The organism is uncultured Roseovarius sp., assembly GCF_913054395.1.
GTDB lineage: Bacteria > Pseudomonadota > Alphaproteobacteria > Rhodobacterales > Rhodobacteraceae > Roseovarius.
Genome location: NZ_CAJXIP010000009.1, coordinates 1 through 50,448 on the forward strand (window position 1 = coordinate 1; position 50,448 = coordinate 50,448).

Consider the following 50,448-nt stretch of genomic DNA (forward strand, 5'->3'; position numbering starts at 1 on the left):
CCCCCAACCAAAGCGTTATGAGCGCTCTGCTCTAACCAATTGAGCTACAGGCCCGACCTGTTTGCCCTCGTAAAAGGTGGCGCTCGGGGCGTCAAGGCTTTCACATTGCGAAGGTGCTGCCGATGGTCTAACCGGGTCGCAGCGAAAGACGGAGCACAGTCATGACCGATAAGAAGACGGGTATAACCTACGCCGATGCGGGTGTTGATATTGATGCGGGCAACGCGCTTGTCGAGCGGATCAAACCCGCCGCCAAACGGACCGTGCGCCCGGGCGTGATGTCGGGCCTTGGCGGGTTCGGCGGGCTGTTTGATCTCAAGGCGGCCGGATATGACGACCCGATCCTTGTGGCAGCCACCGATGGTGTCGGCACCAAGCTTCGGATTGCGATTGATACCGGGCATGTCGATGGCGTTGGCGTCGATCTTGTGGCGATGTGTGTCAATGACCTGATTTGTCAGGGTGCAGAACCGCTGTTCTTTCTGGATTACTTTGCCACCGGCAAGCTTGAGCTGGATCAGGCGGCACGCATCATCGAGGGCATCGCGCGTGGCTGCGAAGGTTCTGGCTGTGCCCTGATCGGCGGCGAGACTGCGGAAATGCCGGGCATGTACCCCAAGGGCGATTTCGATCTGGCGGGCTTTGCCGTCGGCGCGATGGAGCGCGGCCGGGATCTGCCGCGTGATATCGCTGAGGGCGACGTTCTTTTGGGACTGGCCAGCGATGGCGTGCATTCCAACGGCTACAGCCTTGTGCGCCGCATCGTCGAGATGTCTGGCCTTGGCTGGGGCGATGATTGCCCCTGGGCGACGGGCAGCCTTGGCGCGGCCCTGCTGACGCCGACGCGGCTTTATGTGCGCTCGGTTCTGGGCGCGATGAAGCAGGGCGGGGTCAAGGGCATGGCCCATATCACCGGTGGTGGCGTGACCGAGAACCTGCCGCGCGTTCTGCCCGAGGGGCTTGCGGCGACGGTCGATCTTGGGGCATGGCAATTGCCGCCGGTGTTCCGCTGGCTGGCCGAAACCGGCGGCATGGCCGAGGGCGAGCTGCTCAAGACCTTCAACTCGGGGCTCGGCATGATCGTGGTCGCCGACCCGGCAAAGGCTGCTGCGGTCAAGGGGGCGCTGGAAGGGGCGGGCGAAACCGTTTCCGAGATCGGCCATGTCACGCGCGGCGACGGAACGGTAAGCTATACGGGTGCCCTTCTGTGAGCAAACGCGTCGCGATTTTTCTGTCCGGTGGCGGGTCGAACATGCGCAGCCTTGTCGTCGATATGGCGGGCGATCACCCGGCGCGCCCGGTTCTTGTGCTGTCAAACCGCGCCGATTCGGGCGGGATTGAATGGGCGAGGGGGCAGGGAATCGCGACAGAAGTGGTTGATCACCGCCCCTTCAAAGGCGACCGCGCCGGTTTTGAGGCCGAGATCGCCGCGCGGCTGGTGCCGTATGACATTGACCTGATTTGCCTTGCGGGGTTCATGCGTGTTCTGACGGCGGGGTTTGTCGGGCCGTGGCAGGGCAGGATGCTTAATATCCACCCCTCGCTTTTGCCGAAGTATCGCGGCCTTAATACCCATGCCCGCGCGCTTGAGGCGGGCGAGAGCGAGGCCGGCTGTACCGTGCACGAGGTCACCGCAGAGCTTGATGACGGCCCCATCCTTGGACAGGCGCGCGTGCCGATCCTGGGAGATGACACGCCCGAAACCCTCGCCGCGCGGGTTCTGGAGCAGGAACATATCCTTTACCCGGCCGTTTTGCGGCGCTTTGCAGCGGGCGACCGCACCCCGCTTTTCCTGCCCTGAGTGTGACCTGACGGTCCGGGGCATTCCATTTCGCCACTATCTGACCTATACCGCGCCCGGGACACCGCAGGGCACACACAAAAAGAGCAAGATCACCCGGATGAAAACCATCACCACGACCGAAGAGCTGGCCCAGTATTGCGCCATGGCCGCAGAGCATGACTATGTAACCGTCGACACCGAGTTTCTGCGCGAGCGCACCTATTATTCCAAGCTCTGCCTGGTGCAGCTTGCGGTGCCGGGCACCGATGACGACAGCGCCGTTCTGGTCGATCCGCTGGTTGGGGAAATGTCGCTTGAACCGCTTTACGACCTGTTCCGCGACACCTCGGTCGTAAAGGTTTTTCATGCCGCGCGACAGGACCTGGAGATTTTCTTTGTCGATGCCGGGGTGATTCCCGATCCGCTGTTTGACACGCAGGTTGCGGCGATGGTCTGTGGCTTTGGCGAACAGGCGGGGTATGAGACTCTGGTGCGCAAGATCTGCAAGCAGCAGGTCGACAAGACCTCGCGGTTCACCGACTGGTCGCGCCGTCCTCTGACCGATGCACAAAAATCCTATGCACTGGCCGATGTGACGCATCTGCGTCTGGTCTACGAATACCTGGCCAAGAAGCTTCAGACGACGGGGCGTGACATATGGGTCGCCGAAGAACTGCGCGTGCTGACCAATCCGGGCACCTACCGGGTGGAGCCGACAGAGGCCTGGAAACGGATCAAGACGCGCAACACCTCTGGCAAATTCCTGGCGGTGGTGCGCGAACTGGCCCGTTTTCGCGAGGGATACGCCCAGTCGCGCGATGTGCCGCGCAGCCGGGTCTATAAGGACGATGCCTTGGTCGAACTGGCGTCGACCAAGCCCCAGACTCTTCAGGATCTTGGCCGCTCGCGGCTTTTGATGCGCGAGGCCCGCAAGGGCGAGATCGCCGATGGCATCCTTGCGGCGGTCAAGACGGGGCTGGCCTGCCCGCCCGAGAAAACCCCGAAAGTCGATGCCAGCAATGACAAGTTGCAGGTCAACCCGGCGCTGGCCGATCTGTTGCGGGTCTTGCTCAAGGCCAAGACCGAGGATTACGGGGTGGCCTCCAAGCTTATTGCCTCGGCCTCTGATCTTGATCTGATGGCGGCGGGCAAGCGCGATGTGGCAGCCTTGCAGGGCTGGCGGTTTGATGTGTTCGGGCGCGATGCCATGCGCCTCTGCGATGGTGAAATCGCATTGGCGGTCAAAGGCCAGTCGATTGAGGTGGTCGATCTTTAACAGGGACTAGCGGGTGCTGCTGCGTTCGTTGCGCGCGCCGGTCACGATGATGGTGCGGGCTTCTTCCAAAGTCTGGGTCGAGATGAACTCGGCCACATGTACGGTGCGCGCACGCTCCGAGCCCTGAGGCTGGTTTTCCGGCTGGAGCGCCAGAAGTTTGTAGCGGAGCACGCCATTGACCGGCTCGCCCTTGTTGTCGGCAACGAGGCGCACGTCAAACGCCCCCTGACGCATGCTTAGCCCGGTCACACGTATGATGGCGCCGTCGGTTGTACGCTCGATCTTCATCTCGGTGATCTGGTCCACTGGCGTGCCGAGGTAGACCTCGGCCTTGTTGCGGCGGAAAATGCTGTCTTGCTTGACCGGAATGAGCGGGTTCACGTTTTCCGCAGGCGCCGTCGCCACCGGGCGTGATTTGCTTTTGCCGAACCAGTTGGCCGGGTTGACCCGCGAGTCGCGCAGACCGCCACAGCCCGCAAGAAGCATTGAGGAAACCATCGTGAGAGCAAGAAGGATGCGCATCAGTACCGCCTTTGACATCTTTTCCCTCGGTTACCCTATCCGGGCAGGGTTGAAAAGGTGCAAGCTGGGGCTGGACGTCGATCAACGCGGCGCCTAGGTCATAAGGCAAGCAAGAAGGAGCATGCGATGGCCACGGAAACCTTTGAAGAGATTGTCGACGATTTCGAGTTTCTCGAGGATTGGGAAGACCGCTATCGCTATGTCATCGACTATGGCAAGGCGATGCCGGGACTTGACGAGGCGCTGAAGGTGCCCGCAACCAAGGTCGACGGCTGTGCCAGCCAGGTCTGGCTGCATCCGCGCATCGACGCCGGGCGGTTCAGCTTTGAGGGCGACAGCGATGCGATGATTGTGCGCGGGTTGATCGCGGTGCTGCGCGCGCTTTACAATGGCCTGCCGCTGGCCGAGGTCGTCAAGGTAGATGCGCCGGGAGAATTGGCGCGGCTCGGGCTTAATGACCATCTGTCCGCGCAACGCTCGAACGGGCTGCGGGCGATGATCGAGCGCATCCGGCTGGTGGCAAGCGAGGCGGCCTGACCTGGCGGAGCGCCTGTGGCGCAGAGGTATGGCGTAATGAGGGGTTTCACCCCTCAAACTCCCCAGAGTATTTAAGGAAAGATGAACCTAATCAGTGTTTTGCGGATTGACGTTCAAGTGATTTGGCAAGGTCCCCATATCCGGTGAAGCGATGCTCGAACCGCAGGCCGAGCCGGTCGGCGCAGGCGCGCGCCTTGACGATCAGAGCCGGGTCGTCGGTCTGGGCCTGGTAGATCAGGGTGGTGTAATTTCCGAAAATCATGTCGCGCAGTTCGGGATGGCGATCGAGGCCCATCGGTTTCCAGACGAAGGCATCGAACTGCCGGACCAGGAAATCGGTCAGGAAAAACGCGGTCATATCGGCGTCACCGCGTTCGGCAAAGCGGTCATTGCCTTCGAAAAACGAATAGCAATGCGGCCCCTCGACCATCTCGACGCCAAGTTCGGCGCATTTTGTCTGAAGCTCACCGCCGGTGCCGCAATCGGCATAGACCACGAAGATATGATCATAGGCAGCGCGGTGCTTGAGCACGGCCTCTTCCACTGCGGCGGTGATCTTTTCGGGGTAGAGGTGAAGTTTGGCGGGCAGGCAGGTCAGATCCATGTGATCCCAGCCATTGAGCCGCTTGAGCGTCAGGATTTCATGCGCCAGGGCGCCGCAGGCGATCAACAGGATGCGCCCGCCATTGCGCGCCTCCAGGCCATGTTGGGTCAGCGTGTCATCGCTAGGCAGATCGGTCATTGGGTCTCCGGTACGAAAAACGGCCCGCGAAGGACGCGGGCCGTTAAGCTTGAAATCAGAGGTTCAGCTTAGCCAGCGGCCAGTTTGTTGTGTTTGCGCGCCATGAAGTCCTTGGCGGTTTCCACGGCCACGGCGGCATCGCGGCAATAGGCATCTGCGCCGATTGCCTTGCCGAATTCTTCGTTCAGCGGGGCGCCACCGACAAGAACAACGTAATCATCGCGCTTGCCCTGTTCAATCATCGTGTCGATCACGACCTTCATATAGGGCATCGTGGTGGTCAAAAGCGCCGACATGCCAAGGATGTCGGGGGCCTCGGTCTCGAGCGCCTCGATGTATTTTTCAACCGGGTTGTTGATGCCGAGATCAACCACTTCGAAACCGGCGCCTTCCATCATCCTGCTGACGAGGTTCTTGCCGATGTCGTGGATGTCGCCCTTGACGGTGCCGATCACCATCTTGCCGACGCGCGGGGCGCCGGTTTCGGCCAGAAGCGGTTTGAGGATGGCCATGCCGCCCTTCATCGCGTTGGCGGCCAAAAGCACCTCGGGGACGAAGAGAATGCCGTCGCGGAAATCCTTGCCGACGATGGTCATGCCGCCCACAAGCGCCTCTGTCAGCACCTGATAGGGCTGCCAGCCACGCTCAAGAAGGATGTTCACGCCTTCCTCGATCTCTTCTTTCAGACCGTCGTAAAGGTCGTCAAACATCTGCTGAACAAGTTCTTCATTGTCCAGGTCCGACAGGATGATGTCGTCTTCTTGGTCAGACATTACGCAAATCCTTGATTGCTGTGCGTGAAGGCACGGAGTGTTGGTTTCTTATGCAGCTTTCGTCAATTTGTCGCGGTTTCACTTTCCGGAATACGACACTGGCTGCGCTGCAACCGACTTATAGCGATGAATTGTGGGCCGACACACTGCAAACTTGTCATGATCTATATAAGTCTGTTGCATATGTTCCCCTTATGTTCCATTAATCGTCAATGGCTGAGAGTGAAACGATACCACCGGACCTGCGGATCAGGGCGCGCGGCGCCTGTAGCAATGCCGCCGGGCGCTATGAGAAAAGCCAGACGCGCTTTGACGCGGACGGATGGGCGCAAGAGGTGGGGGATAATCTGCTGTGCACCCATGTCACGACCGAGGTCGCGCGCCGGATCATTACCTATAACCGCTCGCCCGACCTGCCGTTTGACCGGTCTGTCAATCCTTATCGCGGCTGTGAACATGGATGTATCTATTGTTTTGCCCGTCCAACGCATGCCTGGCTTGGAATGTCGCCGGGGCTCGATTTTGAAACCCGGCTGATTGCGCGGCCGAATGCGTCAACTCTGTTGGATAAAGAGTTACGCCACCCGCGCTATGTGCCGCGCCCGATCGCCATCGGCACGAATACTGATCCCTATCAGCCGATAGAGCAGGAGCAGGCTATCACGCGGGCCTGCCTTGAGGTGCTGCGGCGCTTTAGCCATCCGGTGGCGATTGTGACCAAGGGCACATTGATTGAGCGTGATCTTGATATCCTGGCGGATATGGCAGGCCAGGGGCTGGTGCGGGTTGGTATTTCGGTGACCTCGCTTGATGCGGACCTGGCGCGCAGGCTTGAGCCGCGCGCACCGTCGCCCAAGCGCCGGCTGGCCACGATTCGCGCGTTGAGCGATGCAGGCGTGCCGGTGCGTCTCATGACCTCGCCGATCATTCCGGGGCTGACGGATCACGAGATCGAGGCGCTGCTTGCTGCCGGGCAGGAGGCCGGGGCGGATGCGGCCAGCTGGATCATGCTGCGCCTGCCGCTGGAGGTCGCGCCGCTGTTTCAGGAGTGGTTACAGGCGCATTACCCCGACCGCGTCAACCGGGTGATGAACCGGGTACGCGAAATGCATGGCGGCAAGGACTATGAGGCCGAATGGGGCAGACGGATGCGCGGAACCGGCGTTTATGCCCGCCTTATCGCCCGCCGGTTCGAGGCGGCGGCGGCGCGGCTTGGGTTGAGTGGTGACCAACCGGGGCTGCGGCTCGATCTTTTCGAGCGCCCTTTTGAGAAGGGCGCCCAGATGTCGCTTTTCGGGTGACGCGCTTGTCAGACCTTATGAGCGCTGTGTTTATGCGCGCCGACGCCGTGTGCGGCGCGGCTCTGGCGTGTCATCGCCGGTGCCATCCGCCGCCGAGGAAAACGGCCCAAGCGCATCGGTGATCTGATCCAGCGTCGGTCGCTCGCCAAGCGGGCGGGTTTCCAGCGCCTCGCGCATTTTGGACAGGTGCTCGGGCATGGTGCCACAGCAGCCGCCAATGATCGTCGCGCCCGCATCGCGCGCCAGAACCGCATATTCGGCCATCAGATCGGGGGTTCCGTCATAATGGATATGCCCGTCATGGTATTTCGGGATACCGGCGTTTCCCTTCGCAATGATCGGTCGCTCGCTGCCTTGCGCGACAAACCCAAGCACGGTGCGCAGCAGATCGGATGCGCCGACCCCGCAATTGGCGCCATAGGCCAGCGGCGGATTGGCCAGCTTTTCCACCATCGTCACCATATCGGCCGAGGTCAGCCCCATCATCGTGCGCCCGGCCGTGTCAAAGCTCATCGTGCCACACCACGGCATATCCGCAAGTTTGAACGCCTCGGCGGCGGCCTTGTATTCTTCGGGGGCGGAAATCGTTTCAAGCCAGAGCACATCGGCCCCGCCTTCCTTCAGGCCCTCGGCCTGTTCGTGAAAAATCTCCACCGCCAGCTCGTGGGTCAGCGCACCCATCGGGGCCATGATCTCTCCGGTTGGGCCGACAGAGCCGGCCACGATCACCGGGCGGTCATAGCGGTCGGCAACCTCGCGGCCAATTTCGGCGGAAATGCGCGACAGTTCGCCCGCGCGTTTCTCCGCACCATGCAATTTGAGTCGCGCAGCGTTGCCGCCAAAGGAGTTGGTCAGGAACAGGTCACTTCCCGCATCGACCGCCTGTTTGTACAAACGCTCGATCCGGTCGGGGTGCTGATCGTTCCACATCTCGGGGGCATCCCCCGATTGCAGGCCCATGTTGAAAAGATTCGTCCCAGTGGCGCCGTCGGCAAGGATCCAGTCGCGCGCGGCCAGCATTTGGGAAAAGGCATTTGTCATCGGTACATCCCGGATAAAGTCACCGCGTGTCCTGTCACGAATGATGCTTTTGCGCAAACTCATTTTCTTCATGACAATTGTGAGGCCGCTTCCGATTGGCCGCAGATGCCCCCGGATGCAGCGCCCCGGTCACAAGCTGCACCATCCGCCGAAAGGTGGGGGCCCATCGGCCTGGCGGTCGAATATGCAAATAAGAAAGGCGCACCCGTCGGGGCGCGCCTTGCAAAGGTCAACAGGGCAAAATCCCTTAGACTTCTTTCATAAGCTGGTCTTTGGCGATCCGGAGCAGCTCTGCCATCTTGCCGCGGATGGTGTCGGCATCGGCGATATCGCCAAGGTCGGCGGCAACTTTGCGCACCACGTCCTCGTGGCCGGCCTCTTCGAAATCGGCCTTGACGACCTCTTTTGCATAGGCGTCGGCGTCATCGCCGGTCTTGCCCAGAAGCTCTGCCGCCCAAAGGCCCAAAAGCTTGTTGCGGCGGGCCTCGGCGCGGAATTTCATTTCCTCGTCATGGGCGAATTTGTTTTCAAATGCGTTTTCGCGTTCGTCAAAAGTGGTCATAGGTCCATTCCCCATTAGCAAGGCGGTGATGTTTTATCAGATATGCAATCCTGCGCGTCAAAGGGCAAGGGGCCAACGTGATCTTGCGACAATGCTGCCCATGCACTATGAGGACGCAACGGTACGGGGGACTCGGCCCCTGACCCAACCGGCGGAGTTGGCATGGCGCGGCGCAAGAAAATCTACGAAGGCAAGGCGAAGACCCTTTATGAAGGGCCTGAACCCGGTACGATCATTCAATATTTCAAGGATGACGCCACGGCGTTCAACGCCGAGAAAAAGGCCGTCATCGAAGGCAAGGGCGTGCTCAACAACATGCTTTCGGAATATTTCATGACCGGTCTGAACACGATCGGCGTGCCGACGCATTTCATCAAACGCATCAATATGCGTGAGCAACTGGTGCGCGCCTGCGAAATCGTCCCGCTTGAAGTGATCGTGCGCAACTATGCCGCAGGCACCATGGCCAAGCGGCTTGGCATCGAAGAGGGCACGCAACTGCCGCGCCCGATCGTCGAATATTGCCTCAAGGACGACGCGCTTGGCGATCCGCTGGTGACCGAAGAACATATCGCGGCCTTTGGCTGGGCCAGCCAGCAGGACATGGACGACATCCTGAGCCTTGCACTTCGGGTCAATGATTTCATGGCCGGCGTGATGTTCGGTATCGGCATCAAGCTGGTTGATTTCAAGATCGAGATCGGCCGCGTCTATGACGGTGATTTCCAGCGCCTGATCATCGCCGACGAGATCAGCCCCGACAGCTGTCGCCTGTGGGATATCGAGACCGGTCGCAAGCTTGACAAGGACGTGTTCCGCCGTGATCTCGGCAGCCTAACGGATGCCTATAGCGAAGTGGCAAACCGTCTTGGCATCATGCCCAAAGGCGCCACCCCGATGGCACGTCCGACGCTGATCAACTGAATGCGGGCCTGTGCCCGATGACCATCCGGCGCGCCGCGCCGCCAAAAGACATAGGAAAGACGCCATGAAAGCTCGCGTGCATGTCATGTTGAAAAACGGGGTTCTCGATCCGCAGGGCGAGGCCGTGCGCCACGCGCTCGGGTCCTTGGGCTTTGACGGGGTGAACGGTGTTCGCCAGGGCAAGGTGATCGAGCTTGACCTGTCCGAGACCGACGCCGCCAAGGCAAAAGAGACAGTGACCGCCATGTGCGACAAGCTTCTCGCCAATACCGTGATCGAAAGCTACAGCGTGGAGATCCTCTGATGCATGCCGCCGTCATCGTCTTTCCCGGCTCGAACTGTGACCGTGACCTGGCCGTCGCTTTTGAGCGCGCAGGCGCGCGGGTGTCGATGGTCTGGCACAAGGATACGGACCTTCCGCAAGGGGTTGATATCATCGGCGTTCCGGGCGGGTTCTCGTTTGGCGACTACCTGCGTTGCGGGGCGATTGCGGCCAATTCCCCGATCTGCCGGTCGGTGATCGGACATGCGAAAAAGGGCGGTTATGTGCTTGGCGTCTGCAACGGTTTTCAGGTGCTGACGGAAACCGGTCTGTTGCCCGGTGTCCTGCTGCGCAACGCGGGGCTGAAATATATCTGCAAGCCGGTGTCGCTTACCGTGGAAACCGCCGATAGCGCGTTCACCCATGGCTATGCTGCAGGCAGCCATATCACCATTCCGATTGCCCATCACGATGGCAATTACTTTGCCGATGCGGACACCCTTGACCGGCTTGAGGGCGACGACCGGGTGGCCTTTACCTATGACGACAATCCTAACGGGTCGGCCCGCGACATCGCCGGTATCCTGTCGGAGAACCGCCGGGTTCTCGGCATGATGCCGCATCCCGAGCGGATGGCAGAGCCGCTTCAGGGTGGCACCGATGGCGCGCCGATGTTTGCATCGCTGGTGGACCAGCTTGCTCTCGCCTGAGCCTCTGGCGCGCTGCACCCCGTTGCCTGGCACCTTGAGGCGCGCGCGCTTGCGCCCTAGACTTTAGGCTATGAACACCTCATTGAGCAAACCCCCGCTACCGCGGACGCGCACCATAAGCTGGCGCGCGCGCCTGGTGCTTTTGGTGCTTGTGGTGCTGGCGGTATCGGTGGTGGTGATCACCAACCGGCTGTTGACCGACCGCTTTACCGAAAACACCCGCAACCGCGCCGAATTGCGCCTTGTGCTTTATAGCGGCAACCTGCTGAGCGAGTTGCGCCAGAACGCGATTGTGCCCCAGCTTCTGGCGCGCGACCCGGCACTTATCCGTGCGCTGAGTACCTCTGATTATGCTCAGTCCACGCAGCGGCTCATTTCCTTTCTCAGCGAGATCGGCGCCGCCTCGTTGACATTGCTCGACAAGGACGGGCGTACCGTCGCCGCGACAGAGCGAAGTTCGCTTGGCAAGTCTTTGAAACAAGAGCCGTATTTTGTAGATGCGCTGCGATCCAGGGATACCGTTTTCAAGGTGTTGCGCCAGGAATCCGGGCAATACAACTTTTACTATTCGCGCCGGATCGACACCCAGAACGAGGTGCTTGGCGTGATCCTTGTCGAGGTCGACCTGCGCAAATACGAGCGGGCCTGGGCGGGGATTTCGGATGCGGTGATGGTCACCGACAGCGAGGGCCAGATCATCCTTGCGACCGAGCCCCGCTGGCGCGGTGTGACCGAGGCCGACGCCCTGCGCCGCGAGCCCGCCAACAGTGCGATCCAACGCGCCATTCAGGCCACCGCCGACTGGACCGCGCTTCCGCCCGATGCCTATGTGCGTGGCGAGGCGGTGATGCGGGTCGAGGGACGGGTGGCGTTTCGTGGCTGGCGGATCGCGAGTTTCACCACCTATGCCGCGGTTCGCGACAAGGTAAACGGTTATCTTGCGCTTGAAATCATGGGTTTTGCGATTCTCCTGGCGCTTGCGTTTTACTTTCTGAACCGGCGCACGGTCCTGCGGATGACGCTGTTTCAGCGGGAATCGGCAGAGCTTCGCGCATTGAACGCCCGCCTCCAGCGGGAAATCGCCGAGCGTCAGAGGGTGCAGGAGAACCTTGCCGTGGCCGAACAGACGCTTCAGCAAAGCTCGAAACTGGCGGTGCTGGGCGAGATGTCGGCGGCTGTCAGCCACGAGTTGAACCAGCCTCTGGCGGCGATGAAAACCTACCTTGCCGGCGCCCGGCTTTTGCTGACCCGCAACCGCCCGGACGAGGCGCTGTCGTCGTTCCAGCGGATCGACGACCTGATCGAGCGGATGGGCGTGATCACCAAACAGCTCAAGTCCTATGCGCGCCAGAGCGGCGACACGTTCGAGCCTGTAAACATGGGCGATGCGCTTGCCTCGGCGCTTGCGATGATGGAACCGCAACTGCGTCTGCGCAAGGTCAGGATCGACCGCACCCTGCCCAGTGAACCGGTGATGATCATGGGCGATCGGGTACGGGTGGAACAGGTGATGATCAACCTGTTGCGCAACGCCATGGATGCCACCGAAAACGTCGAGGATGCGACCATCGACATCCTCCTCGCCGCAGGCGAAACCGCGATCCTGACAGTGCGCGACAATGGCACCGGAATTGTCAACTTCGAGAACCTCTTCGAGCCGTTTTACACCACCAAGCTTCCCGGTGACGGGGTTGGGTTGGGGCTTGCCATTTCATCGGGTATCGTGAACGACCTTGGGGGCCGCCTGACGGCGCGCAATGCGACCGGTGGGGGGGCTGTATTTGAGATGCAACTTCCTATCTTACAGGAAGACCCCGAAGAGACCCGTGCAGCGGAGTGAAGCAAAATGCCAAGTGCGATGAAAATTGCGATTGTTGACGATGAAAAAGACATGCGTCAGTCGATCAGCCAGTGGCTGGCCCTGTCGGGCTATGACACCGAGGCCTTTCCAAGTGCCGAAGAAGCGCTGAAATCGCTTGGGGCGGATTATCCCGGTATCGTCGTCACCGACATCAGGATGCCCGGCATGGACGGCATGCAGTTCCTCAAAAAGCTGATGGGCGCGGATTCAAGCCTGCCGGTGATTATGATCACCGGACATGGCGATGTGCCGATGGCGGTCGAGGCGATGCGGATCGGCGCGTTCGATTTTCTGGAAAAGCCGTTCAACCCCGACCGCATGACCGAACTGGCCAAGAAGGCCACCAATGCACGCCGCATGACCCTTGATAGCCGCGCCCTGCGCAAAGAGCTGTCGGATGGCGGCCAGCTCATGAAAAAACTGATTGGCACAAGCCAGGCGATGGAGCGGCTGAAAGAGGACATCCTTGATCTGGGGCAGGCCGATGGCCACGTCCTGATTGAGGGCGAGACCGGCACCGGCAAGACGCTCGTGGCGCATGCCCTTCATGCGGTCGGTGCACGTGCCGGCAAGAAATTCGTCTCCGTGTCCTGCGCCGCCTTCGAGGAAGACGCGCTGATCAAGCGACTGTTTGGCCCGATGCAGCCCGACGACAACCAATTGCCCGCCGTTGAAGAGGCGCGCGGTGGCACGCTTGTGCTTGAGGATATTGAATCCCTGTCCGAGGCCGCGCAGGCCCGACTTCTGACCCATATCAACCAGGACGGCACCCCGCCCGAAACCCGGATTGTCGCCATTTCCAACATGCAGGACGAGGGCCGCACCTGTGAAGACGCGTTGCGCCCGGATCTGTTTTACCGGCTGGCCTCGCTGCGTATCACCCTGCCGCCGCTGCGCCAGCGGGGCGAGGATATCCTGACGCTGTTCACCCGGTTCAGCGACCAGTTTGCCGATGATTACGGCTGTGATGCGCCACAGGTTTCGGCACAGGAGGCGACCCAGCTTTTGCAGTCTCTATTGCCCGACAATGTGCGCCAGTTGTTCAACGTGGCCGAGCGCGCGGTGTTGCAATCGCGCCGTGGCAGCGGCACCATCGCCTCGCTTCTGATCTCGGATCATCAGGACATGCAGCCGGTGATGACCACCGAGGGCAAGCCGCTCAAGGAATATGTCGAGGCCTTCGAGAGGATGCTGATCGACAACACGATGCGCCGCCACAAGGGATCAATCGCGGCGGTGATGGATGAATTGTGCCTGCCGCGCCGCACGCTGAATGAAAAAATGGCGAAATACGGTTTGCAGCGCTCCGACTATCTCTGAGCGTGCAATCGGTCTGTTTGGCATTTTGGCCATTGTAATTACTCTATATGACGCTTTAGTGTAAAAGCATCGAGAGGTGTGCATTGACGCACCTCTCGCGAGAGTTTCGCTGTTGGATGCGCGTCAAGGGTGATTGCCCACCGTTCCCAACAGACCGATTGGGCCCTTTAGAACGGGCCAAATACACGCCTGACCCCTGAAATTCGGGGTGGTCAGGCCCTGAATTGGCGCCCTTACGGGTGCCGGAGTAGAAGAACCGCGATGAAGCGCGCGACACATCAAATCGTCATGGCCGGGGCCGGTATCGGCACCCTTGGCTGCGCGCACGCTATCGCCCTTATCAGACATCTCCCGCAACACGCCGCTCCTCCGGGGCAGGTGCCTGCGCCGCGATGCAAACGGAAAACATGGCTAAGAAAATGCTCATTGATGCCACCCACGCGGAAGAAACCCGCGTTGTGGTGGTCGACGGAAACAAGGTCGAGGAATTTGATTTTGAATCCGAAAACAAACGCCAACTTGCAGGCAATATCTATCTAGCAAAGGTTACACGGGTCGAACCGTCGCTTCAGGCGGCGTTCATCGACTATGGCGGCAATCGCCACGGGTTCCTTGCCTTTTCGGAAATCCACCCCGATTACTATCAGATTCCGGTCGCCGATCGCGAAGCTCTGATGGAAGAAGAGCGCGCCTATGCCGAGGCGCAATCCGAGGAAGAGGAAAAGCCCAAGCGGCGCACCCGCTCACGGTCCCGCACCAAAGCCAAGGCGGAAACCACCAAGTCCGATGACGCGGTGGTGAATGCCGAGATTTCCGGCATGGAAACCATCGATCTCGAGGACGAGAGCGAAGAAGGCTCGTCGCCGATGGAGCGTGTCGCCGAAACCCCCGTGGAAGAGCCCGAAAGCGAATCCGCAGAGGCGCAAACCGCAGAGGCCGATGCCACCGACACCGGTGAAGATGGCCAGGACGACGACAGCGATAGCGATGGTGACGATACCACCAACACACGTGACCATGCGTCGCGCGATGACGACATCGAATCCGTTGCCGATGAAGACGACAGCGAAGACATCCGCCCGGTGCGCAAACCGCGTCCGCGTCGCTACAAGATTCAGGAAGTGATCAAGGTCCGCCAGATTCTTCTGGTGCAGGTCGTCAAGGAAGAACGCGGCAACAAAGGCGCGGCACTGACCACATATCTTAGCCTCGCAGGCCGCTATTGCGTGCTTATGCCCAATACCGCGCGCGGTGGCGGCATCAGCCGGAAGATCACCAATGCCGTTGATCGCAAGAAGCTCAAGGAGATCGCCAACGAGATCGACGTGCCAAGTGGTGCCGGTCTTATCGTGCGCACCGCCGGGGCCAAACGCACCAAGGCCGAGATCAAGCGCGATTACGAATATCTTCAACGCCTCTGGGAACAGATCCGCGAGCTGACGCTGAAATCCATCGCGCCGGCCAAGATCTACGAGGAAGGCGACCTGATCAAACGTTCGATCCGCGACCTTTACAACCGCGACATCGACGAGGTTCTGGTCGAGGGCGAACGCGGATATCGCATCGCCAAGGACTTCATGAAGATGATCATGCCGTCCCATGCCAAGAACGTGAAACATTACGTCGATCAACAGCCGCTCTTCGCGCGCTATCAGGTCGAATCCTACCTGTCGGGCATGTTCAATCCCACGGTTCAGCTCAAGTCCGGCGGCTATATCGTCATCGGCGTGACCGAGGCGCTTGTCGCCATCGACGTCAACTCTGGCCGGGCCACCAAGGAAGGTTCGATCGAGGAAACCGCGACCAAGACCAACCTTGAGGCCGCTGATGAGGTCGCCCGCCAATTGCGCCTGCGCGATCTGGCCGGCCTGATCGTCATCGACTTTATCGACATGGACGAGCGCCGCAACAACTCGGCCGTCGAAAAGCGCATGAAGGACAAGCTCAAGACCGACCGCGCGCGCATTCAGGTCGGGCGGATTTCCGGCTTTGGCCTGATGGAAATGTCGCGTCAGCGCCTGCGCCCCGGCATGATCGAGGCGACGACCCAGCCCTGTCCGGCCTGTCACGGCACTGGTCTGATCCGTTCGGATGACAGTCTTGCGCTGTCGATTCTGCGCCAGATCGAGGAAGAGGGCGTGCGCCGCCGCTCGCGCGAGGTTCTGGTTAAATGCCCGGTGGGCATCGCCAACTATCTTATGAACCAGAAGCGCGAACATGTGGCCGGGATCGAAACCCGCTATGGGCTGTCGGTGCGTATCGAGGGTGACCCCACCCTTGTCAGCCCCGATTTCACGCTTGAAAAGTTCAAGACAGCGACCCGTGCCGTGCCTGAAATGGTCGTGCCGCAATTCGTTTCGGCCAACAGCTCTTTGATGGAAGACCTTGAAGAAGAGGTCGAAGAGGATGTGACCACGGACGAGGGCGAGGCTGACGCCGAGGCCCCCAAGGGCAATGGGGATACGGGCGGTGAAGACGGTGAAAAGCCGAAAAAACGGCGTCGTCGGCGTCGTCGTCGCTCCAAGTCGGGTGGCAATGGTCAGGACGACAACGGCGAGAATGCTGATAACGGTCAGGCCGAAGAGACAAGCGAAGAACCCGCGCCCGAGGCTGATGCCACGCCCGTAGAACCGGCCGCAGAGACCGCAGCCGAGCCCGAGGCCGAGGAAAAGCCCAAGCCCAAGCGCACGCGCAAACCTCGCAAAAAGCCCGAACCGAAGGTGGCCGAAACCACAGAGGCCACAGAGGCCGAGGCGGCAGAGACCAGTGCCGAGGCAGAGGCGCCCGCCGCCGAGGCAGAGCCCAAGCCGAAACCCAAGCGCACCCGTGCGCCGCGCAAGAAGAAAGAGCCCGAAGTGACGGCCGCGCCTGCCGCCGAGGCCCCGATCGAAGCGCCGGTCGAGCCCGCGCCCGAGGTGACCCCCGAAGTAACCCCGGAGGCAGCACCAGAGCCCACTCCGGAACCGGTTGCAGCGGTGGTAGAGCCCGAGCCGGAACCCGCACCCGTTGCCGCCGCAGAGCCTGCGCCGGTGGTCGAAGAGACCGCAGAGCAGGAGGCCAAGCCGAAACGGCGCGGCTGGTGGTCACTTGGCAGCTAAGCCAGGGCCCTGACAGGAAAACAACAAACGCCGCGCCCTGAAAAGCGCGGCGTTTTGGCTTTGCGCGCCCCAGAGAGTCCCCAACATGCGCATTCAACACGCCAAAGCGGATCGCATGACGTCGAATGAAGGCGCCACGCGCTAGGATTTGCGGATGATATAGGTCTGAACGCCGTCCGCCTCTTTGGCCTCGACAAGGTCATGCCCGGCCTCGGCGCAGAAATGCGGCACGTCGATCACCGCCGCCGGATCATCGGCCTGCATCGCGATCAGATCGCCAACTTCAAGCGATTTCAACCGCTTGCGCAGTTTCAGAACGGGCAGGGGGCATAAAAGCCCGGTGGCATCCAGCGTGTCTTTCGGTGTCATACCCGCCAGATAGCGGCCTTGTTACAGCCTGTCCACAAGGATGTGACGCAATGCCGGGTGACGCGCGGCTTTGAACGGGCTATGTCACGAGGCATGTTTGGAATCGAAATCATAGACGCCGGTCTTTTGCCCGCGATGATCGTGGCCCTGATGGCCGGGATCATCTCATTCCTGAGCCCCTGCGTGCTGCCGATCGTGCCACCTTATCTTGCCTATATGAGCGGGGTCAGCCTGAGCGAGCTGTCCGACGGCTCGGGCAAGCGCGCCCGCGCGGTTGTGCCGGCCCTGTTCTTTGTCCTGGGCCTTTCGACAGTGTTCCTGTTCCTGGGATTTACGGCCTCGGCCATCGGCACGGTGTTCTTGCAATACCAGAGCTATTTCAACACGGTAGCGGGCGTTCTTGTGATGGCGTTCGGGGCGCATTTCATCGGCATCTACCGGATTTCCTTTCTTGATCGCGAAGCCCGGATTGATGCCGGGGATCAGGGCGGATCGTCCTTTGGCGCCTATATCCTGGGGCTGGCCTTTGCCTTTGGCTGGACACCCTGCATCGGCCCGCAGCTTGGCGCGATCCTGTCGCTTGCGGCCTCTGAGGCCAATGTGGCGCGCGGCACAACCCTTTTGGCGGTCTATGCCATCGGACTTGGCGTGCCGTTCCTTCTGGTGGCGGCCTTCCTGCCGCGTCTGACCGGGCTCATGGGGTGGATGAAACGCCACATGGAACAGATCGAGCGGGTCATGGGCCTGTTGCTCTGGACGATCGGCCTTCTGATGCTGACCGGCGGCTTTTCGGCATTTTCCTTCTGGCTGCTTGAAACCTTTCCGGCGCTTGCGGTGCTCGGTTAAGTCTTACTCTTGCCAAGGTCCTGCGCTAGGCTTGCCCGCGCAAGAGGTAAGGTATGAGCAGCCATAACGCCCCCGAGGTGCGCCGCAGGCGTGTGTTTTACATTCCGGGATATGATCCCATTCCACCCCGCCGCTACCGCGAGCTTTACCGCAAGGAAAGCGCCGCGCAGGCGGGGCTGTCGGGCTATGACATCGCGCTTGGTGGGGGCACATCCGGCGCGCGCTTTGGCTGGACGGTGGAGGCAAATTTTAATGGCAAGACCGTGCAGAGCGAGGTCGCGGTGCTGGTCTGGTCCGATATCGTCAAGGACAGCATGGCACGCGGGATCGCCGCCACCTATCTGCAACTGATCCGCACGGCGGCAACCTATATCGGCTCGGGGGCGCTGTTCCGGCTGATGCGGTTGCGCAAGGGGCCGGTGATCGCGGCGCTTTACCCGGTCGGCTTTCTTATCGTGCAACTGGTGCTCGCGCTGCTGTTGGCCTGGGGGCTTGGGCACCTCCTAGCCCTCTGGCAGCCCTGGGCAGCCTGGGGCGGGCTTTTGGTCGTGCCGCTGGTGCTCGAATGGTTCCGGCGCATGGATGGCCGGTTTTTCGCCTATTACCTGATGCATGACTACGCCTATTCGGCGCGCCACCTCGGGGCCAACCCGCCCGAGCTTGAGGCGCGCCTTGCCGAGTTTGCCACCGAAATCGCAGAGGCGCTGACGCAGGACAGCGACGAGGTGCTGGTGGTCGGGCACTCTTCCGGCGCACATCTCGGGGTGTCGATCCTGGCCGATCTCATCCGCGCGGGCAGGGTGCCCGAGAACGGCCCGGCGCTGTCGTTCCTGTCGCTGGGGCAGGTGGTGCCGATGGTGTCTTTCCTGCCGCGTGCGCATCGGCTGCGCGCCGATCTTGCCTATCTTTCGGCCCGCGATGAACTGACCTGGGTGGATGTCACCGCGCCGGGCGACGGTTGTGCCTTTGCGCTTTGCGATCCGGTGGCCGTGACCGGCGTTGCCCCGGCTGGCAAGCGCTGGCCGCTGGTTCTGTCGGCGGCCTTTTCCCAAACCCTAAGTCCCGAGCGCTGGAAGGCGCTGCGGTGGCGGTTTTTCCGGCTGCATTTCCAGTACCTCTGTGCCTTTGATCGCCCCGGCGATTATGATTACTTCCAGATTACCGCGGGCCCGGTGAGGCTTGGCGCCCGGTTTGCCGGGCGCGCGCCCTCCAAAAGCCGAATTGAGCGGCCGACCTCTGGTTATCGGGACATGACACCGTGACCCTGCCGCCAAAACCAAGCCCGCGCGCGGGGCGGGTGTCGCTCTGGCGCTATTTGCGGTTGTTTCGCGAGGACATTCTCTCGGCCCAGCCCGCGCGGCTCTATCGCGCGTGGATGGCCGAATTCCGCACGCCGTTCTTTCGCTCTTACCTCTGCAATCAGCCCGAGTTGATTGATCTGGTCCTCAAGCAGCGGCCCGATGATTTCCCGAAATCCGACCGCATCGGCGAGGGATTGCGCCCGCTGTTGGGGCAATCGGTCTTTGTGACCAATGGCGATCTGTGGAAGCATCAGCGCCGCATCATTGATCCGGCCTTTGAGGGCGGGCGCCTGCGCGATACCTTTGATGCCATGGTCAGGGCCGGGCAGGGCGCCGTTGCGCGACTAGGGCCGCTGGCCACCGGCAAGCCGGTCGAGATCGAGGCCGAAGCCAGCCATGCGGCGGCGGATGTCATCTTTCGCACGCTGTTTTCGATCCCGATAGAAGACGGCACAGCCACCCGCGTATTTGACGAATTCCGCGCCCACCAGCGGAGCCAGCCGGTGTTGAACCTTGCCGCTTTCGTGCCCCTGCCGCGCTGGTTTCCCCGCTTTCATCGTCGCCGGACGCGCCAGACCGCGCGTGCCATTCGTGCGCTGATCACCGGGTTGACCGAGGCCCGGAAGCAGCAGATCACCAATGGCACCGCGCCAGACGATCTTGCCGCCAAGATCATGACCACCGCCGACCCGGTCACCGGTCAGCGGTTTCAGACCGAAGAAATGGTAGATCAGGTGGCTATCTTTTTCCTGGCCGGGCATGAAACCAGCGCCTCTGCGCTGGCCTGGGCGCTTTACCTCTTGGCGATGCACCCCGAGTGGCAGGCCAGGGTCGCCGCCGAGGCGCAGGCCGTGACCGGCGCGCGCAGCCCGGAATTTGGCGATATGGCGCGGCTTCGGGTTGCGCGTGATGTCTTTCGTGAGGCGCTTCGGCTTTATCCTCCGGTGCCGATGATGGTGCGCGAAACCACCTGTCCCGAGCGCTTTCGCGACCGTGACATTCCGACCGGATCACAGATCGTGCTTAGCCCCTGGCACCTGCACCGCCATGAGCGGCTTTGGGATGACCCCGACGGCTTTGACCCGGCGCGATTTCAGACCGAGAATGGCAAGATCTGCCTGCGCGGTGCCTATATGCCGTTTTCAGCAGGGCAGCGGGTCTGTCCCGGCGCCGGGTTTGCAATGATCGAAGGGCCACTTTTGCTGGCGATGCTGGTGCGGGCCTATCGGTTTGAGATCGTGGCCGAGCGCCCCGCCGTGCCGGTGGCGCATCTGACAGTGCGCGGGCGCGACGGGATATGGCTTGCCATCCACCCGCGCGCGCCGCTTGAAAAATAGCTGCATCGCCCCTTTGCAAGCCGCCCGGCAAGCCCTATATGTGTCCTGTCTCTTCGGGGACTATGGACATAAACGCGCTCGTAATAAGCGGATCGGACCCGGGGGCGGTACCCGGCGACTCCACCAATAATCCCTTCATTTGGGGGATCCTGGGGTCGAAACAGGATCGACGAACGTCTAAAGGGGTATGCTTTGTCTCGGTGAGGTACCACCGTTATCGGTCCGAAAAGTACAATTGCAAATGACAATCGTGCTCCGGTAGCTCTCGCAGCGTAAGCTGTTAGACAAGCCGAAACTTAAGCCCTTGCGCCTAGCCGCGTAAGGCGGGGTTCGCAGGCACCTGGCAACAGAAGCCTGCACTTACCCCCAAAAACCTGACCCCGATTGACAGGCCCCTGCAATCGTGCAGATATCGCCCTAGCGATCCTGCGGGCCCTCTGTGCGAGGCCCTGATTGAAAGCCGCCTTCATCGGGCACCCGGCCAAAGGGTGCCTCTTGTCAGGTCTGAGTGACATCGCTGCCGGAAACTCTCGCCAGGCAAGGTGAAAAGCGCGATGCAAGGCCCTGAATTCTCACATATGTTCCGGGTCTTTGGACGCATCGGCCTGTTGTCATTTGGCGGCCCTGCGGCGCAGATATCAATGATGCACGAAGACCTCGTTGTGCGCCACAAATGGCTCAGCGAGCAGCAATTCCTTGGTGCGCTGTCGTTCTGCATGCTGTTGCCGGGCCCCGAGGCGATGCAATTGGCGACCTATGCGGGCTGGCGCTTGCGCGGGGTGCCCGGCGGGTTGATGGCGGGGTTGTTGTTCGTGCTGCCGGGGGCATTTGTCATTCTGGCCCTGGCATTGGGATATGCCTATTACGGTCAGCTGCCGCTGGTGCAGGCGCTGTTTCTGGGGGTCAAGGCGGCGGTCGTGGTGATCGTGCTTCAGGCGCTGTTGAACCTCGCACGCCGCGCGCTTGTCGGGCGCCAGAGCTGGGTCCTGGCGGTGCTTGGCTTTGCGGCAATGTTCTTCTTGTCGGTGCCCTTTCCGCTGATTATCGGCGCGGCGGCGATGTGGGGCTATCTGGCAAGCCGGGGGCAGGTGAACAGGCCATCCCCGACGACGCCGGTGCCGCTGGCCGCGACCCTGCGCACGGCCACCCTTTGGGGCGCTCTCTGGGGGGCGCCGATTGTCGTGGCATGGGCGCTTGGGGCGGCTTTTCTGACCGATCTTGCGCTGTTCTTCAGCAAATTGGCGCTGGTGACCTTTGGTGGCGCCTATGCGGTGCTGGCCTATATGACCGAGACCGTCGTCGCGACCAAAGGCTGGCTGAGTACGGCCCAGATGATCGACGCGCTTGGTCTGGCCGAAACCACGCCGGGGCCGCTTATTCTCGTGACCGAGTTTGTCGGTCTCCTCGCGGGCTTTGCCCAAGGCGGGCCGGGGCAGGCGGTTCTGGCCGGGGCGCTGACGCTCTGGGTGACGTTTACACCTTGTTTCCTGTGGATTTTCACCGGAGCGCCCTATATCGAACGACTGCTTGAGCGGCCTCGTCTCAAGGGCGCACTGGCCGGGATTTCGGCGGCGGTGGTCGGGGTCATCGCGAATCTGTCGGTGTGGTTTGCGCTTCATGTTCTGTTCAAACGCGTTCAGCAGACACGGTTTGGCCCGGTGCCTGACCTGACAAGCTTTTCGCCGCTCAGCCTTGTCATGATGGTGATCGCCGGCGTCTTCCTGCTTGGTCTGCGCCAGTCGATGCTGCGGGTTTTGGCGGGAATGGTGCTGTTTGCTGGGGCTATCTATGGTTTGCGATAATCCGGCGCATTGCGGTCTTTTGTTTTGGATCGAATCCCCTATGCTGGATCGCAGCAATTCGCCGGGGTAAACAATGTCTCGCTCAATAGATTATGGAAATTTGATGCATCGGGCCATGCGCGGCCTGATTCAAGAGGTTTTGACCGGCGTTCGCGACAACGGTCTGCCCGGTGCGCATCACTTTTTCATCACCTTCGACACCACCCATCCCGATGCAAAGCTCGCCGATTGGCTGAAAGAGCGGTATCCGTCGGAAATGACCGTCGTGATGCAGCATTGGTATGACAATCTTGAGGTTACCGATGACGGGTTTTCGGTCACGCTGAATTTCGGCGATGCGCCAGAGACACTTTATGTTCCCTATGATTCCATTCAGACATTTGTCGATCCTTCGGTCGAATTCGGCCTGCGGTTTGAAACCCAGGATGGCGATGATGACGAGGACGGCGATGACGATCCTTCTGATCCGTCAAGCCTGGAGGTCGAGCCGGAAAAGACCGAGGCCGATGTCGTCAGTCTGGACAGTTTCCGTAAATAACCCGACCTCACCTTGGTGTTCAGGCGCGACACAATACTGTATCCCGTAGTATACAGTATTGATCTTTCCGTTGCGTGCGGTATGAACGGCACAAACCGCCAGAGAGAGGCTTTGCCATGACCGCGACCCGCACCGAAACCGATAGTTTTGGCCCGCTTGAAGTTCCTGCAAACAAATATTGGGGCGCGCAGACACAGCGCTCGGTCCTCAATTTCCCGATCGGCTGGGAGAAACAGCCCGTCGCCATCGTGCGCGCTCTCGGCGTGATCAAAAAGGCCTGCGCGCAGGCGAACATGGCCTCGGGCAAGCTTGACCAGACCCTTGGCAATGCGATTGTAGAGGCCGCAGGCGAGGTGATCGAGGGCAAGTTCGACGACAACTTTCCGCTTGTCGTCTGGCAGACCGGATCGGGCACGCAATCCAACATGAATGCCAACGAGGTGATCGCCAACCGCGCGATCGAAATCCTCGGCGGCGTGATCGGCTCCAAGGATCCGGTGCATCCCAATGACCATTGCAACATGGGCCAGTCGAGCAACGATACCTTCCCCACTGCCATGCATATCGCCACCGCGATGAGCGCGCGCGACGTGCTTTTGCCGGGGCTGGAAAAGCTGTTGGCAGGGCTTGATGCCAAGGCTGAGGAATTCAAGGACATCATCAAGATCGGCCGCACCCATACCCAGGATGCCACGCCGCTGACCCTTGGGCAGGAATTCTCGGGCTATGCCCATCAGATCCGTCAGGGGATTGCCCGGATCAAGGCCACGCTGCCTGGTATCTACGAACTGGCGCAGGGCGGCACCGCCGTCGGCACCGGCCTGAATACGCAAGCGGGCTGGGGCGAAACCGTGGCCGCCAATATGGCCGCGATCACGGATCTGCCGTTCGTCACCGCGCCCAACAAGTTTGAATCGCTCGCCGCGCATGACGCGATGGTGTTCATGTCCGGCGCGCTGGCGACAGTGGCCGGCTCTTGCTACAAGATCGCCAACGACATCCGGTTTCTGGGCTCCGGTCCGCGGTCGGGCCTGGGCGAGCTGATCCTGCCCGAGAACGAGCCGGGCTCTTCGATCATGCCAGGCAAGGTCAACCCGACCCAGGCCGAGGCGCTGACCCAGGTCGCGGCGCATGTCATGGGCAATGACGCGGCAATCAAGTTCGCCGGAAGCCAGGGGCATTTCGAATTGAACGTCTATAACCCGATGATGGCCTATAACCTTTTGCAGTCCATTCAGCTTTTGGGGGACGCCGCCGATAGCTTTACCGAGCGGATGCTGAACGGCATCAAGGCCAACGAGCCGCGGATCGACAAGCTGATGAAGGAAAGCCTCATGCTGGTCACAGCACTTGCACCGACTATCGGCTATGACAACGCGACCAAGGTGGCCAAGACCGCGCATAAGAACGGCACAACCCTCAAGGAAGAGGCGATTGCCCTTGGTCTTGTCGATGCCGAAACCTTTGACCGTGTCGTGCGCCCGGAAGACATGATTGGCCCGAAATGACTTCGGGGCCGGTCAATCTGAACCGGTTCCGGAAAGACAAGGCGCGGGCCAGAGACAAGGCCCGCGCTGATGAAAACGCCGTGAAATTCGGGCGCAGCAAGGCGCAAAAGGATATTGAAAAGGCGCGCGCCGACAAGGCCGCGCGCGATCTTGATCAGCTCAAGGGCGAGGAATGAGCACCCGCCCGGTCAAGCATTCGCTGACCCTGCGGGGCCATCGCACCAGCGTATCCCTTGAGGCCGAATTCTGGCAGGCGTTCCGCGAGATCTCTGCCGAAAAACAGATACCGATAAACGCCCTGGCCGCCGAAATTGATGCGGATCGCGGCGTTGATATCGGGCTGGCCTCGGCGATCCGGCTTTACGTTCTGCGCCATTACCGCAACCGCTAGCGCAACGAAAAATGGCGCCGCGGGATGCGGCGCCATTTCGGGGTTCAAGAGGGTGGCGATCACTCGGCTGGCACGGGCTCTGCGTTGCCGTGCTTGTCGCGCAGGCTGTCGCGGTAAAGCGCCTTGCTCAGCGCGACCATCATCAGCACCATCACCATGGTAAAGGGCAGGGCCCCGATGATCATGGCGTTTTTCAGCGCCTCGAACGGATCCGCTGCTGCGCCCGAGTTGCCGGCAATGATCAGCGAGCCGATCACCAGCGTCAGGATAAGCCCCCAGATGATACGATGCTTGATCCCGGTTTCGGCCTGGCCGCCCGACATGATCGTATTCATCACAAGGATGCCCGAATCCGCCGAGGTCACCAAAAAGGTCATGATCAGCACCACGCACATGATGGTGATGCCGGTCAGAAGGCCGCCGTCGATCATGAAGCTGAGCGTCGCAAACAGCTTGTTTGTATTCGTCGCGCCGATGATCGCACCATTGGCCACGCCGCTTAGTTCAAGGTCGATTGCCGTGGCGCCGAGAATGGTCATCCAGGCAAAGCACACGAGCGCCGGGGCGATGACACAGCCAAGGATGAATTCGCGCACCGTGCGCCCCCTGGAAATGCGCGCCAGGAACAGGCCGACGAACGGCGAGAAGGCGATCCACCAGGCCCAGTAGAACGTGGTCCAGCCGGACTGCCAGCCAAACAGACGCCCCTGGGTGCCTGCCTCATAGGCGGCGATCTTGGTTGCCTCGGGCAATTCGGCGGCGGCGCCGGTCAAGCCACTGGCAAAGCCTGCATAGCTGCCCCAGGCATTGGTGGCCCCGCCATAGAGATCACCGGCAAGCGGCGCGGCCTCGGCGGGCAGGGCGGCGGCAAAGGCATCCGACGACAACGGTCCGAAGGCATTGAACGACAGCGATACGAAATGCAGGATGTAATCAACGAAAGCGGTCGCATATTTGGTCATCGCAAAGGCAAAAGAGCCAAAGATCACGAAGACCATAAGCAGGATGAACGACAGCACGAGGTTGAGGTTCGACAGGTACTTGATCCCGCGTCCGACACCCGACACCGCCGACATGACCGACATGCCCATGATGACCAGAAGCGCCGCGATCAGGCCCACGGTCGAGGGTTTCGGTGTCTCGAGCGCTGAATTCATCAGCCATTCCATCCCGGTGACCGCATAAACGCCGTCAACGAACTGCGACACGCCAAAGCCGATGGTAACCGACACGCCAAGAATGGTCGCCACAACGCCAAGAATATCGACAACATCGCCAATGATGCCATTCGCCGCTCGCCCAAGAATGGGCGTCAGCGCCGAGCGGATGGTCAGCGGCATGTCGCGGGTATAGGCATAATAGGCAAGGCTAAGACCGGTCACCACATAGATGGCCCAGGCATGAAAGCCGTAATGCGCGAAGGTATAGCGATAGGCCGAAGTTACCGCCTCGGGCGTATTGCCCTCGACGCCGCCCGCGACGACAACCGGGTTCGATCCCCAGAGGCCAAGCGGTTCGGCGGTGGCAAAGACCATAAGGCCCACGCCCAGACCCGCGCCGAACATCATCGAGAACCATGAAAAGTTGGAAAACTCGGGCTTTTCCCCTTCGCGGCCCATCAGGCGGCGGCCCGTGGCCGGGATCAGCGCGACGATAAAGAGGAAAAACGCGAAAAGGCCGGTGGCGATGATGTAAAAGGTATTGAAGCCTTCCAGAAGCTTCCAGTTCAGGCTTGAAAGCGTCGAATTCGCATTCAGCGGAAAGACCAGCGCCCAGATCACCAAAAGCACCATGGCCATTTTCGAGATAAGCGCGATCGGAATGCTATAGCCTTCGTAAAAACCCGATGGCGCGGTCTTGATTTCAAGCTTGGTAAAAGGTGGTTTTATACTCATGTTTGACTTTCCCTGTTCCGTTTCTCTTTGGTTGGAGGTGGATCCTCAGCCGCGCAGATATTGGTAATGGGCCCTGCAAAATGCGGCGTTTCGCCCCATCGCAAGAGTGTCTCATGCATCGATCTTCGTGCGATGCGGGAAATGCGGCGCTCGACCATCGCTTTGCGACCCTTTTCATTGGCGCAAAGACGACAGGCTGGCTGTAATTCAAGATTTCTTTAGTCCCGCTCAGCGGTTATTAAGTTTTGATGAACTACCCCAAGTTGGGGGCGCAAATTTGGCAATGTGCGATTCTGCAGGGCTTTAAGTGCGCATTTACGACCTTAAAAACGTCGGTTTCAGGCCGAAACCGCCTCTCTCACGGTTGCGTGAGTCCGCGCGCGCTTGTTAGGCTGACGTACCAAGCGGGTCGTTTTCGGATCAGCGGGCAGGGCTGTGACGCCGCCCCGTTTCCCCAATATACGGCCCAGAATGAAACAATAGCCGTCGCGTCTTGCGCGGCCATCATTCGGAAAATCCAGCCCGTCGGCGGGCATTTTCTGCGCGTAAGATTAAACGAGCGGCTAAGATAAAAGGGGGCCGTGATGGCCGAGGAAACAGCAAATCAGGGCATTCCCATGCCCGATGGTCAATCCGACCTGATAGACACCGATTACGAGGTCGGCCAGGACAACGTGCAGCCGCAGGTGGGGCCGTTCGGACTTGATATCCACAACCCGGTGTTTTTCATCTCGGGGATGTCGATCGTCCTCTTCGTGTTCTACGCATTGGCCTTGCCCGATCAGGCCACAAGCGCCTTCAGCTGGCTGTTCTCGGCCGTCACCAAGGGCTTTGACTGGTTCTTTCTGGGGGCGGCGAACATCTTTGTGCTGTTCTGCCTGTTCCTGATCGTTAGCCCCTATGGCAAGATCCGGCTTGGCGGGGCGGATGCGACGCCCGATTACGGCTATGTCGGCTGGTTCGCGATGCTGTTTGCGGCGGGCATGGGCATTGGCCTGATGTTCTTTGGCGTTTCCGAACCGATGAGCCATTTCGCAAGCTCGATGGGGGGCACGTCTTTGGGCGAGGGTGGCGCGCGCTCCGACTGGGCGCCGCTTGGCGCGGCGGCAGGTGATGCGGATGCGGCGACGCGGCTTGGCATGGCGGCGACGATCTTTCACTGGGGTTTGCACCCTTGGGCGATCTATGCGGTCGTGGCCCTGGCCCTGGCGCTGTTCAGCTATAACAAGGGCTTGCCGCTTACCCTGCGCTCGGCGTTTTATCCGATCTTCGGCGAGCGGGTCTGGGGCTGGACCGGGCATGTGATCGACACGCTTGCGGTCTTTGCCACGCTGTTTGGCCTCGCAACCTCGCTTGGCTTTGGGGCCGAACAGGCCGCCTCCGGGCTGACCTTCCTTTACGGCAGCGGCGTTGCCGAAGAGGGCACGCGCACCCTGATGGGCATTCCCTATGGCAATAGCGAGGACAGCGGCGTTGAAAATTCAAGCCTGCTTCTGGTGCTGCTGATTTCCGGGATCACGGCGATTGCCCTGATCTCGGTGGTGCGCGGTCTCGATGGCGGGGTCAAGCTCTTGTCCGAGATCAACATGGGGCTGGCGGCGCTGTTGCTTGTCTTCGTGTTCTTCGTCGGCGGGCCTATTTTCCTGCTGACCTTCTTCTTTGACAGCCTCTGGGCCTATCTTCAGAACCTCATCGCGCTCTCCAACCCGTTTGGCCGCGAGGATGTGAACTTCAGCCAGGGCTGGACCGCGTTCTACTGGGCCTGGTGGATAAGCTGGTCCCCCTTCGTGGGCATGTTCATCGCCCGCGTCAGCCGCGGTCGTTCGGTGCGCGAGTTCATCATCTGCGTGCTGTTGATCCCAAGCCTCGTCTGTGTCCTCTGGATGAGCGTCTTTGGCGGCACCGCGATCAATCAGGTGGTAGCCGACGGGTTTGAGGCCGCCAAGAATGCGCCGCTTGAACTCAAGCTGTTTCACATGCTGGATCCGCTGCCGCTGGCGACGATCACCTCGACCATCGGGATCATCCTTGTGGTGGTGTTCTTCGTCACCTCGTCGGATTCCGGCAGCCTTGTGATCGACACGATCACGGCAGGCGGCAAGATTGACGCGCCGGTCACGCAGCGCGTGTTCTGGTGCGTCTTCGAGGGCGCGGTTGCCATTGTGCTTCTGGTTGGCGGCGGGCTTGCCTCGCTGCAATCGGCGGTGATCTCGACCGGCCTGCCATTCACGCTTGTGCTCCTGGTGATGTGCTGGGCGATCTTCCGGGGGCTGCAAAGCGAAAAAAGCAGCCTCTAACGCCGCGAGGCGAATTGCGCAACATGGCTCCCCGGTGCTTGCGTGCCGGGGGGCTTTGCTGTTTTGTGCAGGCAACCAGAAAACAAATAAGGGGGATATCACGGTGACATTGGATATAGAGTTTGTACGCTCCCGGTTTCCGGCCTTTGCCGAGCCGTCCCTTCAGGGGCAGGCATTTTTCGAGAACGCCGGCGGCTCTTATACCTGCGCGCCGGTGATTGCCCGGCTTGAACGCTTTTACCGTCAGCGCAAGGTGCAACCCTATGCCCCCTACGAGGCCAGCCGCCTTGCAGGCGAAGAAATGGACGAGGCCCGCGCCCGGCTGGCCGCCATGCTGGGGGTGGCCAGCGACGAGGTAAGCTTTGGGCCCTCGACCACGGCCAATACCTATGTCTTGTCACAGGCGGTGCGCCAATGGATGAATCCGGGCGATGCCATCGTTGTCACCAACCAGGATCACGAGGCCAATTCAGGCCCCTGGCGGCGTCTGGCCGAGGACGGCATTGACGTGCGCGAATGGTCGGTGGACCCGGAAACCGGCCTGCTCAATCCCGAAGACCTTGAAAACCTGCTGGACGAACGCGTGCGCCTCGTGTGTTTTCCGCATTGTTCCAATGTTATCGGTGCGATCAATCCGCTTGTTGAGATCACCGCTGTGGCCCATGCCGCCGGTGCTTTTGTCTGTGTCGACGGGGTAAGCTATGCGCCGCATGGCCTGCCGGATGTCGGCGGATTGGGGCCGGACATCTATCTCTTTTCGGCCTATAAGACCTATGGGCCGCATCAGGGGATCATGGTGATCCGCCGCGAGCTGGGCAATCTCCTGCCCAATCAGGCGCATTATTTCAACGCCGATACGCTTTACAAGCGCTTCACCCCGGCAGGTCCGGATCACGCACAGGTGGCGGCGAGTGCGGGGATTGCGGATTATATTGACGAGCTTGCCGGGCATCATGGCATCACCGGGGATGCCCCCGCGCGGGCGGGCGGCGTGCACGACCTGATGCGTGGCCATGAGATCACCCTGTTGCAGCCGCTTCTGGATTATCTCAAGGACCGCAACTCGGTGCGGCTTTTGGGGCCGGATCGCGCCGAAGGCCGCGCGCCCACCGTGGCGGTTGTGCTGAATCGGGCGGGCGAAGACGCGGCGGCAGAGCTTGCCAGACACGGCATCATGGCGGGGGGAGGCGATTTCTACGCGGTGCGCCCGCTCAAGGCGATGGGCATTGATGCAGAGCGCGGTGTGCTGCGGCTGAGTTTCGTGCATTACACAAGCCGCGAAGAGATTGATAAACTAATGACGGCCCTCGACGATATTCTTTGATCCGCCCCCCGCGCCGCGCCGTATGCCTTGAAAACATCGGGGCAGGACATGAGCGATACAAGACCGACTATCTTATGGCTGCGGCGCGATTTGCGTCTGGCGGATCATCCGGCCCTTGTTGCAGCCTGCAAAATAGGTGGCCCGGTTATTCCGGTGTTCATTCATGACGACAGTGTCGCCCGTCTTGGTGCTGCGCCCAAGTGGCGGCTTGGCCTGTCCCTGGCCGAAATGGGCCGCGCTCTGGCGGGCAAGGGCAGTCGGCTGATCCTGCGCCGGGGCGATCCGCTGACGGTGTTGCGTGCGTTGGTGGCGGAAACCGGGGCAGGGGCGGTGCGGTGGTCGCGCCTTTATGATCCGCAGTCGATTGCGCGCGACAAGGCTGTCAAGTCGGCCCTGCGCGACGAGGGTGTCGATGCCCAGAGCCATGCCGGCCACCTGATGTTCGAGCCCTGGACTGTCGAAACCAAGACCGGCGGCTATTACAAGGTCTACAGCCCGATGTGGCGCGCGGTTAAGGATCGTGACGTGGCGGTGCCGCTGTTTGCCCCCTCAAACCTTCCCGCCCCGGATCGCTGGCCCGACAGCGACAGGCTTGAGGATTGGAACATGGCGGCGGCGATGCGGCGCGGCGCCGCGATCTGCGGGCCCTATCAACGAGTTGGCGAAGCGGCGGCGATGGATCGGTTGCACGAGTTCACCAGCGATGCGATCCGCGATTACAAGGAGGATCGCAACCGTCCGGGCGTAGATGGCACATCGTCCCTGTCCGAAAATCTTGCCCTGGGCGAGATTTCCCCGCGCCAATGCTGGCACGCGGGCCAACGCGCGTTGCACGAGGGCGCGAAGGGCGCGGAAACCTGGCTCAAGGAGTTGGTCTGGCGCGAATTTGCCTATCACCTGATGTATCACACGCCGCATATCCTGCATGACAACTGGCGCCGCGAATGGTCGGCCTTCCCCTGGAACGAGGATGGCGATGCGCCGCAGGTGCTGGCCTGGAAGCGGGGGCGCACCGGCGTGCCCTTTGTCGATGCCGCCATGCGCGAGATGTATGTGACGGGCCGCATGCACAACCGCGCGCGAATGATTGTGGCAAGCTATCTGACCAAGCATCTGATGACCCATTGGCGTATAGGGCTTGATTGGTTCGCCGACTGCCTGACAGATTGGGATATCGCGGCCAATGCCATGGGCTGGCAATGGGCGGCGGGCTGTGGTCCGGATGCGGCGCCCTATTTCCGGGTGTTCAATCCCGAAACCCAGCTTGATAAATTCGATCCCAAGCGGGTCTATGCCAACCGCTGGATCGCAGAGGGGCAGCCCGAACCGCCTGAGACGGCGCTCTCCTACTTCGCCGCGATTCCGAAACGCTGGGATCTTGATGCAAGCGATAAATACCCGGCCCCGCTGGTGAATCTGGCAGAGGGACGCAACCGCGCCTTGGCGGCCTATAGCGACCGGGATTTCTGAACATCATGAAAAATATTGATCAAATGGGGCCTGACGCCCTAGCTTATGGACAAGAGACACCGGGGACGCTGCGCATGATCCTGACCGACACCACCGGCCAGACCGACCTGCCGCGCTATTTCGCGCAGGTCTTTGAGGTGACGAAAAAGATCAATGCCGGGCGGCTTGACTTTGTGCTGCCCGATGGCCGCGTGTTTCGTGCCGAGGGGCCGAACCCTGGCCCGGTGGCCGAGGTGGTGGTGAAAAATGCCGACTGCTTTGCCCGGCTGATCCGCGAGGGCGACCTCGGCTTTTCGGATGCCTATCTTGATGGCTGGTGGGACACGCCCGATCTTCAGGCTTTGATGGATTTCGTGCATACTGACAACGATGTGATCTATGACGGGTTTCCCGGCATGTCGCTGGTGCGCGCCTATGAGCGGTTGCGCCATTTCCTGAAAGGGAATTCCAGGCGACAGGCGAAAAAGAACATCAGCCATCACTATGACCTTGGCAATGATTTCTATCGCCTCTGGCTTGATGATACGATGACCTATTCCAGTGCGCTGTTTGAAACCGGGCAGGAAAGCCTTGAGCACGCGCAGACCGCCAAATATGCCAGCATGGTTGATCAGATGGGGGTAAAGCCCGGCGATCACGTGCTTGAAATCGGCTGTGGCTGGGGCGGGTTTGCCGAATATGCGGCGCGCGAGCGGGGTTTGCGCGTGACCGGCCTGACCATCAGCCGCGAACAGCTTGCCTATGCCCGTGACCGGATCACCAAGGCCAACCTGTCGGATCTGGTCGAGCTCAAGCTTCAGGATTACCGCGATGAGCGCGGCACTTATGACGGCATCGCCAGTATCGAGATGTTCGAGGCGGTGGGTGAAAAATACTGGCCGTCGTATTTTGAAACCGTCCGCGAACGCCTGCGCCCCGGTGCCATGGCCACACTTCAGGTGATCACCGTCGAGGACCGCCGCTGGGAGGCCTATCGCAAGGGGGTCGATTTCATCCAGAAATACATCTTTCCCGGCGGCATGCTTCCAAGCCCGACGGTGCTGCGCGCCGAGGCGGAAAAAGCCGGTCTCGTGGTCGCGCGGTCGATCGAGTTTGGCCAGGGCTATGATCAGACGTTGCGCCGCTGGCATGACACCTTCAACGCAAAATGGGACGAAATCGCCGCCATGGGCTTTGACGAGAGGTTTCGGCGGATGTGGAATTTTTATCTCACCTCTTGTGCCTCGACCTTTCACGTGGGTAACTGTGACGTGACACAAATCACGATCACAAGGCCAAGGTAAATGCCCGTAACAGACAAAATGCCAACCGCAGGCAAGATAGTTGCGGCCGTCGGATTTGGGGCCTTGGGATGGATCGCCTCGCAGGTCTTCCGCCCGCTGATGCCGCCCGAGACGAATTTCGGCATTTTCAATGAAGTGAACCTTGTTCTGGGCTTGCTCTGCGGCTGGTTCGTGACCGGCAAACGGCTTGGCTTTGGGTATTCCGAGGGCTTTAGCGCGGGCCTGACCGGGCTTGGCGCGCTGGTATTCTGGGCGCTGTTTCTGCAAAGCTTCAACGAGATGCTGCGGCGCGCGCTGGACAATCGCTATGGCGGCCCCGTCGAGGGGCTGACGGCGGTGATGGAGCTTGGCGTCGAATATGGCTCCTATATGCTGAACGGGCCGCTGATTGGGCTTTTGGTGACGGGGGGCATCCTGGTTGGCCTGGCGGCGGAATGGGTGTCGCACCGTTGGTCTTGAACGGGCCGCTTTTCATCTATGGACCGCTTGGCTGGACACCGCTTTTGCAAAAAGTGCTGGGGCAGGACGGATTAGACCGGCTTCGCATTGCGCATCTGGGCGGCTTTGCCGTTACCTCGCGCGAAGGTGCCGCCGTCATGGCCGGGCTTTCTGCCGGGACCGGGCAGGCCGAGGGCTGGTTTGTATCCGATCCCGATGCGGTTGAGCGCCTTTGCTATCTGGCCGAAGTCTTTGCCATGGGCCCGCCGGTCCCGGTCGTGGTGGATCACGCCGGAGCTCAGGCCGACGCCCTGACTTTTCCCGGCCAGCCCGGCGATACGCCCTGGCATCAGGGGGGCTGGGCCAAGCTCTCGGGTGATCTGCTTTTGGTGGCGGCGGATGAAATCGCCGAGGTTTGCACAGATGTTCCTGCCGCCGAACTGGCGGGGCGCCTGCAAATGGTTCTGTCACGGGCTTCGGCGCGACTGGCGGCCAGAGCCGCTGTTCCGGCCGATCTGCGCAGCGCGACCACGGCGGGAGAGGTTGAAGAGATTGCCTGTTCCGTAACCCATGCCGGATACTTTCTGAGCCGCGAATATACCCTGCGCCACCCGCGGTTTGACGGCACCATGAGCGCGCCGGTGCGCCGCGAGATATTTGTAGCCACCGATGCCGCGCTTGTGCTGCCCTATGATCCGGTCCGCGACCGGCTTTTGCTTGTGGAACAGTTCCGCATGGGCGCCTACGGGCGCGGCGATCCGCGCCCCTGGATGCTTGAGCCGGTGGCGGGCCGGATGGACGCGGGCGAGACCCCCGAACAGACCGCCCGCCGCGAATGTCTCGAAGAAGCGGGCCTCGATCTGCAAAACCTGGAGCCGATTTCAAGCCATTATTGCACGCCGGGCTATTCGACCGAGATGTTCCACCTGTTTCTCGGGGTGTGCGATCTGCCTGACGAAGCGGTCGGGCAGGGTGGTCTGCCCAGCGAGCACGAGGATATTCGCACCCATGTCATCGGATTTGAGCGCGCGATGGCTCTTGTGGACAGCGGCGAGGCCAATAATGGGCCACTGATCCTTAGCCTTTTGTGGCTGGAGCGGGAACGCGCGCGCCTGCGTGCATCCGCTTGAGTTTCCGGGGCCGAGGGCCTAAGTGTGAACAGCAATTTTACAACAGGAGAACGGGTGATGCGCATTGCAAAGGATCTGGCCTCGGCCGTCGGGAATACCCCGCTAATTCGGCTGCGGCAGGCCAGCGAAGAGACCGGCTGTGAAATCCTCGGCAAATGCGAATTTCTGAATCCCGGCCAATCGGTCAAGGATCGTGCGGCGCTGTTCATCATCCGCGACGCCATTGCGCGGGGCGATCTGAAACCCGGCGGCACGATTGTCGAGGGTACGGCCGGCAATACCGGGATCGGTCTGGCGCTTGTCGGCGCCTCGCTTGGATTCAAGACGGTGATCGTGATCCCCGAAACCCAGAGTCAGGAAAAGAAGGACATGCTCCGCCTGGCCGGGGCCGACTTGGTTCAGGTTCCGGCTGCACCCTATTCAAATCCAAACAATTTCGTCCGCTATTCCGAGCGTTTGGCGCATGAACTTGCCAAAACCGAACCTAACGGCGCGATCTGGGCCAATCAGTTCGACAATGTTGCCAACCGTCAGTCGCATATCGAAACCACCGGCCCGGAGATATGGGAACAGACCGGCGGCAAGGTTGACGGCTTTATCTGTGCGGTCGGATCGGGGGGCACGCTCGCCGGGGTCGGTATGGCGCTTCAGCCCAAGGGCGTGAAAATCGGTATAGCCGATCCGATGGGGGCCAAACTTTATTCCTATTATACCACCGGCGAACTTGCCTCTGAAGGCAGCTCGATTGCCGAGGGTATCGGTCAGGTACGCATCACGGCCAACCTTGAGGGCTTTACCCCCGATTTCGCCTGTCAGGTACCTGACGCCGAGGCGCTTCCGATCGTGTTCGACATGCTCGAACATGAAGGCCTGTGCATGGGGGCCTCGACCGGGGTCAACGTGGCCGGGGCGATCCGCATGGCCCGCGAGATGGGGCCGGGCCATACCATCGTGACGATCCTGTGTGATTATGGCACGCGCTATCAGTCCAAGCTGTTCAACCCTGAATTCCTGCACGCCAACAACCTGCCGGCACCGGCCTGGCTGGATCAGGCCCCGCGCAGCATCCCCGGAGTGTTCGCCGAGTGACATCCGTCATCCGCACCCTCTGCGTCATCCTGGCGCTTTGCTTTGCCGGACTGTCGGTGTCGGGGCCGGGCCAGATGGCCTATGCCCAGCAAACCATCGAGGGGCCGGATTTCGCCGCATGGGAAGATACCGCGACCCGCGTTGAAAACGCCGTCGAAAATGGCGAAGTCAGCACAGAGGTGCTTGAGGACCTGCGCCGCGAGCTGTCGCAGTGGCGGCAACGTTTTGTCGATGCGCAAGGCACCAATGCGACGACGATCAAGACCGTTCAGGATCAGCTTGCGGCCCTTGGCCCGGTGCCGGAAAGCGGCGAGGAGGCCGCTGATGTCGCCGCGCAGCGCGATGAGTTGAACCGCCGCCTTGCCCGGCTTCAGGCACCGGCGCGCACCGCCGAACTGGCGCGCAGCCGCGCCGATGCTCTCATGCAGGGCATCGACGAGATCATTCGCAACCGTCAGACTGCTGAATTGCTGCGGCTGGGGCCGCCTCCGGTCAATCCGCTGCATTGGCCCGAAGGGCTTCGGGTGCTCTATCAGCTTGCGGATTCCATTCAGCGTGAGGTCCTGGCGGATTGGGACTCTCCGGTTGCGCAAACCGAGTTGAAGGACAATCTGCCGGTCATTCTGGCCTGGTTTCTGGCGGGGCTCGTTCTGTTGGTGCGGGGGCGGTACTGGTCCAAGCAGCTAATGCGTCACGTCGCCAAGGATGAGGTCAGTGCCGGGCGCTGGATCGGCACCTTTGTGATATCGCTTGGCGAATGGCTTTTGCCCTATGCGGGGGTCTATGCGCTTGTCAGGGCGTTTTCTGCGACGGCCCTGTTTGGTCCGCGCGGGACGCTTGTCCTTGATACGATCCTGCCAGCGGCATTCATTTTCCTGCTGGCGCGCTGGCTTGCCATTCAGATTTTCCCGCGCAACGAAAAGCGCGCACCGCTGCTTAATCTCGATGACAGGTGCCGCTATTCAGGGCGTCTTTACGGCGCGTTGATGGGGCTTGTGATCGCGGCCTTCTATTTCCTGCGCACCATCGCCGAAAGCAGCAATTGGACCGAGGCAGCCACGAACGTCGTTCTGTTCCCGGTTCTGGTGCTTGCGGGGCTGTTGCTTTTCAAGCTGGCCAGGCTGTTGCTGATGCACAGCCGCGCCGCGCGCGGCGACAGCGATGTCGAGGAAACCTTTCGCGACCGCCTTGCCCGGCTCTTGTCACGGGCGTTGATGGTGATGGCGGTGCTGGCGCCGCTGCTGGCGGCCGTGGGCTATGTCAAGGCGGCGCAGGCGATGATGCTGCCGGCCTTGTTGTCGATGATGCTGCTGGCGGTGCTCTTGGTGCTGCAACGGGTTTTCACCGAAGTTTACGTCATGCTCAGCGGCAACCGGGAAGGTGCCGAGGACGCGCTTGTTCCGGTTCTGGCGGGCTTTGTGCTTGTCATCCTGTCGTTGCCGTTTTTTGCGCTGATCTGGGGCGCGCGGTGGGCGCAGCTTACGGAAATCTGGGTGCGGTTTACCGAAGGCGTCACGATTGGCGGCACACAGATTTCGCCGTCGATCTTCCTGACGCTGGCGATGGTGTTCATGTTCGGCTATGTGCTGACGCGGCTGGTGCAGGGGACGCTAAAGAACACGGTTCTGCCCAAGACCCGGCTGGACGCTGGCGGACGCAATGCCATTGTCTCGGGCGTCGGCTATGTCGGTATTTTCCTGGCCGCGCTGATCGCGATCACCAGCGCGGGCATCGACCTCAGCTCGCTTGCGATTGTTGCCGGTGCTCTCTCGGTCGGGATCGGTTTCGGCCTTCAGAACATCGTGTCGAACTTCGTGTCCGGCATCATCCTGTTGATCGAGCGCCCGATTTCCGAGGGCGACTGGATCGAGGTTGGCGGCAAGCATGGCTATGTGCGCAGCATCAGCGTCCGTTCGACCCGGATCGAGACCTTTGATCGCACCGATGTGATCGTGCCCAATGCCGATTTCGTCAGCGGCACGGTTACCAACTATACCCGTGGCAATACCGTGGGCCGGGTGATCGTGCCGGTCGGTGTCGCCTATGGCAGCGATACCCGCCGGATCGAAACCATCCTGCAAGAGATCGCCGAGGCGCATCCGATGGTTCTTGCGGTGCCGCCGCCGAATGTCGTTTTCAGGGGCTTCGGGGCCAGCTCGCTTGATTTCGAAATCCGTGCCATCCTGCGCGACGTCAACTGGGTGATGTCGGTTCACTCGGATATGAACCACGAGATCGCGCGCCGGTTCGTCGAAGAGGGCATCGAGATTCCCTTCCCGCAACAGGATGTCTGGTTCCGCAACGGCGAGGCCCTGTCGGGCAAACCGGCCCCCGCCCAGGATAGTCCGCCAAGCGAGGCCGAGACTCCGGCATCGAGCGCGCCCGTGCAAAAGACCGAGGCCGATTATGACGCCGAGGGCGGCGAGGGGGACGGGCGATGACCAAGCTTCTGTTTCGTGATGATCCCTACCTGACCGAGGTCAGCGCCAAGGTGGTTGCGCATACGCCGGAGGGGGGCGTGGTTCTGGACCGCACAGTGTTTTATGCAACTGCGGGCGGACAGCCCGGCGACAGCGGACGCCTTGTCTGGGATGGGCGCGCGTTGCCGATTGCAACGGCCGTCAAGACCGATACGGCAGAGATAGCCCTTGTTCCGGCGGAACCTGCGGCCCTGCCGCCGGTGGGGGCGATTGTCGTGCAACACCTGGATTGGGCGCGGCGGCACAAGTTGATGCGCATGCACACCGCGCTTCATCTTTTGTCGGTGGTCATCCCGCTGCCGGTCAGCGGTGGGGCAATCGGCGAAGAACGAAGCCGCCTTGATTTCGATATGCCAGAGGCCCCCGAGGATCGCGAGACGCTGCAAGAGCACCTCAACCTGCTGGTGGACCGCGATTTGCCGGTTACCGATGAGTGGATCACCGACGACGCGCTGCGTGCCAATCCGGGGCTGGTCAAGACCATGTCGGTGATGCCGCCGCTTGGATCGGGGCATGTGCGCCTTGTGCGGATCGGGCAGGGGCGCGATCAGGTCGATCTCCAGCCTTGCGGTGGCACCCATGTGGCGCGCACCGGAGAGATCGGCCGGTTGCGTCTTGGCAAGATTGAAAAGAAAGGCCGCCAGAACCGCCGGGTTTACCTGCACCTCGACAGTTAGGCCGCGCGGTCATCCTTTGAGCGTGGCGTGCGCGCCTCAAGGTCGGTGGTGCTTTCCGGAAGCCCTTCGCGCGACAACAGGATCGCCACCGGGCGCAAGCCCGGCACGTGGCTGCACACGATCATCAGCGCCACCATGATCGGTACCGACAGGAACATCCCCGGAATACCCCAGACCGCCCCCCAGAACGCGAGGCTGATGATGATCCCGAAGGACGACAGCCGAAGCGCCCGTCCCATCAACATCGGGTCGATGACGTTGCCGTTCATGAACTGGATCGCGCCGACAAGGATGAAAATTGCCAGCGCCAGGGTGCCATCTGCAAGCTGCACATAGGCCACGAGCGCCACAAGAACCGTGGCTACGATCGAGCCGACATTGGGAATATAGTTGAGCACGAAGGCAAGAATTCCGAGTGGCCCGGCAAGATCAAGGTCAAAGAAGCGCGCCACCGCATAGACCATCAGGCCGGTCACGGCGCTGACCGCGCTTTTGACCAGTAGATAATAATTCACCCGGTGGATGATCGAGCTGACGATCTGGCTTACCTTGCGGGCCTGGCCTGCATCGCCAAAGAAATTCTCGAGCTTGGTGCTGAACCAGATTCGTTCGGCAAACAGAAAACCGACAAACAGGATGACCAGAACCGTGCCCTGCATCAGGTTGCTCGCCTGTCCCGCAAGGGCGCGCAGATAGCCCGCCACATCCAGCGTCGAGACCGAATCCAGCACCGATTGCTCGGCATCCGGGCCAAGCCAGGCAAACATCGCCGCAATCGCCTGTGGCGCGCGGTCGGTATAGGCCAGCGTTGTCGAGAGAACCGTGTTGACCTGTGACAGGATGATCGCCGAGAGCGACAAAAGCGCCATCGAGATCATCAAAAGCGCGACCACGCTTGCCAGCCAGTTGGGAACGCGCACCGGCCCGACCCGCACCCGCGCGATCGAGCTGATCGCATCCGAGGTCAGACTGAACAGAACAATCGCCGTGGCCAGCGATATCAGCAGGAAACGCGCCTGAACCAGCAGGAAAAGAACGACCGCAAAGGCGATGATCACCTGCGCGACGGTTCTGATGCGCTGCAAGTCAGAGGTTGGCAGGCCGGGATTTGGCTGCGGGTCTTGGCTTTGGGGCACGGGTACGCCTATTTTGATGTGTCTTTGGTGGGAGTTCACCGGATATCGCCCTGATTATTCAGAATTTTCACGAAAGTTACAATCACTTGCGCACAGAACACAAAGACCCCTTGCAAATCCTATGCCCCAGCGTCTAGAAACCGCGCAACGGAGCGGTGGCCGAGTGGTCGAAGGCGCACGCCTGGAAAGTGTGTAGGCGGGAGACCGTCTCCAGGGTTCGAATCCCTGTCGCTCCGCCACTACATAACGCTTTGATTTACATGGCCTTATGATTCGCGCACTGTGGCGTGATGTGCGCAGCATGCGAAGCAAACTTCCCCTTGGAGACCTGAAATTGCGGGCAAAATAGCCGCCCAAGATGCCGCGAGTCTCTGTTTGGCATTTGGCGCGATACGGTTTTCAGGCGGGGCATCGGGCGTTACTCCTGACTTCTGGCGATTTCGCTCGCCCTGTGGGATATATCCCTTAAGGCTGTATGATCTGGTCGGCACGGGTGGTCGTCGAGCGCCGCAGGATTCTCGTCAGGATGCGTCTCCACGTGGCTTTCGTCCGAGGCCCCGTATCGCGCTTGAAATCGCCGCTGTCGCTGCTTGCCCCGATGTCGGTCTCCTTGCCTCAAAAGTCGGGGCATGCGTTTACAAACCTAGGGGCGCCTTACTTATCAAATTGCCTAATTTGGGCCCATAAAGCCTCATGTCAGACAACAACCGGAACCCGAAAGGATCAGCATCAGTTCAAATTTGACCTTGCGTAAACTGGGTTGTACACAAATAACATGACCCCAGCACGGTCCTGCATAGGCCCGGCCTTATGATGCTTTGTCATACAGAACATTCGAATTGCGGCGCGCTTTGATGATGGTCAGGGCATTGTGTCCGCATTGAAAGAAATCAGGAAAGGGGCGATAGAACCGGATGTCGGATAGCGTAGGCAGTTGGCTGGCGGATCATGAACTGGCGGAATACGCGCCCCTATTTCACGACAACAAGATCGACATGTCCATTCTCACCGAACTGACGGTGGAAGATCTCAAGGATATGGGGATTGCGGCGGTGGGCGACCGGCGTCGCATCATGCGGGCCATCGCGGCCCTCGACAGCGGCGCCTCTGACCCGCTGTCGCGCGCGAGCCATCCGGTCGCGGCCAAGCGGCAGGTCACGGTGATGTTCGTCGATCTGTCTGGCTTCACAAAGTTGACGGGGGGTATGGACGTTGAGGATGCTCACGATCTTCTCAACGCCTTTTTCGCAGCTACCGATGGAATCTTCGAAACCTTCGGCGGCCGGATCGACAAGCATATCGGCGATGCCGTCATGGCCGTTTTCGGCGTTACGGCCTCCAACGTCAACGATACGGAACGGGCCGCGCGGGCCGCGCTTGAAATTCACACGGCGCTTCAGTCGCTCGAGGTCCCGCTGGCCTGTCACATTGGCATCGCGTCGGGGCAGGTGATCGCAAGTGCGATTGGAAGTGAGGTGCATACCGAATACACGCTTGTCGGCGACGGCGTAAACCTTGCGGCTCGGATTACCGATCAGGCGAAGGGCGGCGAGACGCTGATCTCGGACAATATACATGTCGCCCTCGGCTCGCTTTTTCTGGGCGACGACATGGGCGAGGCCAGGCTTGCGGGCATAGACCAGCCGCAGCGCTTGTGGCGCCTGAGGGGAATTTCCAGCAGCCTGAGAACCCAACGCCACCGCTTCGTGGGGCGCAGGCGCGAGCTTTCGATGTTCCGGGCGGTATTAGAGCGTTGCCGCGATCACAAGGCTGGCGAAGTGCATGTGGTGCTGGGCGAACCGGGCATCGGCAAGAGCCATCTGTCCGAGGAGATAGCGGCGAACGCCCGCGAAATGGGCTATGCCATCCACAGCGCGGCGGTAACGGATTTCGGCGCACGCGAAGGGCATTCTGCTGTGCAAGTCCTGCTGCGCAGCCTGCTTGGCCTTGATGCGGACGCAACCGGCGAAATCGTGCAGGCCGCAGTCGAACAGGCCAGCAACATCGGCTGGATTGATCCGTCCAACCGGGTGCATATCAACGCGCTGCTTGATTTGAGCCAGGATGCGGGCGTGGCTGAAGTGTACGCCAATATGGATAACGCGACCCGGATGCGTGGCTGCCGCGCCGTATTCGACGAGTTGATCCGCGCCCGCAGCGCAGTCTCCCCACTGCTGCTCCAGATCGAAGACATCCACTGGGCCGCGCCGGACATCCTGTCGACTTTCGCGCATATAGCCTCTACCATCCGCACTCTGCCCTGCCTTCTGATGATGACAAGCCGGATCGACGGCGATCCGCTGGATCTCGATTGGCAATCGCAGACGCGCGGTGTCCATCTGACCAAGATCGAGCTGTCGGGCCTGTCGGCGGCCCACGCCCGCGACCTGGCCCAGGCCATCTTTGATAGCGGGGTGGACAACGTCGACGCCTTGATTGAGCGCGCCGAAGGTAATCCGTTGTTTCTGGAGCAGCTCTTGCGCAGCCGTGAGGCGATTGCGGGCGGTGGTCTTCCCGGCAGCATCCAGGCCATCGTTCAATCGCGGCTTGATTCGATCGCCCCCGAGGCGCGGCGCGCTATGCAGGCGGCCTCCGTGCTTGGCCAGCGCCTGTCGCCGGAGGCGCTGAACTTCCTGCTGGGGGAAATCACCTCGGATGTCCAACCCATGCTCAGATCCGGGCTGATGCGTGAAGACGGGGCCGATATCGTCTTTTCCCACGCGCTGATCCGTGACGGCTCTTACGAAAGCCTCTTCAAGGCCGAGCGTATTCGGCTGCACGAGCGCGCCGCCGAGTGGTTCTCGGGCCGCGATGCGACCCTGAGGGCGCAGCATCTCGACCGCGCGCAATCGCCCGAGGCCGGGCAGGCCTATCTTGACGCGGCGACCAACCTGATCCACTCCTACCAGTTCCAGTCGGCAGAGCCGCTTCTTCAGCGCGCGCTCGAGCTGCCTGTCAAGCCCGAGATAAAGGTCAGCTTGCTCGGCGCGCTAGGCAAAGCGATGCGTCTGCAAGGGCGGTCGGACGAGGCGTTGGCGCAATGCGATGCCGCAGCCTCACTGGCCGAGACAGACGCGCAGATCTGTCGTATCCATATCGAACGCGCGCAGTCCGCGCGCCAGACCAGCCGGTATCAGGATGCGCTTGAAAGCCTGCAACTGGCTGAGGACGCGGCCCGCCGGACAGGCGATGAGCCGAACCTTGCGCAGGTCTATTACCTGCGCGGAAGAGGCGCTGGCCAGTAACGCGCAGGCGCTGGACCTTGCGCGCGCCGTCGGCTCGGCTCGGCTCGAGGTTGGGGCACTCAGCGGCTTTGGCGATGCCTATTTCATGAGCGCCGCGATGAAAACGGCGGTCAGCTATTACACCCAGGCCGTTGAGCGCGCCCGCTCCGATGGGCTGGTACGCGATGTGGCCGCCAACCTGCATAATCTGAGTGTGGCGCGCAGCTATAGCGGCGACGTGGTGCAGGGCCGCAAGGATGGGATCGAGGCGGTCGAGGTCTCGCGCAGCTATTTCGCACTGGTGCCCGAATGCGTCGCGCTCACCTGCCTTGGTGTCGCCCACACGTTGCTCGACGAGATAGAAGACGCGCTTGAGGTTTTCGCCAACTCGGCCGAAGTGGGCGCGCGGGTGGGGGCCAAGCGGCTTGAAGCACAGGCGCTCGAACATCTTGCGCGCACTCAGGTCTATGCCGGACTTGCAGAGGAAGCCGAGAAAACCGGCCGCAAAGCCGTCGGGGTCGCGCTTGAGCACGGGCCGAATTTCGTCGGGCCAAAAGCGATCTCCGCGCTGGCGCTCGCCATTTCCGACGCCGATGAGCAGGACCGCCTGCTGGAACAAGGAGAGGCCCTTGTTGCCAAGGGATGCGTGGGCCACAATTACTTGCATTTCTACCCCGATGCCTGCGCGATCATGATCGACCGGGGCGAGTGGGAGCGCGCGCTGGCCTATGCCGATGCGCTGGAGCGCGTCACCCAAAAAGAGCGGCTTCCCTTGGTGGACCTCACCCTGCGCGAAATCCGTTGTCTTGCCGAAGCCGGGCAACACGGGAATGCGCCTACAGAGGGGGAGGGCGCCGACACCCTGCGCACCGACTTTGCTCGCACGGGGGTGCGTCGAAGCCTCTCCGGCCGGACCGATTTCATCATCTGAACCCCGACCCGCGCAGGCCCGACAAGGCGGCCCCCGCTTTTTCTTTTCAAGGGGGGTAGGCTTCTGTAACCTCGGGAAAAATCATACGAGGCTGATCGCAACACCAGGCGCGGCGGCCCATTCTACGGGGAGCGGCAGGCAAGATGAGTGTAGAGAGCAAGATCTGGATTTTATCCTGCGTGGTGTCGGCCGTATTGGCCTCTATCCTGTTCATGCTGTGGGTGGAGATGAACCGGTTCGAAGGCGACCCGACCCAGATATACGATAAGGCCGCCGTCACAGAGTATTTTGAGACCGCCGGGGTTGACCCCGCTTACCGGGTTAAAACCGGCGTCTACATCCAGTCGCTTGAATATACGGGGGCCACGGATGTGAACGTGAGCGGCTATGTCTGGCAGCTTTACGAAGACGGTGTGCATGATGCGATCAAACCTGCCCCCGGTGAGATCGGCTTTATTCTGCCCGAACGGGTCAATGTAGGAGATGGGGTGATCGAAGAGGCCTATCGGCTCAGGCGCGGCAATGGTGATCTCATTGGCTGGTATTTCGAGCAAACCCTGCGCCAGACCTTCGATTACACCGCTTACCCGTTCGACCACAAAACCGTCTGGGTCCGGCTCTGGCCCGGCACCTTTGGCGAGGATGTGGTGCTGGTGCCCGATTTCGAGGCTTACCCGGCCACCGGTCCCACGGATGTTTTCGGCATCGACGAGCGCATCGTTCTGGGCACATGGGAACGGGAGAATACCTATTTTGACTACAAGCCTTCCGACCTCGGCACCAGCCTGGGGCTTGATCGCCCCCCCCAGCAAACGGGCTTTCCCGAGTTGCATTACAACATCGTGGTGAAGCGCAAATTCGGCAACGCCTTCATCGTGCACATGGTGCCGCTTTTCGTGGTTTCGACGCTGCTTTTTGGCGCGCTGATGACGGTCACCCGCAAGGAAGATCTGGCCGCGCGGCATGATTTCAGCACCTCCGGCGTGATCGAAACCGCCTCGGTGCTGTTCTTCGTCGTGCTTCTTGCGCATGTCCAACTGCGCGAATCCATTGCCGGGTCGGAAGTGATATATATGGAGTATTTTTACTTCCTGATGTATTTCCTGCTGCTTGGCGTGTCGGTGAACACCTATTTCTTCGTCTCCGGCATCATGCCCTCATCGCGCCTGCTGAATTACCACGACAACCTTATTCCCAAGGCCGCGTTCTGGCCTGCGGTTCTGGCGGCGATGATCGTGATCACGCTCTATAGCATTGTGCTTCACATGTGACGCACCGCGGCTTGTGCGCCACCTGTGAAAGCCAGACAGCACAGCCCGCTACTGCGCGGGCTCAAATCCGGGCTTGAGGTCGCCCCGCGCCATGTCTTCGGTGTAAACCGCCACTGTCTCGGCCTCGCCCGCTTCCAGTGCCGCCAGATGCGGGGTTGGATCGGCAATGACATAGGCATAGGCGTGCTCGACCGCCCCCTCAACGACCACGGTGATCTTCTTTCGAAGGTAGACGTTTTCGGTTGAGGCGGGGCCGTGATAGCCCTCAAGCTGGTCGAGCGCCCGCAGGCCCGCCGCCGTCACGCGGTACACCTCGCCCTCTACCTGCTGGCCTTTGCCCTTGAGGTCTACAAGCGTGGCCATGCGGTGCAGATAGGCGCAATTGGGGTTGTCACAGCGCGGCTCCTTCTGAACGATGAGCGGCATCGACTGACGCGTATTCGCGGGGCCTATAAATGTGCCGAGGTGCTCGGCGTGGGCCTCGTGGTTCGGAAAGCCGCGCTTGAGCGAACCGTAGGTGAAATAGAGATAGCTTTCCTCGGCGCTTTTCGTTTCCGACCCGGATGTGGCCTGAGCAGCGGAAGTTGCCACAGAGATCCCCTTGGCCTGTGCCCAGTCCATGAGGCGCGCGCGAATGGCCTCCGGCACGGCCTTGTCCTGCGCGAAATGCAGGCAAGGGCCCGCATCAATCCCCTCGGCCCCCAGCAGAATATCCACCATCTCGGACGAGGCGTTGGCGATTGCCACATGGAGCGCGGTGAAGCCCATATCATTTTGGGCGTTCAGGTTGATGCCCCGCGCAATGAGATCGCGCGCCGCCTCAAGGTCTGGCACGCCGCGCGCAATGCCGTTCTCGGTCATCTCACCCTCGCCACCGGCAGCGAAGTGCAAGAGCGAGTCACCCGTCAGATCGTCGATCACGTCGATGCCCACCACCCCCTCGTCGATGGAGCGGAAAACCCGCTTCCATTGCGCGTATTCGTCAGAGGCGGCAGCGTCGCGCGCCCAGCGGATGATCCGCTGTTCCTGATCGTCAAGCTGCTCGAAGGCCCCCTCCAGCGCCATCATGACCTGATCGGGCGTGGCCATCATGCCAACCCCCATCGTCCCGTTCGAAAGCATCCCCTCGCGCGGGCCCACAAACTCAACACCAAGTGTTTTCAACGCCGCCACGTTGTTCTGGGTGGTTATATTGTTCCACATATGCGTGTTGCAGGCCGGGCACAGAACGACGGGCTTGCGTTGGTATTGCCAGGCGACAAAGATCGACGACAGCAGATTGTCGGCGATACCATTGGCGATCTTGCCCATGGTGTTGCATGTGACGGGGGCCAACACGATACAATCGGCCCAGTCGCAAAGCGCCAGATGCGAGGCCCGCAGGGGCATTCCGTAGTTGATATAATGAAAGTTCCACTCATCGTCATCGCGGTAAATGTCGTGCGCGCGGATCCGGGATAAAATTCGGTCGGCCGCGTGATCCTTGAAGAATTTCTCTGCCGCGACCGAAGGAATAAGCTTCACATTGTGCCCCGCGTCGGTGATCCGTTCCACCAGTTCGGGGATCTTGTCAGCCGCAGAAGAGCCGCAAGCGGCCAGCAGAACGTTGCGTTTGCCATCGGGCGGCTCGTTCAGCCCGCCCTTGGGATATCCAAAGATGTTCTTGTCGAGACTGGGCGATTCGTGGCGCAGAAGCACCGGAAGCCCCTCTTCGGCGATCCGCGCCTGAAGGCTGCCATCCATGACCATGCCCACGATATCGTCGCGCGCACCAAGCCATTCACCCCTGAAAAACAGGTAAGGCACGGAATCCTGCCCGGTCATGGCCACCAGTTGCCGCCGCATCTTTATCGAGCGCAACGCATGGCCCGAAACGTCTATGGCGGCCAGTTCGGTCACGCCGATATTGTCGAGGATATTGCGCAGCATGTTCGACCATGGATCCTCGTCGTCGTAAAAGAGCGCGATCGTGTTGGCCTGGACAATGCCCGGGGCGTCATCGGCCACCTGGACCTGCGCGCGTTCCTCTATCATCAGCATCTCGGGGTTGTGCAAATCCCTCAAGCCGCGGAAAATCTGCGACCTCGGTGCCTGCCAGACCTGCGAGGTTGCCGGGCTCATATCAACCAAAGTCACCAGGTCGTCGGCCTCGTCATATGCGATGCAGATGCACCAGAACTCTTCCAGAAGCGCCGTTTCGCGGTACAGGTTGTCGGGCGCTTTGATCACGTCGAATCCGAGCACGCGGTTGAGATCTATATTTATCATCAGGTGACGACCGTCGTGATCTTCAAGGCTGCTGAGTTGCGCCTTGAACCAGTCCTGCGGTGACAACTCGCGGTGTTCTTCCGCCCGTTCGTTATAGTTGCGGAACTCGCTGCCGAGATGCGTATGAACCGCCTGTGCCAGATACATCTTGGCAATCCGGTCCATCTCGCGCGCATCCGACACGCGGCTCAGCGTCTCGCTGTAGGCGGCGGTCGAGGAGAGCAGCAGTTTGTCCTCGTTCACGTCTGGATCGCCAAGGATAGCAAGGCTTTCCGAAAGCACGCCCAGACTGTTCAGGTTGGGGCTGGCGCGGCGGAAAAGGTTGCGCTTCTTGCGCCGTCCACTCGACAGATAGCGCGTCGTGTCCACGTAATGGCAGGGCGGCTTGAGAGATTTCAGCCGTGTCTTGACCGCTTGGCGCGCGGAGAACCGCAAGAGCCCGCGCGCGCGCATCGAGGTACCGTCACGGTCCGACATCGCCGCATAGAGCCGGTCCACGGTCGTCACCCAGAGCTTGCCGTATTTCTCCGGGTGCACATCCATCATATGAACCAAACCGGTACTGGGGTTGCACTTGGCTATAATGGCGAAATGGCCGCCGGGCATATTCTCTCTGCCATGGGCCATGCCGACCTGAAAGTTGGCCACGAGGATGTCGTTATCGCCGCCAAGCCGGTTCGATTCTTCGATTGCGGCCAGAAGTTGCTCGGGCGAGGTGGTGGCCGTATCCATGAAATAGGTGTGCACCTGAACCATCTCGCGCAGGCCCAGCTTGTAGATATAGGTGCAGGCCACGTCGAACAGTTCGGCCAGCGAAATCCCGTCGCTGACCACGAAGCTTGCGGGCAACTCGCATTCCCGGAAGATGTCGTTCACCTCGCAAGAAAACCCGAGCGCAGACATGCTCAACGCCGCAGCCGTCACGCTACAGCAATTGATGGGTTGCTGGAAATTCTGCATATGAACCGAAACCAGATCGCCAAAGAGAGTGGCGAACGCGGCGGTGCGCAGGTTCTCAGGCAGCGCGAACCATTCAGCGCTGGAGAGATAGGCAAGCCGCGTTCCCGGCGCGGCGAGCGCCTCCATCGTTACCGGGATGTTGAATATTTCGAGGTGTTCCTCATAGAAGTAATCGCCCGCATCTGCGGTCGCGAGCGTGGTTTCGTTCTGCCGAAGTGCCACCGCACCATCGAGCACCACGTACATGCCATCGGGCGCAAGGATCGCGTCGGCCGCAACCTCGAGCATGCGGAACCTTGGCCGGATGTCTTCAAAATCAACCATGCTTGCGTCGCCCTGGAAGGCAGACAAGATCATGCCGAAATCCGCGTCGGACAGATTTGAGGCATCGCGCGTCATGATGGGCTGTCTCGAATTCATGCTTGGCTCCTTAATGTTCACGCGGTTTTCATTGGCTGTGCCTGTTGGCCAAGTGGGAACCGGTTGAATAAATATAACTAAGCGAAATTAAACCAGTTTTTCTAAATTTTGCAAACGCGCTGAGTGGGCCCCGGTGTTTAATCTCGGGTCTCGATGGCGTGGTCCGTTTTTTGTGTAGGGTGCGGCGACCCTTGGGACATCTTTTTTATCCCTTTTCGCGGATAGCGCCCTGGGGCCGAGACTGCCGTTAAGGGCGCCTGTGGCGAGACCCGACCCCAGCAAGGTGGCTTATCCGGAAACCTTCGCTTTCACCGTGGGATTGCGCGTGTCAAGGCTCCAAGAAACTCCGGCGCGTTAGCAGGAGCAAGCCATCTCATCACGGCGACCACTTCGTCTTCAGGTGTCCGTCGTCAGAGATATTGGGCTAGTTGGCCGCATGAACTAAGAGAGGGTCTGGCTCATCTGGTTAGTCTGATTATGCGGCGGATTACTGACCTCCGCCGATCTGGAAGGCTGCGCCCCGGACTGGACCACCCCGATCGAAGGCAGCTATCGCGGACGGCGTATAGTGACCAACCGCCCACCCGGTGGCGGAGTGATGCTTCTTGAAATGCTCAATATTCTCGAGAATTTCGAACTTTCGAACTATGAACATAACAGCCCGGCCTATATCGCGCTTGTGTCGGAGGCCATGAAACGCGCGACAATCGACAAGGATAAACGCGTTGGTGATCCTCGCTTTGTTGACGTACCGCTAAGCAAACTCACCGGCAAGGAGCATGCGGCGAACCTCGCCAATGAGATACGTCGCGGCGAACGGGCCACAGTCCGGCGGTTGCCGCCCGCAGATGCCGTTCCGCGCGACACAACACATATTTCCGTGGTCGATAGCGATGGCAACTGCGTGGCAATGACCCATTCGCTTGGTATGCCGGCCGGCGTGATAACGCCCGGTCTTGTCTTCATGTACAACGGGTGCATGGGGGTATTCGATCCCCCTCCCGGCCGCGCGGTTTCAATCGCACCGGGGAAATCGCGCTTTAGTGCAATATGCCCCACAATCATGTTTGAAGACGACACGCCAGCGCTGGTGCTGGGCGCGCCCGGAGGGACGCAGATTGTGATGGGCGTGCTGCAAACCATCCTGAACACGGTCGATTTCGGCATGTCGGTGACAGAAGCAGTTTCAGCACCGCGATTTTCTTCGACGGGCAATGCGATTGATGTCTCCAACCGGATTCCGCGCTCAGTCACCCGGACGCTGGAGGCTGACGGTCGCAACGTCATTCGCAATCCCTAGGCACCTCTTACAGCGAATGACTGGATCGAGCCCGAACCTCCCAAATGCTGC

The 50,448-nt window shown here is 60.8% G+C and carries 41 protein-coding genes, 1 tRNA gene and 1 other RNA gene; 34 read left to right on the forward strand and 9 right to left on the reverse strand.

Translation table 11 applies throughout. The annotated features are described in order from the left end of the window. The first annotated feature begins 161 nt into the window (after nt 1–161). The 3 genes from purM to rnd all read left to right on the forward strand — a co-directional run bounded on the left by purM (nt 162) and on the right by rnd (nt 3,059). Nucleotides 162–1,211, forward strand: coding sequence for a phosphoribosylformylglycinamidine cyclo-ligase (gene purM / locus QZ522_RS02220; protein WP_294606980.1), 1,050 nt, complete (start codon nt 162–164; stop codon nt 1,209–1,211). After that, entirely contained in the window at nt 1,208–1,801 is a 594-nt protein-coding gene (gene purN, locus QZ522_RS02225) for a phosphoribosylglycinamide formyltransferase (RefSeq protein WP_294606982.1), read from the forward strand. Before purM ends, purN begins: the two co-directional genes overlap by 4 nt. Before the next feature lie 100 nt (nt 1,802–1,901). Further along, nucleotides 1,902–3,059, forward strand: coding sequence for a ribonuclease D (gene rnd / locus QZ522_RS02230; RefSeq protein WP_294606984.1), 1,158 nt, complete (start codon nt 1,902–1,904; stop codon nt 3,057–3,059). Nucleotides 3,060–3,065: 6 nt separating this feature from the next. Here rnd and QZ522_RS02235 read toward each other — a convergent pair whose 3' ends face one another. Continuing rightward, nucleotides 3,066–3,581, reverse strand: a complete 516-nt coding sequence (locus QZ522_RS02235; RefSeq protein WP_294606986.1) for a hypothetical protein — start codon at nt 3,579–3,581, stop codon at nt 3,066–3,068. 126 nt (nt 3,582–3,707) lie between these two features. On the opposite strand from QZ522_RS02235, the gene QZ522_RS02240 reads away from it, so the two are divergent. After that, nucleotides 3,708–4,118 (forward strand): SufE family protein, encoded by a 411-nt coding sequence (locus tag QZ522_RS02240; RefSeq protein WP_294606988.1) that lies wholly within the window; start codon nt 3,708–3,710, stop codon nt 4,116–4,118. A gap of 91 nt (nt 4,119–4,209) precedes the next feature. Here the strand turns inward: QZ522_RS02240 and QZ522_RS02245 are convergent, their stop codons facing one another. Further along, entirely contained in the window at nt 4,210–4,860 is a 651-nt protein-coding gene (locus QZ522_RS02245) for a DUF1638 domain-containing protein (RefSeq protein WP_294606990.1), read from the reverse strand. A 68-nt stretch (nt 4,861–4,928) separates the two neighbouring features. Further along, complete coding sequence (locus tag QZ522_RS02250) at nt 4,929–5,633, reverse strand: B12-binding domain-containing protein (RefSeq protein ID WP_294606992.1); 705 nt, start codon at nt 5,631–5,633, stop codon at nt 4,929–4,931. 212 nt (nt 5,634–5,845) lie between these two features. On the opposite strand from QZ522_RS02250, the gene QZ522_RS02255 reads away from it, so the two are divergent. Continuing rightward, nucleotides 5,846–6,934, forward strand: a complete 1,089-nt coding sequence (locus QZ522_RS02255; RefSeq protein WP_294606994.1) for a PA0069 family radical SAM protein — start codon at nt 5,846–5,848, stop codon at nt 6,932–6,934. A gap of 30 nt (nt 6,935–6,964) precedes the next feature. On the opposite strand, the gene bmt is transcribed toward QZ522_RS02255, so the two are convergent. Then, nucleotides 6,965–7,975 (reverse strand): betaine--homocysteine S-methyltransferase, encoded by a 1,011-nt coding sequence (gene bmt / locus QZ522_RS02260; RefSeq protein WP_294606997.1) that lies wholly within the window; start codon nt 7,973–7,975, stop codon nt 6,965–6,967. Nucleotides 7,976–8,222: 247 nt separating this feature from the next. Next, a complete protein-coding gene (locus QZ522_RS02265) occupies nt 8,223–8,537 on the reverse strand; it encodes a DUF1476 domain-containing protein (protein WP_294606999.1) in 315 nt (104 codons plus the stop codon). Nucleotides 8,538–8,699: 162 nt separating this feature from the next. Between QZ522_RS02265 and purC the strand changes: the two genes are divergently transcribed. The 6 genes from purC to QZ522_RS02295 all read left to right on the forward strand — a co-directional run bounded on the left by purC (nt 8,700) and on the right by QZ522_RS02295 (nt 16,712). After that, nucleotides 8,700–9,461, forward strand: a complete 762-nt coding sequence (gene purC / locus QZ522_RS02270; RefSeq protein WP_294607001.1) for a phosphoribosylaminoimidazolesuccinocarboxamide synthase — start codon at nt 8,700–8,702, stop codon at nt 9,459–9,461. Between the two features lie 64 nt (nt 9,462–9,525). Then, entirely contained in the window at nt 9,526–9,765 is a 240-nt protein-coding gene (gene purS, locus QZ522_RS02275; protein ID WP_294607003.1) for a phosphoribosylformylglycinamidine synthase subunit PurS, read from the forward strand. Then, nucleotides 9,765–10,433, forward strand: a complete 669-nt coding sequence (gene purQ, locus QZ522_RS02280) for a phosphoribosylformylglycinamidine synthase subunit PurQ (protein WP_294607005.1) — start codon at nt 9,765–9,767, stop codon at nt 10,431–10,433. Before purS ends, purQ begins: the two co-directional genes overlap by 1 nt. Nucleotides 10,434–10,503: 70 nt before the next feature. Beyond that, nucleotides 10,504–12,273, forward strand: a complete 1,770-nt coding sequence (locus QZ522_RS02285; protein ID WP_294607007.1) for an ATP-binding protein — start codon at nt 10,504–10,506, stop codon at nt 12,271–12,273. A 6-nt stretch (nt 12,274–12,279) separates the two neighbouring features. Further along, nucleotides 12,280–13,614: a sigma-54 dependent transcriptional regulator gene (locus QZ522_RS02290; RefSeq protein WP_294607009.1), complete on the forward strand. Its 1,335-nt coding sequence runs from the start codon at nt 12,280–12,282 to the stop codon at nt 13,612–13,614. Nucleotides 13,615–14,021: 407 nt separating this feature from the next. Beyond that, the gene (locus QZ522_RS02295; RefSeq protein WP_294607011.1) at nt 14,022–16,712 is read left to right on the forward strand and encodes an Rne/Rng family ribonuclease; all 2,691 of its coding nucleotides are present in this window, start codon (nt 14,022–14,024) and stop codon (nt 16,710–16,712) included. Between the two features lie 141 nt (nt 16,713–16,853). On the opposite strand, the gene QZ522_RS02300 is transcribed toward QZ522_RS02295, so the two are convergent. Then, nucleotides 16,854–17,081, reverse strand: a complete 228-nt coding sequence (locus QZ522_RS02300) for a sulfurtransferase TusA family protein (protein ID WP_294607013.1) — start codon at nt 17,079–17,081, stop codon at nt 16,854–16,856. 93 nt (nt 17,082–17,174) lie between these two features. Here QZ522_RS02300 and QZ522_RS02305 point away from each other — a divergent pair, with 93 nt between their 5' ends. From QZ522_RS02305 to QZ522_RS02345, 9 genes are all read left to right on the forward strand, one after another. Beyond that, nucleotides 17,175–17,927 carry a cytochrome c biogenesis protein CcdA gene (locus QZ522_RS02305; protein WP_294607015.1) on the forward strand — a complete coding sequence of 251 codons (753 nt, stop codon included), beginning with the start codon at nt 17,175–17,177 and terminating at the stop codon, nt 17,925–17,927. A gap of 53 nt (nt 17,928–17,980) precedes the next feature. Beyond that, nucleotides 17,981–19,189 (forward strand): hypothetical protein, encoded by a 1,209-nt coding sequence (locus tag QZ522_RS02310; protein WP_294607017.1) that lies wholly within the window; start codon nt 17,981–17,983, stop codon nt 19,187–19,189. Further along, nucleotides 19,186–20,565 carry a cytochrome P450 gene (locus QZ522_RS02315; protein ID WP_294607019.1) on the forward strand — a complete coding sequence of 460 codons (1,380 nt, stop codon included), beginning with the start codon at nt 19,186–19,188 and terminating at the stop codon, nt 20,563–20,565. Before QZ522_RS02310 ends, QZ522_RS02315 begins: the two co-directional genes overlap by 4 nt. 8 nt (nt 20,566–20,573) lie before the next feature. Further along, nucleotides 20,574–20,926: a transfer-messenger RNA gene (gene ssrA, locus QZ522_RS02320) on the forward strand. A 193-nt stretch (nt 20,927–21,119) separates the two neighbouring features. Then, nucleotides 21,120–22,367, forward strand: a complete 1,248-nt coding sequence (gene chrA, locus QZ522_RS02325) for a chromate efflux transporter (protein WP_294607022.1) — start codon at nt 21,120–21,122, stop codon at nt 22,365–22,367. A gap of 73 nt (nt 22,368–22,440) precedes the next feature. Next, nucleotides 22,441–22,905 carry a ClpXP protease specificity-enhancing factor SspB gene (locus tag QZ522_RS02330; protein WP_294607024.1) on the forward strand — a complete coding sequence of 155 codons (465 nt, stop codon included), beginning with the start codon at nt 22,441–22,443 and terminating at the stop codon, nt 22,903–22,905. A 116-nt stretch (nt 22,906–23,021) separates the two neighbouring features. Beyond that, the gene (gene fumC, locus QZ522_RS02335; RefSeq protein WP_294607026.1) at nt 23,022–24,413 is read left to right on the forward strand and encodes a class II fumarate hydratase; all 1,392 of its coding nucleotides are present in this window, start codon (nt 23,022–23,024) and stop codon (nt 24,411–24,413) included. Next, the gene (locus tag QZ522_RS02340) at nt 24,410–24,589 is read left to right on the forward strand and encodes a DUF4169 family protein (RefSeq protein ID WP_294607028.1); all 180 of its coding nucleotides are present in this window, start codon (nt 24,410–24,412) and stop codon (nt 24,587–24,589) included. Before fumC ends, QZ522_RS02340 begins: the two co-directional genes overlap by 4 nt. Continuing rightward, nucleotides 24,586–24,804, forward strand: coding sequence for a ribbon-helix-helix domain-containing protein (locus tag QZ522_RS02345; RefSeq protein WP_294607030.1), 219 nt, complete (start codon nt 24,586–24,588; stop codon nt 24,802–24,804). The genes QZ522_RS02340 and QZ522_RS02345 overlap by 4 nt, the downstream gene beginning before the upstream one ends. A 59-nt stretch (nt 24,805–24,863) precedes the next feature. On the opposite strand, the gene QZ522_RS02350 is transcribed toward QZ522_RS02345, so the two are convergent. Next, nucleotides 24,864–26,699 carry a BCCT family transporter gene (locus QZ522_RS02350; RefSeq protein ID WP_294607032.1) on the reverse strand — a complete coding sequence of 612 codons (1,836 nt, stop codon included), beginning with the start codon at nt 26,697–26,699 and terminating at the stop codon, nt 24,864–24,866. 584 nt (nt 26,700–27,283) lie between these two features. Here QZ522_RS02350 and QZ522_RS02355 point away from each other — a divergent pair. The 9 genes from QZ522_RS02355 (at nt 27,284) to QZ522_RS02395 (ending at nt 38,887) form a co-directional block, all read left to right on the forward strand. Then, nucleotides 27,284–28,996, forward strand: coding sequence for a BCCT family transporter (locus QZ522_RS02355; protein WP_294607033.1), 1,713 nt, complete (start codon nt 27,284–27,286; stop codon nt 28,994–28,996). Between the two features lie 103 nt (nt 28,997–29,099). Then, nucleotides 29,100–30,320, forward strand: a complete 1,221-nt coding sequence (locus tag QZ522_RS02360) for an aminotransferase class V-fold PLP-dependent enzyme (RefSeq protein ID WP_294607035.1) — start codon at nt 29,100–29,102, stop codon at nt 30,318–30,320. Between the two features lie 48 nt (nt 30,321–30,368). Then, the gene (locus QZ522_RS02365; RefSeq protein ID WP_294607037.1) at nt 30,369–31,790 is read left to right on the forward strand and encodes a deoxyribodipyrimidine photo-lyase; all 1,422 of its coding nucleotides are present in this window, start codon (nt 30,369–30,371) and stop codon (nt 31,788–31,790) included. Between the two features lie 74 nt (nt 31,791–31,864). Then, the gene (locus QZ522_RS02370) at nt 31,865–33,073 is read left to right on the forward strand and encodes a cyclopropane-fatty-acyl-phospholipid synthase family protein (protein WP_294607039.1); all 1,209 of its coding nucleotides are present in this window, start codon (nt 31,865–31,867) and stop codon (nt 33,071–33,073) included. Then, on the forward strand, nt 33,074–33,532 hold the full coding sequence (locus QZ522_RS02375; RefSeq protein ID WP_294607042.1) for a TrgA family protein: 459 nt from the start codon (nt 33,074–33,076) through the stop codon (nt 33,530–33,532). Next, nucleotides 33,508–34,641, forward strand: coding sequence for an NUDIX domain-containing protein (locus QZ522_RS02380; RefSeq protein ID WP_294607045.1), 1,134 nt, complete (start codon nt 33,508–33,510; stop codon nt 34,639–34,641). Before QZ522_RS02375 ends, QZ522_RS02380 begins: the two co-directional genes overlap by 25 nt. A 57-nt stretch (nt 34,642–34,698) precedes the next feature. Then, nucleotides 34,699–35,730, forward strand: a complete 1,032-nt coding sequence (locus QZ522_RS02385) for a cysteine synthase A (protein WP_294607047.1) — start codon at nt 34,699–34,701, stop codon at nt 35,728–35,730. Beyond that, entirely contained in the window at nt 35,727–38,171 is a 2,445-nt protein-coding gene (locus tag QZ522_RS02390; RefSeq protein ID WP_294607049.1) for a DUF3772 domain-containing protein, read from the forward strand. Before QZ522_RS02385 ends, QZ522_RS02390 begins: the two co-directional genes overlap by 4 nt. After that, nucleotides 38,168–38,887: an alanyl-tRNA editing protein gene (locus QZ522_RS02395; RefSeq protein ID WP_294607051.1), complete on the forward strand. Its 720-nt coding sequence runs from the start codon at nt 38,168–38,170 to the stop codon at nt 38,885–38,887. The genes QZ522_RS02390 and QZ522_RS02395 overlap by 4 nt, the downstream gene beginning before the upstream one ends. Here the strand turns inward: QZ522_RS02395 and QZ522_RS02400 are convergent. Further along, nucleotides 38,884–40,023, reverse strand: a complete 1,140-nt coding sequence (locus tag QZ522_RS02400) for an AI-2E family transporter (RefSeq protein ID WP_294607052.1) — start codon at nt 40,021–40,023, stop codon at nt 38,884–38,886. The two genes, QZ522_RS02395 and QZ522_RS02400, sit on opposite strands and share 4 nt — an antisense overlap. 149 nt (nt 40,024–40,172) lie before the next feature. On the opposite strand from QZ522_RS02400, the gene QZ522_RS02405 reads away from it, so the two are divergent. The 4 genes from QZ522_RS02405 to QZ522_RS02420 all read left to right on the forward strand — a co-directional run bounded on the left by QZ522_RS02405 (nt 40,173) and on the right by QZ522_RS02420 (nt 45,449). Further along, nucleotides 40,173–40,262, forward strand: a tRNA-Ser gene (locus QZ522_RS02405). Between the two features lie 675 nt (nt 40,263–40,937). Further along, on the forward strand, nt 40,938–43,268 hold the full coding sequence (locus QZ522_RS02410; protein ID WP_294607055.1) for an adenylate/guanylate cyclase domain-containing protein: 2,331 nt from the start codon (nt 40,938–40,940) through the stop codon (nt 43,266–43,268). Then, nucleotides 43,213–44,178, forward strand: a complete 966-nt coding sequence (locus tag QZ522_RS02415) for a hypothetical protein (protein WP_294607057.1) — start codon at nt 43,213–43,215, stop codon at nt 44,176–44,178. Before QZ522_RS02410 ends, QZ522_RS02415 begins: the two co-directional genes overlap by 56 nt. Before the next feature lie 143 nt (nt 44,179–44,321). Further along, nucleotides 44,322–45,449: a hypothetical protein gene (locus QZ522_RS02420; protein WP_294607059.1), complete on the forward strand. Its 1,128-nt coding sequence runs from the start codon at nt 44,322–44,324 to the stop codon at nt 45,447–45,449. A gap of 48 nt (nt 45,450–45,497) precedes the next feature. Here the strand turns inward: QZ522_RS02420 and QZ522_RS02425 are convergent, their stop codons facing one another. Next, nucleotides 45,498–49,097: a flavoprotein gene (locus QZ522_RS02425; protein ID WP_294607061.1), complete on the reverse strand. Its 3,600-nt coding sequence runs from the start codon at nt 49,095–49,097 to the stop codon at nt 45,498–45,500. 490 nt (nt 49,098–49,587) lie between these two features. Between QZ522_RS02425 and QZ522_RS02430 the strand changes: the two genes are divergently transcribed. After that, the gene (locus QZ522_RS02430; RefSeq protein ID WP_294607063.1) at nt 49,588–50,397 is read left to right on the forward strand and encodes a gamma-glutamyltransferase; all 810 of its coding nucleotides are present in this window, start codon (nt 49,588–49,590) and stop codon (nt 50,395–50,397) included. Nucleotides 50,398–50,448 lie beyond the last annotated feature (51 nt).

Bases quoted from the DNA above. Each gene is read 5' to 3' on its own strand.
- purM (WP_294606980.1), top strand. From the start codon at position 162: ATGACCGATAAGAAGACGGGTATAACCTACGCCGATGCGGGTGTTGAT.
- rnd (WP_294606984.1), top strand. From the start codon at position 1,902: ATGAAAACCATCACCACGACCGAAGAGCTGGCCCAGTATTGCGCCATG.
- QZ522_RS02235 (WP_294606986.1), bottom strand. From the start codon at position 3,581: ATGCGCATCCTTCTTGCTCTCACGATGGTTTCCTCAATGCTTCTTGCG.
- QZ522_RS02240 (WP_294606988.1), top strand. From the start codon at position 3,708: ATGGCCACGGAAACCTTTGAAGAGATTGTCGACGATTTCGAGTTTCTC.
- QZ522_RS02245 (WP_294606990.1), bottom strand. From the start codon at position 4,860: ATGACCGATCTGCCTAGCGATGACACGCTGACCCAACATGGCCTGGAG.
- QZ522_RS02250 (WP_294606992.1), bottom strand. From the start codon at position 5,633: ATGTCTGACCAAGAAGACGACATCATCCTGTCGGACCTGGACAATGAA.
- QZ522_RS02255 (WP_294606994.1), top strand. From the start codon at position 5,846: ATGGCTGAGAGTGAAACGATACCACCGGACCTGCGGATCAGGGCGCGC.
- bmt (WP_294606997.1), bottom strand. From the start codon at position 7,975: ATGACAAATGCCTTTTCCCAAATGCTGGCCGCGCGCGACTGGATCCTT.
- QZ522_RS02265 (WP_294606999.1), bottom strand. From the start codon at position 8,537: ATGACCACTTTTGACGAACGCGAAAACGCATTTGAAAACAAATTCGCC.
- purC (WP_294607001.1), top strand. From the start codon at position 8,700: ATGGCGCGGCGCAAGAAAATCTACGAAGGCAAGGCGAAGACCCTTTAT.
- purS (WP_294607003.1), top strand. From the start codon at position 9,526: ATGAAAGCTCGCGTGCATGTCATGTTGAAAAACGGGGTTCTCGATCCG.
- purQ (WP_294607005.1), top strand. From the start codon at position 9,765: ATGCATGCCGCCGTCATCGTCTTTCCCGGCTCGAACTGTGACCGTGAC.
- QZ522_RS02285 (WP_294607007.1), top strand. From the start codon at position 10,504: ATGAACACCTCATTGAGCAAACCCCCGCTACCGCGGACGCGCACCATA.
- QZ522_RS02290 (WP_294607009.1), top strand. From the start codon at position 12,280: ATGCCAAGTGCGATGAAAATTGCGATTGTTGACGATGAAAAAGACATG.
- QZ522_RS02295 (WP_294607011.1), top strand. From the start codon at position 14,022: ATGGCTAAGAAAATGCTCATTGATGCCACCCACGCGGAAGAAACCCGC.
- QZ522_RS02300 (WP_294607013.1), bottom strand. From the start codon at position 17,081: ATGACACCGAAAGACACGCTGGATGCCACCGGGCTTTTATGCCCCCTG.
- QZ522_RS02305 (WP_294607015.1), top strand. From the start codon at position 17,175: ATGTTTGGAATCGAAATCATAGACGCCGGTCTTTTGCCCGCGATGATC.
- QZ522_RS02310 (WP_294607017.1), top strand. From the start codon at position 17,981: ATGAGCAGCCATAACGCCCCCGAGGTGCGCCGCAGGCGTGTGTTTTAC.
- chrA (WP_294607022.1), top strand. From the start codon at position 21,120: ATGCAAGGCCCTGAATTCTCACATATGTTCCGGGTCTTTGGACGCATC.
- QZ522_RS02330 (WP_294607024.1), top strand. From the start codon at position 22,441: ATGTCTCGCTCAATAGATTATGGAAATTTGATGCATCGGGCCATGCGC.
- fumC (WP_294607026.1), top strand. From the start codon at position 23,022: ATGACCGCGACCCGCACCGAAACCGATAGTTTTGGCCCGCTTGAAGTT.
- QZ522_RS02340 (WP_294607028.1), top strand. From the start codon at position 24,410: ATGACTTCGGGGCCGGTCAATCTGAACCGGTTCCGGAAAGACAAGGCG.
- QZ522_RS02345 (WP_294607030.1), top strand. From the start codon at position 24,586: ATGAGCACCCGCCCGGTCAAGCATTCGCTGACCCTGCGGGGCCATCGC.
- QZ522_RS02350 (WP_294607032.1), bottom strand. From the start codon at position 26,699: ATGAGTATAAAACCACCTTTTACCAAGCTTGAAATCAAGACCGCGCCA.
- QZ522_RS02355 (WP_294607033.1), top strand. From the start codon at position 27,284: ATGGCCGAGGAAACAGCAAATCAGGGCATTCCCATGCCCGATGGTCAA.
- QZ522_RS02365 (WP_294607037.1), top strand. From the start codon at position 30,369: ATGAGCGATACAAGACCGACTATCTTATGGCTGCGGCGCGATTTGCGT.
- QZ522_RS02370 (WP_294607039.1), top strand. From the start codon at position 31,865: ATGATCCTGACCGACACCACCGGCCAGACCGACCTGCCGCGCTATTTC.
- QZ522_RS02375 (WP_294607042.1), top strand. From the start codon at position 33,074: ATGCCCGTAACAGACAAAATGCCAACCGCAGGCAAGATAGTTGCGGCC.
- QZ522_RS02380 (WP_294607045.1), top strand. From the start codon at position 33,508: ATGGGTGTCGCACCGTTGGTCTTGAACGGGCCGCTTTTCATCTATGGA.
- QZ522_RS02385 (WP_294607047.1), top strand. From the start codon at position 34,699: ATGCGCATTGCAAAGGATCTGGCCTCGGCCGTCGGGAATACCCCGCTA.
- QZ522_RS02395 (WP_294607051.1), top strand. From the start codon at position 38,168: ATGACCAAGCTTCTGTTTCGTGATGATCCCTACCTGACCGAGGTCAGC.
- QZ522_RS02410 (WP_294607055.1), top strand. From the start codon at position 40,938: ATGTCGGATAGCGTAGGCAGTTGGCTGGCGGATCATGAACTGGCGGAA.
- QZ522_RS02415 (WP_294607057.1), top strand. From the start codon at position 43,213: ATGAGCCGAACCTTGCGCAGGTCTATTACCTGCGCGGAAGAGGCGCTG.
- QZ522_RS02420 (WP_294607059.1), top strand. From the start codon at position 44,322: ATGAGTGTAGAGAGCAAGATCTGGATTTTATCCTGCGTGGTGTCGGCC.
- QZ522_RS02425 (WP_294607061.1), bottom strand. From the start codon at position 49,097: ATGAATTCGAGACAGCCCATCATGACGCGCGATGCCTCAAATCTGTCC.